The sequence below is a fragment of the Streptomyces sp. NPDC101151 genome (genome assembly GCF_044768335.1).
Lineage (GTDB): Bacteria > Actinomycetota > Actinomycetes > Streptomycetales > Streptomycetaceae > Streptomyces.
Genome location: NZ_JBIWPP010000012.1, coordinates 172,342 through 228,337 on the forward strand (window position 1 = coordinate 172,342; position 55,996 = coordinate 228,337).

The 55,996-nt window shown below is 71.5% G+C and carries 54 protein-coding genes, 1 tRNA gene and 1 pseudogene (2 of these 56 running past the window's edge); 28 read left to right on the forward strand and 28 right to left on the reverse strand.

Translation table 11 applies throughout. From position 1 onward, the window contains the following. The 3 genes from ACIRU3_RS23400 to ACIRU3_RS23410 form a co-directional block, all read right to left on the reverse strand. Positions 1–195, reverse strand: the beginning of a protein-coding gene (locus ACIRU3_RS23400) for an MAB_1171c family putative transporter (RefSeq protein ID WP_404059484.1). Its footprint begins 1,116 nt before the window's first position; only the first 195 of its 1,311 coding nucleotides appear in the window; its start codon is at positions 193–195; its stop codon lies off the left edge, out of view. Then, positions 195–794, reverse strand: a complete 600-nt coding sequence (locus tag ACIRU3_RS23405; RefSeq protein ID WP_404059303.1) for a hypothetical protein — start codon at positions 792–794, stop codon at positions 195–197. Before ACIRU3_RS23405 ends, ACIRU3_RS23400 begins: the two co-directional genes overlap by 1 nt. A gap of 102 nt (positions 795–896) precedes the next feature. Next, positions 897–1,526, reverse strand: a complete 630-nt coding sequence (locus ACIRU3_RS23410; protein WP_404059305.1) for a helix-turn-helix domain-containing protein — start codon at positions 1,524–1,526, stop codon at positions 897–899. A 249-nt stretch (positions 1,527–1,775) separates the two neighbouring features. On the opposite strand from ACIRU3_RS23410, the gene ACIRU3_RS23415 reads away from it, so the two are divergent. From ACIRU3_RS23415 to ACIRU3_RS23450, 8 genes are all read left to right on the forward strand, one after another. Then, on the forward strand, positions 1,776–2,822 hold the full coding sequence (locus ACIRU3_RS23415; protein ID WP_404059308.1) for a hypothetical protein: 1,047 nt from the start codon (positions 1,776–1,778) through the stop codon (positions 2,820–2,822). Positions 2,823–3,185: 363 nt separating this feature from the next. Continuing rightward, positions 3,186–4,412: a prenyltransferase/squalene oxidase repeat-containing protein gene (locus ACIRU3_RS23420; protein WP_404059311.1), complete on the forward strand. Its 1,227-nt coding sequence runs from the start codon at positions 3,186–3,188 to the stop codon at positions 4,410–4,412. After that, positions 4,409–5,071, forward strand: a complete 663-nt coding sequence (locus ACIRU3_RS23425) for an SCO2322 family protein (RefSeq protein ID WP_404059314.1) — start codon at positions 4,409–4,411, stop codon at positions 5,069–5,071. Before ACIRU3_RS23420 ends, ACIRU3_RS23425 begins: the two co-directional genes overlap by 4 nt. Then, positions 5,064–6,239 (forward strand): energy-coupling factor transporter transmembrane component T, encoded by a 1,176-nt coding sequence (locus ACIRU3_RS23430; protein WP_404059316.1) that lies wholly within the window; start codon positions 5,064–5,066, stop codon positions 6,237–6,239. The genes ACIRU3_RS23425 and ACIRU3_RS23430 overlap by 8 nt, the downstream gene beginning before the upstream one ends. Next, the gene (locus ACIRU3_RS23435; RefSeq protein WP_404059319.1) at positions 6,236–8,032 is read left to right on the forward strand and encodes an ABC transporter ATP-binding protein; all 1,797 of its coding nucleotides are present in this window, start codon (positions 6,236–6,238) and stop codon (positions 8,030–8,032) included. Before ACIRU3_RS23430 ends, ACIRU3_RS23435 begins: the two co-directional genes overlap by 4 nt. Then, positions 8,029–8,856 (forward strand): ECF transporter S component, encoded by an 828-nt coding sequence (locus ACIRU3_RS23440; RefSeq protein ID WP_404059322.1) that lies wholly within the window; start codon positions 8,029–8,031, stop codon positions 8,854–8,856. The genes ACIRU3_RS23435 and ACIRU3_RS23440 overlap by 4 nt, the downstream gene beginning before the upstream one ends. Positions 8,857–9,194: 338 nt before the next feature. Then, positions 9,195–9,608, forward strand: coding sequence for a transglycosylase SLT domain-containing protein (locus tag ACIRU3_RS23445; RefSeq protein ID WP_404059325.1), 414 nt, complete (start codon positions 9,195–9,197; stop codon positions 9,606–9,608). Positions 9,609–9,702: 94 nt separating this feature from the next. Then, on the forward strand, positions 9,703–10,401 hold the full coding sequence (locus tag ACIRU3_RS23450; RefSeq protein WP_404059328.1) for a YoaK family protein: 699 nt from the start codon (positions 9,703–9,705) through the stop codon (positions 10,399–10,401). A gap of 163 nt (positions 10,402–10,564) precedes the next feature. Here the strand turns inward: ACIRU3_RS23450 and ACIRU3_RS23455 are convergent, their stop codons facing one another. Continuing rightward, the gene (locus tag ACIRU3_RS23455) at positions 10,565–11,800 is read right to left on the reverse strand and encodes a cytochrome P450 (RefSeq protein WP_404059487.1); all 1,236 of its coding nucleotides are present in this window, start codon (positions 11,798–11,800) and stop codon (positions 10,565–10,567) included. A 283-nt stretch (positions 11,801–12,083) separates the two neighbouring features. On the opposite strand from ACIRU3_RS23455, the gene ACIRU3_RS23460 reads away from it, so the two are divergent. Further along, positions 12,084–13,253, forward strand: a complete 1,170-nt coding sequence (locus ACIRU3_RS23460) for a steroid 3-ketoacyl-CoA thiolase (protein WP_404059331.1) — start codon at positions 12,084–12,086, stop codon at positions 13,251–13,253. Here ACIRU3_RS23460 and ACIRU3_RS23465 read toward each other — a convergent pair. Further along, positions 13,237–13,494, reverse strand: a complete 258-nt coding sequence (locus ACIRU3_RS23465) for a DUF397 domain-containing protein (RefSeq protein WP_404059333.1) — start codon at positions 13,492–13,494, stop codon at positions 13,237–13,239. The two genes, ACIRU3_RS23460 and ACIRU3_RS23465, sit on opposite strands and share 17 nt — an antisense overlap. Beyond that, positions 13,475–14,302 (reverse strand): helix-turn-helix domain-containing protein, encoded by an 828-nt coding sequence (locus ACIRU3_RS23470; RefSeq protein ID WP_404059336.1) that lies wholly within the window; start codon positions 14,300–14,302, stop codon positions 13,475–13,477. Before ACIRU3_RS23470 ends, ACIRU3_RS23465 begins: the two co-directional genes overlap by 20 nt. A gap of 126 nt (positions 14,303–14,428) precedes the next feature. Here ACIRU3_RS23470 and ACIRU3_RS23475 point away from each other — a divergent pair, with 126 nt between their 5' ends. The 6 genes and pseudogenes from ACIRU3_RS23475 (at position 14,429) to ACIRU3_RS23500 (ending at position 23,167) form a co-directional block, all read left to right on the forward strand. Beyond that, positions 14,429–14,809 (forward strand): ATP-binding protein, encoded by a 381-nt coding sequence (locus ACIRU3_RS23475; protein WP_404059490.1) that lies wholly within the window; start codon positions 14,429–14,431, stop codon positions 14,807–14,809. Between the two features lie 31 nt (positions 14,810–14,840). Further along, positions 14,841–15,695, forward strand: a complete 855-nt coding sequence (locus ACIRU3_RS23480) for an alpha/beta fold hydrolase (protein WP_404059339.1) — start codon at positions 14,841–14,843, stop codon at positions 15,693–15,695. Next, entirely contained in the window at positions 15,692–19,903 is a 4,212-nt protein-coding gene (locus ACIRU3_RS23485) for a caspase family protein (protein ID WP_404059342.1), read from the forward strand. The genes ACIRU3_RS23480 and ACIRU3_RS23485 overlap by 4 nt, the downstream gene beginning before the upstream one ends. A gap of 414 nt (positions 19,904–20,317) precedes the next feature. Further along, a pseudogene (proP, locus tag ACIRU3_RS23490) lies at positions 20,318–21,693 on the forward strand (glycine betaine/L-proline transporter ProP). A gap of 378 nt (positions 21,694–22,071) precedes the next feature. Beyond that, positions 22,072–22,422, forward strand: coding sequence for a hypothetical protein (locus ACIRU3_RS23495; RefSeq protein WP_404059345.1), 351 nt, complete (start codon positions 22,072–22,074; stop codon positions 22,420–22,422). A gap of 73 nt (positions 22,423–22,495) precedes the next feature. Then, positions 22,496–23,167: an O-methyltransferase gene (locus tag ACIRU3_RS23500; protein ID WP_404059347.1), complete on the forward strand. Its 672-nt coding sequence runs from the start codon at positions 22,496–22,498 to the stop codon at positions 23,165–23,167. A gap of 18 nt (positions 23,168–23,185) precedes the next feature. Here ACIRU3_RS23500 and ACIRU3_RS23505 read toward each other — a convergent pair whose 3' ends face one another. Further along, positions 23,186–23,578, reverse strand: a complete 393-nt coding sequence (locus tag ACIRU3_RS23505) for a hypothetical protein (protein WP_404059350.1) — start codon at positions 23,576–23,578, stop codon at positions 23,186–23,188. A gap of 117 nt (positions 23,579–23,695) precedes the next feature. Between ACIRU3_RS23505 and ACIRU3_RS23510 the strand changes: the two genes are divergently transcribed. Then, the gene (locus ACIRU3_RS23510) at positions 23,696–24,133 is read left to right on the forward strand and encodes a DUF1992 domain-containing protein (protein ID WP_404059352.1); all 438 of its coding nucleotides are present in this window, start codon (positions 23,696–23,698) and stop codon (positions 24,131–24,133) included. Positions 24,134–24,163: 30 nt separating this feature from the next. On the opposite strand, the gene ACIRU3_RS23515 is transcribed toward ACIRU3_RS23510, so the two are convergent. Both ACIRU3_RS23515 and ACIRU3_RS23520 read right to left on the reverse strand, forming a co-directional pair. Continuing rightward, on the reverse strand, positions 24,164–24,703 hold the full coding sequence (locus tag ACIRU3_RS23515) for a hypothetical protein (RefSeq protein WP_404059354.1): 540 nt from the start codon (positions 24,701–24,703) through the stop codon (positions 24,164–24,166). A gap of 3 nt (positions 24,704–24,706) precedes the next feature. Next, a complete protein-coding gene (locus tag ACIRU3_RS23520) occupies positions 24,707–25,306 on the reverse strand; it encodes a hypothetical protein (protein ID WP_404059357.1) in 600 nt (199 codons plus the stop codon). 141 nt (positions 25,307–25,447) lie between these two features. Here ACIRU3_RS23520 and ACIRU3_RS23525 point away from each other — a divergent pair, with 141 nt between their 5' ends. Continuing rightward, positions 25,448–25,957: a GNAT family N-acetyltransferase gene (locus tag ACIRU3_RS23525; RefSeq protein ID WP_404059359.1), complete on the forward strand. Its 510-nt coding sequence runs from the start codon at positions 25,448–25,450 to the stop codon at positions 25,955–25,957. Here the strand turns inward: ACIRU3_RS23525 and ACIRU3_RS23530 are convergent. After that, entirely contained in the window at positions 25,950–27,989 is a 2,040-nt protein-coding gene (locus ACIRU3_RS23530) for a DHA2 family efflux MFS transporter permease subunit (protein ID WP_404059362.1), read from the reverse strand. The two genes, ACIRU3_RS23525 and ACIRU3_RS23530, sit on opposite strands and share 8 nt — an antisense overlap. Positions 27,990–28,151: 162 nt before the next feature. Between ACIRU3_RS23530 and ACIRU3_RS23535 the strand changes: the two genes are divergently transcribed. Further along, positions 28,152–29,090 carry a peptidoglycan-binding protein gene (locus ACIRU3_RS23535; RefSeq protein ID WP_404059365.1) on the forward strand — a complete coding sequence of 313 codons (939 nt, stop codon included), beginning with the start codon at positions 28,152–28,154 and terminating at the stop codon, positions 29,088–29,090. Positions 29,091–29,186: 96 nt separating this feature from the next. Here the strand turns inward: ACIRU3_RS23535 and ACIRU3_RS23540 are convergent, their stop codons facing one another. Together ACIRU3_RS23540 and ACIRU3_RS23545 are read right to left on the reverse strand one after the other, a co-directional pair. Continuing rightward, a complete protein-coding gene (locus ACIRU3_RS23540) occupies positions 29,187–29,843 on the reverse strand; it encodes an HAD-IA family hydrolase (protein WP_404059367.1) in 657 nt (218 codons plus the stop codon). Positions 29,844–30,002: 159 nt separating this feature from the next. Beyond that, positions 30,003–30,584, reverse strand: coding sequence for a TMEM165/GDT1 family protein (locus tag ACIRU3_RS23545; protein WP_404059370.1), 582 nt, complete (start codon positions 30,582–30,584; stop codon positions 30,003–30,005). A gap of 376 nt (positions 30,585–30,960) precedes the next feature. Here ACIRU3_RS23545 and ACIRU3_RS23550 point away from each other — a divergent pair, with 376 nt between their 5' ends. After that, the gene (locus tag ACIRU3_RS23550) at positions 30,961–31,605 is read left to right on the forward strand and encodes an HNH endonuclease family protein (protein ID WP_404059373.1); all 645 of its coding nucleotides are present in this window, start codon (positions 30,961–30,963) and stop codon (positions 31,603–31,605) included. A gap of 176 nt (positions 31,606–31,781) precedes the next feature. Here ACIRU3_RS23550 and ACIRU3_RS23555 read toward each other — a convergent pair whose 3' ends face one another. The 4 genes from ACIRU3_RS23555 to ACIRU3_RS23570 form a co-directional block, all read right to left on the reverse strand. After that, on the reverse strand, positions 31,782–32,393 hold the full coding sequence (locus ACIRU3_RS23555; RefSeq protein WP_404059376.1) for a DedA family protein: 612 nt from the start codon (positions 32,391–32,393) through the stop codon (positions 31,782–31,784). Positions 32,394–32,572: 179 nt separating this feature from the next. Next, complete coding sequence (locus ACIRU3_RS23560) at positions 32,573–33,028, reverse strand: DoxX family protein (protein ID WP_404059379.1); 456 nt, start codon at positions 33,026–33,028, stop codon at positions 32,573–32,575. 83 nt (positions 33,029–33,111) lie between these two features. Then, a complete protein-coding gene (locus ACIRU3_RS23565; RefSeq protein ID WP_404059382.1) occupies positions 33,112–35,004 on the reverse strand; it encodes an FAD/NAD(P)-binding protein in 1,893 nt (630 codons plus the stop codon). A gap of 293 nt (positions 35,005–35,297) precedes the next feature. Then, positions 35,298–35,528, reverse strand: coding sequence for a DUF2277 domain-containing protein (locus tag ACIRU3_RS23570; protein ID WP_404059384.1), 231 nt, complete (start codon positions 35,526–35,528; stop codon positions 35,298–35,300). A 93-nt stretch (positions 35,529–35,621) separates the two neighbouring features. On the opposite strand from ACIRU3_RS23570, the gene ACIRU3_RS23575 reads away from it, so the two are divergent. Continuing rightward, positions 35,622–36,521, forward strand: a complete 900-nt coding sequence (locus ACIRU3_RS23575; RefSeq protein WP_404059387.1) for a ketopantoate reductase family protein — start codon at positions 35,622–35,624, stop codon at positions 36,519–36,521. Positions 36,522–36,779: 258 nt separating this feature from the next. Continuing rightward, complete coding sequence (locus ACIRU3_RS23580; protein WP_404059389.1) at positions 36,780–37,124, forward strand: hypothetical protein; 345 nt, start codon at positions 36,780–36,782, stop codon at positions 37,122–37,124. Between the two features lie 48 nt (positions 37,125–37,172). Here the strand turns inward: ACIRU3_RS23580 and ACIRU3_RS23585 are convergent. Then, a tRNA-Val gene (locus ACIRU3_RS23585) sits at positions 37,173–37,244 on the reverse strand. Positions 37,245–37,466: 222 nt separating this feature from the next. Between ACIRU3_RS23585 and ACIRU3_RS23590 the strand changes: the two genes are divergently transcribed. The 4 genes from ACIRU3_RS23590 (at position 37,467) to ACIRU3_RS23605 (ending at position 40,559) form a co-directional block, all read left to right on the forward strand. After that, the gene (locus ACIRU3_RS23590; RefSeq protein WP_404059391.1) at positions 37,467–38,237 is read left to right on the forward strand and encodes a DUF4097 family beta strand repeat-containing protein; all 771 of its coding nucleotides are present in this window, start codon (positions 37,467–37,469) and stop codon (positions 38,235–38,237) included. A 74-nt stretch (positions 38,238–38,311) separates the two neighbouring features. Continuing rightward, a complete protein-coding gene (locus tag ACIRU3_RS23595) occupies positions 38,312–39,703 on the forward strand; it encodes a hypothetical protein (protein WP_404059394.1) in 1,392 nt (463 codons plus the stop codon). Positions 39,704–39,780: 77 nt separating this feature from the next. Then, positions 39,781–40,302 (forward strand): DUF4383 domain-containing protein, encoded by a 522-nt coding sequence (locus tag ACIRU3_RS23600; protein WP_404059397.1) that lies wholly within the window; start codon positions 39,781–39,783, stop codon positions 40,300–40,302. A 35-nt stretch (positions 40,303–40,337) separates the two neighbouring features. After that, a complete protein-coding gene (locus ACIRU3_RS23605) occupies positions 40,338–40,559 on the forward strand; it encodes a zinc ribbon domain-containing protein (protein WP_094218258.1) in 222 nt (73 codons plus the stop codon). 51 nt (positions 40,560–40,610) lie between these two features. On the opposite strand, the gene ACIRU3_RS23610 is transcribed toward ACIRU3_RS23605, so the two are convergent. From ACIRU3_RS23610 to ACIRU3_RS23620, 3 genes are read right to left on the reverse strand one after another with little or no spacing between them, the layout of a single operon-like run. Beyond that, entirely contained in the window at positions 40,611–41,444 is an 834-nt protein-coding gene (locus tag ACIRU3_RS23610; RefSeq protein WP_404059400.1) for an HAD family hydrolase, read from the reverse strand. Further along, positions 41,444–43,891 carry a phosphoribosyltransferase gene (locus ACIRU3_RS23615; RefSeq protein WP_404059403.1) on the reverse strand — a complete coding sequence of 816 codons (2,448 nt, stop codon included), beginning with the start codon at positions 43,889–43,891 and terminating at the stop codon, positions 41,444–41,446. The genes ACIRU3_RS23610 and ACIRU3_RS23615 overlap by 1 nt, the downstream gene beginning before the upstream one ends. Before the next feature lie 22 nt (positions 43,892–43,913). Next, positions 43,914–45,080 carry an HpcH/HpaI aldolase/citrate lyase family protein gene (locus ACIRU3_RS23620; RefSeq protein ID WP_404059405.1) on the reverse strand — a complete coding sequence of 389 codons (1,167 nt, stop codon included), beginning with the start codon at positions 45,078–45,080 and terminating at the stop codon, positions 43,914–43,916. Between the two features lie 175 nt (positions 45,081–45,255). On the opposite strand from ACIRU3_RS23620, the gene ACIRU3_RS23625 reads away from it, so the two are divergent. Continuing rightward, on the forward strand, positions 45,256–46,056 hold the full coding sequence (locus tag ACIRU3_RS23625; RefSeq protein WP_404059407.1) for a TerD family protein: 801 nt from the start codon (positions 45,256–45,258) through the stop codon (positions 46,054–46,056). 3 nt (positions 46,057–46,059) lie between these two features. On the opposite strand, the gene ACIRU3_RS23630 is transcribed toward ACIRU3_RS23625, so the two are convergent. The 6 genes from ACIRU3_RS23630 to ACIRU3_RS23655 form a co-directional block, all read right to left on the reverse strand. Further along, positions 46,060–46,794, reverse strand: coding sequence for a Tellurium resistance (locus ACIRU3_RS23630; protein WP_404059410.1), 735 nt, complete (start codon positions 46,792–46,794; stop codon positions 46,060–46,062). Positions 46,795–46,939: 145 nt separating this feature from the next. Beyond that, positions 46,940–48,085, reverse strand: a complete 1,146-nt coding sequence (locus ACIRU3_RS23635; RefSeq protein WP_404059413.1) for a DUF475 domain-containing protein — start codon at positions 48,083–48,085, stop codon at positions 46,940–46,942. A 243-nt stretch (positions 48,086–48,328) separates the two neighbouring features. Next, on the reverse strand, positions 48,329–48,907 hold the full coding sequence (locus ACIRU3_RS23640) for a TerD family protein (protein ID WP_404059416.1): 579 nt from the start codon (positions 48,905–48,907) through the stop codon (positions 48,329–48,331). A 99-nt stretch (positions 48,908–49,006) separates the two neighbouring features. Next, positions 49,007–49,582, reverse strand: coding sequence for a TerD family protein (locus tag ACIRU3_RS23645; protein WP_404059419.1), 576 nt, complete (start codon positions 49,580–49,582; stop codon positions 49,007–49,009). 140 nt (positions 49,583–49,722) lie between these two features. Then, positions 49,723–50,181, reverse strand: coding sequence for a peroxiredoxin (locus ACIRU3_RS23650; RefSeq protein WP_404059422.1), 459 nt, complete (start codon positions 50,179–50,181; stop codon positions 49,723–49,725). A gap of 156 nt (positions 50,182–50,337) precedes the next feature. Then, positions 50,338–50,778, reverse strand: coding sequence for a DUF3052 domain-containing protein (locus ACIRU3_RS23655; RefSeq protein WP_404059424.1), 441 nt, complete (start codon positions 50,776–50,778; stop codon positions 50,338–50,340). A 426-nt stretch (positions 50,779–51,204) separates the two neighbouring features. Here ACIRU3_RS23655 and aceE point away from each other — a divergent pair, with 426 nt between their 5' ends. Both aceE and ACIRU3_RS23665 read left to right on the forward strand, forming a co-directional pair. Further along, on the forward strand, positions 51,205–53,952 hold the full coding sequence (aceE, locus tag ACIRU3_RS23660) for a pyruvate dehydrogenase (acetyl-transferring), homodimeric type (RefSeq protein WP_404059427.1): 2,748 nt from the start codon (positions 51,205–51,207) through the stop codon (positions 53,950–53,952). 67 nt (positions 53,953–54,019) lie between these two features. After that, positions 54,020–54,763, forward strand: a complete 744-nt coding sequence (locus ACIRU3_RS23665; RefSeq protein ID WP_404059430.1) for a potassium channel family protein — start codon at positions 54,020–54,022, stop codon at positions 54,761–54,763. Positions 54,764–54,827: 64 nt separating this feature from the next. On the opposite strand, the gene ACIRU3_RS23670 is transcribed toward ACIRU3_RS23665, so the two are convergent. Both ACIRU3_RS23670 and ACIRU3_RS23675 read right to left on the reverse strand, forming a co-directional pair. Further along, positions 54,828–55,133 carry a small hydrophobic protein gene (locus tag ACIRU3_RS23670; protein WP_404059433.1) on the reverse strand — a complete coding sequence of 102 codons (306 nt, stop codon included), beginning with the start codon at positions 55,131–55,133 and terminating at the stop codon, positions 54,828–54,830. 227 nt (positions 55,134–55,360) lie between these two features. Next, on the reverse strand, positions 55,361–55,996 hold the end of the coding sequence (locus ACIRU3_RS23675; protein WP_404059435.1) for an MFS transporter. The gene runs 984 nt beyond the window's last position; only the last 636 of its 1,620 coding nucleotides appear in the window; its start codon lies off the right edge, out of view — the gene reads right to left on this strand; the stop codon is at positions 55,361–55,363.

Genomic DNA, 55,996 nt, shown 5'->3' on the forward strand with positions numbered 1-55,996 from the left:
GTTGATGCGGTGCAGGTTGCCCGGCGGCAGCGAGCCGAAGACGAGCGCCCCGATACCGAGCAGCAGCGCGGTGGCCCGAAGGATCGGATCCTGCCAGGCCCGCCGCAGCAGCGGCAGCTTGATCACGAAGGCCACCGCGAGCAGTACGGCCGGGACGGCGTAGGCGGTGAACGAACCCGCCAGGTCCCAGCGCATCACGGCCCGCCGATGTTGCCCAGCGAGGACGACAGCCGGCCGGCGAGGGTGTCCTGGGTCGTCCGCCCGGCCGCCGCACCGGGACCGACGACCTTGGAGAACTTCGCCGCCAGCCGCAGCCCGCACTCCTCGGCCTCCCACTCCGCCTCGGCCGCCGCCACCGCGGGCGACCGGGTGGCCACGGCGACCACCTGCTCCCAGGGGATGTCCTCCTCGGCCCGGGACAGCAGCCGGCGCGCCGCGGCGGGCATGCCGCCCGGATAGTGCACGTCCAGCGTCTGGTAGTGGATGTGGCCGATCTCGTGGCCCATGATGACGAACTTGTGCTCGTCCGGGGCCCGGTCCTCGACCACGACGATGTACTCCTCGTCCATGGCGAAGGTGACTCCGGAGACGTCCAGGCCGGGTGGGAAGGTGACGAACTTCAGGCGGACCGGGCGATCCAGCTGCGGGCTGAGTGTGGCGCAGACCGCGTGCAGGAACGCCTTCGGCTCGGTGGGCGGGGTCAGCGTCCTGGCGGTGTCACGGACGAGCCGGTCGAGGAACCGCTTCGGCGATCTCGTCGGCCTGCGGGACATCGGCGATCTGTCGCGGCTCATTCGTCGTCCTCGCGGTCATCGGGCGTGCGGTGACCATAGAGCCGGGAGGGCTGGAACGATACGTTCCTGTATAAGGAACGATTGTTTACAGCCAGCAACCGATCAGGCACGCCCGGCGCCCTTCAGGTCCGCGGCGCTGCCGGCGTCCGCGGACCTCCCGGCCCGCTCGGACGCGATGATCATCTCCGCCAGGTCGGCGAGGGTGGCCAGCTGATGGGCGTTCATCTGCGGTGCGCGGGCGGCCAGTCGGACCAGTCCGCTCTCCCGCAGCCGCAGCAGGGGGTCCGCCTCGGCCTCCAGACACTGCAGTTCCGGCTGCAGTGCCTCGTACAGCGCCTCCTGTTCGTCCGCGGTGAAGAAGCCCGCGGGCAGTCCGAAGAACCGGCGCAGCCGGTCGGTGTGTTCAAGGCTCGGCATACCGCTCTTGCGCCACTCGCTCAGCCACTGCCGGCTGGTTCCGGCGATCCTGGCCAGCTCGTCCAGCGAGTACCGCTTGCCGTCGGGCCTGCGCCGGGTCTCGCGGATGAAGTCCAGTCGCTGGCGCACCCGTTGGGCGAGGCAGGCCTCCGGTGCCCGGCCGCCCGAGAGCAGTTCGACGACGACACCGACGGGGATGCCGGTGCGGTAGGAGAGGCCGGCCACGTCCAGGACCTCCGGCAGCCGGCCGGCCCGGCCGGTCAGCTCGCCGAGGCGCTCCAGCACGTCGGCCAGCGGGGCGTTGGCGTCACTCACCGAGGTCCCCCCTGGGCACATCGTCCGTTCCGTGGCTGAGCTGACGCGAGGCTACCCGGTCGTCCAGGCGCCGACCAGACGTGACAACTCCGGCTGCCGAAATAGGCAGTAATCGTTGACAGTTGAGGGTGCGGTGGGTGAGGATCAGGGCACAGAGAGCAAGATCGACCCGCCCCGGGTGCTGCCTATGGGGGAGCAGCATCCGGGGCGTTCCTCTGTCCGCCTTCTCCCCACGAAGGTGAGCCTCCGATGCCGCAGTGCGTCCTTCTTCTCGGGGCCGGCCGCCGGGCCGCGTACGACGCGTACCCGCTGGCGCGGATCGCGGCGGCCCACCCGGTCGTGCTGGTCGACACCGCCCCGCCCGCCTGGGCGTGCCCCTACCTGGCCGGCCACATCACGGCCGACCCGGGCCAGGAGGCGGCCATCGTCGAGGCGGTCGCGCGCTACGCGTCACGGCACCAGGTCCGCGGCGTGCTGACCTGGGCCGGAGAGCATCTGACCGACGCCGCCCGGATCGCCGACCGATTAGCGCTGCCCGGCCTCTCCTACGAGACCGCCGCGGCCTGCACCGACCCGGCCGCGTTGCGGACGCTGCTCGCCCGGCACAAGATCGCCCCGGCCGGCCGGGAGGACACCGAGGGGCCGCTCGTCTCCGCCGAGACCGTCGTCCTGGACGACGAGGTCCGCATCGCCGCGCTCACCCGTACGACCCCGGGCCCGTCGCCCGCCCGGCAGCCGCTGCGGCACTCCGTGCACGCCCACGACGGCCTGCTGCACAACCCTTTCCTGCGGCACACGGTGGAGCGAACCGTGCGCGCGCTGGGTCTCGCCCACACCGTGGTCCACATCGGTCTGCGCCTCACCGCCCGCGGTCCCCGTGTCACGGACGTGGTGCCGCACCTGCCCGGCGATCTGATCCCGCTGCTGGTCGAGCTGGCCACCGGTGTCGACCTCGCGCGAGCCGCCGCCGCCCTGGCCACCGGCCGGCTCCCGGACGTGGCCCCGACCCGGCAGCGAGCGGCCGCGATCCAGTTCGCCTACCCGGCGGCGACGGGCCGTCTGACCCACCTGGACATGGACCCCGCCGCCGCGTACGAGCCGTCGGCCGAGCGCATGGTCCTCACCCGGCATCCGGGCGACCGGGTCACGGCGGCCTCGCACGCCGCCCAGGCCGACCGCCTCGCGCACTGGGTCGCGGAGGGCGAAACCCCGACAGACTGCGCACACACCCTGCGCCGCATGGCCCGCCACCTGAGCGCCGCCGTCGCTCCGGCGGCCCGGCCGCACGCTGCGTGAGGGGCCACCGCCCGGGACGGCCCCGGCCCGTGACCCCGGTCACGACCCCCGTGTGCCCACAGCCACTCCTCGGCCCGTGCACGGGTGCCGGTAAGGTGGCGGGGTCGTCATCACACCTGTACGGGGGGAAGCCGGTGCAATTCCGGCGCTGACCCTTCCCCAATTCTCGGCTTCGCCCGAACCGGGGAGATCCCGGTCCGTGAGCCCGTCACCCGACGGTGCGCCGGACTGCCCCGCACGGGACGTTGACCGGCTCGCGTGCGCGGCGGCCCGTCGCGTACGGCACCGTCGAGGTTTACGGAGCCGAGCCGCCCGGGGTTCCGGTGCGCTGCCGGTTCCCCGCAGGAGAGGCAGTCGCCGACCATGAACGTCCGCCGCAGTGCCGCGGCTCTCGCCGCCGTAGGCGTGCTGGCCGCAGCCGCGCCCGCCACGGCCGCCGACCCGTCCCCGTCCCCGAAGGTGACGATCCCGTCCGGGCTGTTCGGCAAGGCCGATCCGACGTACGACGGTGTCTGGCGCCAGTCGCTCGCCCTGCTCGCCCAGCGGACCCTCGGCTACCGTCCGGCCACCTCGGCCGTCGACTGGCTGGTCGGGCAGCAGTGCGACAAGGGCGGCTTCGCGGCGTTCCGGGCCGACACCGCCAAGGCGTGCGAGGGCAAGGGCGGCGCCCAGCCCGACACCAACAGCACGGCCGCCGCCGTCCAGGCGCTGCAGGCGCTCGGCGGGCACGACGGCGAGGTCCGCAAGGCGACGGCCTGGCTGAAGTCGATCCAGAACAAGGACGGCGGCTGGGGCTACTCGCCGGGCGCCCCGAGCGACACGAACTCCACCGGCGTCGTCATCGGCGCCTTCGCCGCCGCCGGCCAGGACCCCGCCCAGCTGCGTACCGGGGACAGGACCCCGTACGACCTGCTGGCCAAGTGGTCGCTGCCCTGCGAAGGAGCCGGAGCCGGAGCGCTCCCCTACCAGCCGGACAAGAAGGGCAAGTCGGCCGCCAACGCGGACGCGACGGCGGCCGCGGTGCTCGGTGCGCTCGGCAAGGGGTTCGTGACCGAGGCCGGGAAGGCCCCGGAACAGGGCTACGCCTGCGCCAACTCCGACAAGCCGCTCACCCCGGCCGAGGTGGCCAACAACGCCTCGGCATACCTTTCGGACGCCCTGCACGACGACGGGTACCTGAAGTCCGTCCTGCCCGGCGCCGAGGACCAGCCCGATTACGGCAACACCGCGGACGCGGTCGTGGCGCTCGCGGCGGACGGCTGGGGTGCACAGGCCAAGAAGCCGTACGCCTGGCTGGAGAAGAACGCGGTGAAGTGGGCGCAGCAGAGCGGCCCGGCCGCCTACGCCCAGCTGATCCTCGCCGCGCACGCGGTGGGCGCCGAGCCGCGCACCTTCGGCGGCACTGACCTGGCACGGGCGCTCAACGCCACGGGCCCGGCCCCGAAGGCGGCCACGCACACCGAGGAGTCCGGCAAGCAGAACGACCAGGACTCGGGCACCAACGTGTGGGTGATCGTCGGGGTCGGCCTCGTCGCCGGCATCGGCATCGGCTTCCTGTACAGCGGCCGCCGGAAGAAGCAGCAGCCGTGATCGTCGTCCGCCGTGCCGCGGCCCTCGTGGCCGCCGCGCTCCTCCTCGTCGCCGGTGCCGCCGGGGCGCACGCCGCCGGATACCGCTACTGGTCCTTCTGGGAGCGGGACGGCGGCCACTGGGCGTACGCCACGGAGGGCCCGTCGACGGCCCGTCCCGACGACGGTGCCGTCCAGGGTTTCCGCTTCGCGGTGAGCGCGGACTCCGCGGACGCGAGCCGGCCGCGCGGCACGGCGGACTTCGCGACGATCTGCGCGGGGACGCCCGCGAAGCCGGGCACGAAGCGGGTGGCCCTCGTCATCGACTTCGGCACGGCCGCGGACGCCCCGTCCGGCGAGACCCCGTCGGCCCGCCGTACGGCCTGCGCCCGCGTCTCTCCCGACGCGACGTCGGCCGAGGCCCTGGCCGCGACCGCCAAGCCCCTGCGCTACGACACCAACGCGCTGCTGTGCGCGATCGGCGGCTATCCGCGGAAGGGGTGCGGGGAGCAGGTCTCGGCGGACGGTACGGGGCGCGGGGGGAGCGCCGCGGCGGAGCGGAAGCAGGAGAAGAAGGGGTCCGAGTCCGGCCCTTCGCTGGGGCTGCCGGTCGGTGTGGGTGTGGTCGTGCTCCTGGGCGGAGCGGCGGTGTGGCAGGCCCGGCGGCGCAGGAATGCGTAGCGGCGGTGCGTCGTATCGCCGCCGTGCCGCGGGCCGTTCCGGTGTCCGGGGCGGTGGGGGCCGGCCGCGCAGTTCCCCGCGGCCCGCTGGGGCGCTCGCGGCCGCGCAGCTGCACCCCGGTGCCTGGTGGCTCTGGTCCCTGGGCCTGGGCACGGCGGCCACCCGCACCACCAACCCCCTCCTCCTCGCCCTGCTCATAGCCGCGGCGGGCTATGTCGTGGCCACGCACCGCTCCGCCGCTCCCTGGGCCCGGTCCTACACCGCCTTCGTCAAGCTCGCCGCCGCCGTGCTCCTCGTCCGTCTGGCCTTCACGGTCGTCCTCGGCTCTCCCATCCCCGGCACCCACGTGCTGGTCACGCTCCCCGAAGTGCCTCTCCCCCACTGGGCGCAGGGCATCCGTCTCGGCGGTCAGGTCACCGCGGAAGCCCTTCTCTTCGCCGGCTACAACGGCCTCAAGCTGGCCGCCCTCCTCATCTGTGTCGGCGCGGCCAACGCCCTGGCCAGCCCGGCCCGCCTGCTCAAGTCCCTGCCCGGTGCCCTGTACGAGACGGGTGTGGCCGTGGTCGTCGCGCTCACCTTCGCGCCGCACCTCATCGCCGACGTCCAGCGTCTGCGCGCCGCCCGACGGCTGCGCGGCCGCCCGGACCGGGGGGTGCGGGGCCTGCTCCAGGTCGGACTGCCGGTCCTGGAGGGCGCGCTGGAGCGTTCGGTCGCCCTCGCCGCGGCGATGGACGCCCGCGGCTACGGCCGTACCGCCGACGTTCCCGCCCGGGTGCGCCGTACGACGACCGCGCTCACCCTCGGCGGCCTGCTCGGCGTGTGCGCGGGAACGTACGGGCTGCTCACCGCCGAGGGCGGCACCTACGGGCTGCCGGTGCTGGCGGCCGGCGTCGCCGCCGCGCTCGCGGGCCTGCGCCTGGGCGGCCGCCGCACCCCGCGCACCCGGTACCGCCCGGAGCCGTGGGGTGTGCACGCGTGGCTGGTCGCCGGCTCGGGTGCCGCGGTGGCCGCGCTGCTCGCGCTCGCCTCGGTACGCGATCCGGACGCGCTGGACCCCGGAGTCGTCCCCCTGGTCGCCCCCGCCCTCCCCCTCTGGCCGGCCGCGGCCGTCCTGCTGGCCCTGCTGCCCGCGTTCGTCGTCCCCAAGGACTCCAAGGAGCCGTCGTGATCCGCTTCGAGGAGGTCAGCGTCACCTACGAGGGCGCGGCCGAACCGACCGTCCGGGACGTGGACTTCGAGGTGCCCGAGGGTGAACTCGTGCTGCTCGTCGGCCCGTCCGGGGTGGGCAAGTCGACCGTGCTCGGCGCGGTCAGCGGACTGGTCCCGCACTTCACCGGCGGCACCCTGCGCGGCCGTGTCACGGTGGCCGGCCGGGACACCCGTACGCACAAGCCGCGCGAACTCGCGGACGTGGTGGGCACGGTCGGGCAGGATCCGCTCGCCCACTTTGTGACGGACACCGTGGAGGACGAACTCGCCTACGGGATGGAGTCGTTGGGGCTCGCCCCGGAGGTGATGCGGCGGCGGGTGGAGGAGACCCTGGATCTGCTGGGCCTGGTCGACCTGCGCAACCGTCCGATCGCCACGCTCTCCGGCGGGCAGCGGCAGCGGGTCGCGATCGGCTCGGTCCTCACCCCGCATCCGCAGGTGCTGGTCCTCGACGAGCCGACCTCGGCGCTGGACCCGGCCGCCGCCGAGGAGGTCCTGGCCGTCCTGCAGCGGCTGGTCCACGATCTCGGTACGACGGTGCTGCTGGCCGAGCACCGCCTGGAACGTGTGATCCAGTACGCCGACCGGGTCGTCCTGATGCCCGCTCCGGGCGCCGCCCCGCTCCAAGGTGACCCGGCCGAGCTGATGGCCGTCTCCCCGGTGTACCCGCCGGTGGTGGACCTGGGCCGGCTGGCGGGCTGGACCCCGCTGCCGCTGACGGTCCGCGACGCCCGCCGCCGCGCCGCCGAACTGCAAGAACGCCTGGCCCTGGCCCGGCCGGGCCGCCCGGCCCGGAGCACCGCCGAGGGTCACCGCGGTGCGGCCGCACCCGCCACCGAGGGCCGCTCCCCCGGATCCGCGCCCGCCGCCGAAGCGCGCCCGGACAGCCCCGCCCCCGCCGCCGAAGCGCCCCGCGCGGGCACCCGTGTGCCCGCCCCCCGGCGCCGCCTGTTCCGCCGGGCCGCGGCCACGGTGACCGGCCTCGCCCCCGCCGCTGCCCCGCACATCGCGGAAGTCCGCTCCCTCGCCGTGCGCCGGAGCCGGATCACCGCCCTGCGGCACGTCGATCTGACGGTGGCCGCGGGCGAGACGGTCGCGCTGATGGGCCGCAACGGTGCCGGGAAGTCCACGCTGCTCGGGTCACTGGTCGGGCTGGTGGAGCCCAGCGCGGGAACGGTCCTCGTCGGCGGGGCCGTACCGCACCGCATGCCGCCCCGCGACCTCGTGCGCCGGGTCGGTCTCGTCCCGCAGGAGCCGCGTGACCTGTTGTACGCGGACACGGTGGGCGCCGAGTGCGCGGCCGCCGACCGGGACGCGGGTGCCGAGTCCGGCACCTGCCGGGCCCTGGTGCCCCAGCTGCTGCCGGACATCACGGACGACACCCACCCCCGCGATCTCTCCGAGGGCCAGCGTCTCGCGCTCGCCCTGGCGGTGGTCCTGACCGCCCGTCCGCCCCTGCTGCTGCTCGACGAACCGACGCGCGGTCTGGACTACGCGGCCAAGGCCCGCCTGGTCACGGTGTTGCGCGGGCTGGCCGCCGAGGGGCACGCGATCGTGCTGGCCACGCATGACGTGGAACTGGCGGCCGAGATCGCGCACCGGGTGGTGCTGCTCGCCGACGGCGAACTGATCGCCGACGGCCCGACGGCGGAGATCGTGGTCTCGTCCCCGTCCTTCGCCCCGCAGGTCACCAAGATCCTGGCCCCACAGCCGTGGTTGACCGTGACCGAGGTCCGGGAGGCCCTGGCATGACCGCGTCGCAGACCCGGGTCCGCGCCGTCCGGCTCGGCCCCCGCTCCGTCGCCGCCCTGGTCCTGGTCAGCGCGGTCGGCGTGGTCGCGTTCTGCTGGCCCTTCCTCGCCCCGCCCGCCTCGCAGCTCAGCGCGCACGCCGAGGACGCGCCCTGGCTGTTCGCCGGCCTGCTGGTCCTGCTGGTCGCGGTCGTGGCGGCGACGATCTCCGAGTCGGGTCTGGGCCCGAAGGCGGTCGCCATGGTGGGCGTACTGGCCGCGACCGGGGCGGCACTGCGTCCGATCGGCGCGGGCACGGCCGGGATCGAGCCGATGTTCTTCCTGATGGTGCTCAGCGGGCGGGTGCTCGGGCCCGGCTTCGGCTTCGTCCTCGGCTCGGTGACGATGTTCGCGTCCGCGCTGCTCACGGGCGGGGTCGGCCCGTGGATGCCGTTCCAGATGCTGGCGATGGGCTGGTTCACCATGGGCGCCGGGCTCCTGCCGGGCCAGGTCCGGCTCCGCGGCCGGGGCGAACTCCTGCTGCTGGCGGTCTACGGCTTCCTGGCGGCCTTCGCCTACGGCACGGTCATGAATCTGGCCGGCTGGCCCTTCATGGGCGCCCTGACCTCGAACATCGCCTTCGACCCGCAGGCGGCGGTCCCCGCCAACCTGGCCCGGTTCGTCGCCTACTGCCTGGCCACCTCCCTCGGCTGGGACCTGGGCCGGGCGATCTGCACCGTCGTACTGACCCTGGCCCTCGGCCCGGCACTGCTGCGTGCGCTCCGCCGGGCCACCCGGCGTGCCGCTTTCGAGACCGCGGTCACATTCGACGCTCCCCCTGCGTGAGGGCTCGCATCCACGTCGTCACGTGCCCGGTGAACCACCCCACATGACGCACGTCACCTACGATCCGGGATCGTTGCCCCTTATGTCCGATACATCCCTTCCCACACCCCTTCCGACCTGCACATTGAGACCCAGGACACACAAACGACCTTTCACGCCGATCCGGCCACAACTAGTAAAAGGGGTCATTGCGGACGGGTCCCGGGCCTGGTTCTGTGGACGACGTCGCCAGGCACCACGAACCCGGACGGGTCGCGGCGCCGACGTATACGGCCACCGCACGACGGGTGGCTCCGGCATACGGGGCGATCCCCTGTCCCCGACGCAAGAGGTTCTCCGTGTCCGTCTCCTTCATCCGCCGCATCGCTTCCCCGAAGAAGGCCCTCACCGTCGCCGCCGTGGCCGCCGCCACCGCCGGCATGGCACTGAGCGCGGCGCCCGCCCAGGCCGCGCCCGCTGCGGCCTCCTCCGCCCAGGCGATCGCGCACAAGATGATTCCGGACGCCGCGCAGTTCAACGCGTTCAGCAAGATCGTCGAGCACGAGAGCGGCTGGAACCCGAGCGCCACCAACGGCTCCTCCGGTGCCTACGGCCTCGTGCAGGCCCTGCCGGGCTCCAAGATGGCCTCGGCCGGTTCCGACTGGAAGACCAACCCGGCCACCCAGATCAAGTGGGGTCTGGACTACATGAACTCCCGCTACGGCAGCCCCGCCCAGGCCTGGAGCTTCTGGCAGGCCAACGGCTGGTACTGAGAACGGCCCACGTACGCACGCGAAGGCGGCGGTCCCCGATCCTGGGGGCCGCCGCCTTCGGCGTTCCCGCACGCTCCCGTGCTGAACTGGGGCGGTGAACGCGGATGCGAAGCCGGACGACGCGACGCCGGACGACCCCGAGGCACGCGGTCTGCGCCTGGTGCCGGTCCTGCTGGGGCTGACCGTGGTCAGCGGCCTGATCGACGCCGTGAGCTATCTCGGACTCGGGCACGTCTTCACGGCGAACATGACCGGCAACGTGGTGGTCCTGGGCTTCGCCGCCGCCGGGGCACCCGGCTTCTCCGTGCCGCACACGGCGACCTCCCTGTGCTGCTTCCTGCTGGGTGCGGTGGCCGGCGGCCGGCTCGCGGCGCGCTGCGGCGGCGGATCGAGACGGCGCTGGACCCGGCTGACCCTCGCGGGCGAGACGCTCCTGGTCGGCGCGTCGGCGGCGGTCGCCTTCGCGGCACCGGGCAGGACCGGTACGACGTACGCGCTCATCGCCCTGACCGCCTTCGCGATGGGCCTGCGCAACGCCACGGTCCGCAAGCTGGGCGTGGCCGATCTCACCACGACGGTGCTGACCATGACCCTGACCGGCCTCGCCGCCGACTCCCGGGCCGGCGGCGGCTCCGGCCGCCGCTCCCCGCGTCGCACGGCCTCCGTGATCGCCATGCTCGTCGGCGCCCTGGTCGGTGCGTGGCTGGTGATCCACCAGAACCTGGGCATCGCCTTGCTGATCGCCGCGCTGGCGGCGGGAATCCTGGCGGTGACGGCCTCCGGGCGGGAATGACCAGGGGCCTGGCCTGGCCGGGCGGCGCCGCGGCCCGGATCCCCGGCACATACGAATCACCCAGCGGCCGCGGGGGAGGCAGGAACCGGGCATAGGGACGGGATGTTCCTGCCTCCCTCGGGGTGGGCCGGCGGCGCCGGGAGCCGTCGGCCCCGTTCGGGGGTCAGGCCGTGGTGACCTGGAGTTCCTTGACGCCGTTGATCCAGGCCGAGCGCAGCCGGCGCGGGTCGCCGACCAGGCGCAGCTCCGGCATGGCGTCGGCGATCGCCTGGAAGATCAGGTCGATCTCCAGGACCGCCAAGGACTTGCCCAGACAGAAGTGGGGGCCACCGCCGCCGAAACCGAGGTGGGGGTTGGGATCGCGGGTGATGTCGAAGGCGTCGGGGGACGTGAAGACCTCGGGGTCGTGGTTGGCGGAGGCGTAGAAGAGGCCCACCCGGTCGCCCTTGCGGATCTGCACCCCGCCGAGTTCGGTGTCCTGGGTGGCCGTGCGCTGGAAGGCGTTGACCGGGGTCGCCCAGCGGACGATCTCCTCGGCCGTCGTCGCCGGGCGCGCACGCTTGAAGAGGTCCCACTGCTCGGGGTGGGTGAGGAAGGCGTGCATCCCGTGGGTGATCGCGTTGCGGGTCGTCTCGTTGCCGGCCACCGCCAGCATCAGCACGAAGAAGCCGAACTCGTCGGAGTTCAGGTTGCCCTCGTCCTCCGCCGCCACCAGCGTGGTCACGATGTCGTGGGCCGGGCACTGCTTGCGGTCGGCGGCCATGTTCATCGCGTAGGCGAGGATCTCGGTGGCCGACTCCGCACCGACCTCCTCGGTGATCGCGTACTCGGGGTCGTCGTAGGCGATCATCTTGTTGGACCAGTCGAAGATCTTGGACCGGTCCTCCTGCGGTACGCCGATCAGCTCGGCGATGGCCTGCAGGGGCAGTTCGCAGGCGACCTCGGTGACGAAGTCGAAGGGGCCGGAACGGGCGCGGGCACCCTCGACTATCGCCCGGGCGCGGTTCCGCAGGCGGTCCTCCAGAGCCCGGATGGAGCGTGGTGTGAAGCCGCGCTGCACGATCTGGCGCACCCGGGTGTGCTCGGGCGGGTCCATGTTCAGCAGGATGAACCGCTGGGCGTCTATCGCGTCGCGTTCGATGTGCTCGCCGAAGCGGATGATCGCGGTGTTGAGGGTCGAGGAGAACAGCTCCGGGTGCGTGGAGACGTACTTGACGTCCGTGTGCCGGGTCACGGCCCAGTAGCCGTCGTCGGCGAAGCCCGCGAGGCCGTGCGGCTGCGGGATCCAGCGGACCGGCTCGGTGCGGCGCAGCTCGGCGAACTCCGGGAGGGGCACCCGGTGGTGCAGCAGGTCGGGGTCGGTGAAGTCGAACCCGTCGGGCAGCGCGGGGCAGTGCATCGGCGGCTCCCGTCGTCCGTGCTGACGATCCATCTGACGGTTCATCAGGAATACAGGCTGCCGTGAAGGTAGTAACGGGTTCTACAAGTGGCAAGACATGCGGCGACCCCAATTGCGTGTGTAATTCGTGCAGATCGCGACTTCCGAGGCTGCACGACCCTTGCGACAGTGGACACGATGTCAGCAGACTGCAGACAGAACTAGTACGCGTTCTAGTTCTGCGTGGCGGGCGGGCCGGGACGCCCCTGCGCCGCGCGGGCGACCGAGGAGAGGACGCACCCCCATGGCCGCGGAACCCGTGATCGTCGAAGCCGTACGCACCCCGATCGGCAAGCGCGGCGGCGCGCTCGCCAATCTCCACCCCGCCTATCTGCTGGGCGAGACCTACCGTGAACTCCTCGGCCGCACCGGCATCCCCGCCGACGCGGTCGAACAGATCGTCGGCGGCACGGTGACCCACGCCGGCGAACAGTCCATGAACCCCGCGCGCACCGCCTGGCTGACCATGGGACTGCCGTACGAGACGGCGGCGACCACCGTGGACTGCCAGTGCGGGTCCTCGCAGCAGGCCTCGCACATGGTGGCCAACATGGTCGCCGCGGGTGTGATCGACGTCGGGATCAGCTGCGGGGTCGAGGCGATGTCACGGGTGCCGCTGGGCTCGGGGTCGAAGCACGGGCCCGGGAAGCCCTTCCCGGACGAGTGGAACGTCGACCTGCCCAACCAGTTCGAGGCGGCCGAGCGGATCGCCCGGCACCGCGGGCTGACCCGCGAGAACGTGGACTCGCTCGGCCTGCTCTCGCAGGAGCGGGCGGCCCACGCCTGGGCGGAGGAGCGCTTCAAGCGGGAGACGTTCGCGGTGCAGGTGCCCACTACCGAGGAGGAGCAGCACGCCGGGCAGGGCATGTGGCGCCTCGTCGACAAGGACGAAGGGCTGCGCGACACCTCGATGGAGGCGCTCGCGCGGCTGAAGCCGGTGATGCCGACGGCCGTCCACACGGCCGGGAACTCCTCACAGATCTCGGACGGCGCGGCCGCGATCATGTGGGCCTCCAAGCGGATGGCCCGCGCTCTGAAGCTGAAGCCCCGGGCGCGGATCGTCGCCCAGGCCCTGGTGGGCGCCGACCCGCACTTCCACCTGGACGGCCCCATCGACGCGACGAAGGCCGTGCTCGGCAAGGCGGGCATGTCCCTGAAGGACATCGACCTCGTCGAGATCAACGAGGCCTTCGCGTCAGTGGTGTTGAGCTGGGCCCAGGTCTTCGAGCAGGACCTGACGAAGGTCAACGTCAACGGTGGTGCGATTGCCCTGGGGCACCCGGTGGGGGCGACGGGCGCCCGCCTGATCACCACCGCACTTCATGAACTGGAGCGCGCCGACAAGGAGTTCGCGCTCATCACGATGTGCGCGGGCGGTGGGCTGGCCACCGGGACGATCATTCAGCGGCTGTAGAGGTCCAGCCCAGGAAGCGGGTGAAGGCGGCGGGGTCGATCGTGAGGATCGGTCCCGCCGGGTTCTTGGAGTCTCGGACGGCGATGGTGGCGCAGGGGGCGTCGGCGATCTCCACGCAATCGCCGCCCTGATCACTGCTGTACGACGACTTCAGCCAGGCCAGGCCACCGAGGGGTGCGCACTCGACGCATTCGCCGCCCTGATCGCTGCTGTAGCTGGACTTACGCCAGTTGCTCTCCATAGCGGTCCTCCATCACGCGCCGGATCAACTCCGCCGAGTCTTTGACGGACAGAGCGGCGGCTTGAAGATGATCGTAACGGAGCGAGCAGTCCTTGATGGTGTCCGGATTCGCGGTCGGATGCCCGCTGCCATACCCCTCCGTATAGACGATGGTCGGATCGCCGACGAAGCGTAAGAGGGTGAACGAGCCTGTGAGTCCTGCATGCGCCCCGGCCGAGAACGGCAGGATCTGGACGTTGATCCGAGGGTTGCCCTCGGAGGACAACAGATGAGCCAGTTGGCCGCGCATGATGTCCGCGCCGCCGATCTCCTGGTACAGGGCAGCCTCGCTGAGGATCATCCAGAAGACCGGAGGCTCCTCCTTCTCGAAGATGCGCTGACGCGCCAGTCGTACGGCGGTCCGGTCGTCGAGGTTGGTCTCGTCGATGGTGCCGAGCGTGGCGCGCACGTACGGTTCGGCCTGAAGGAGACCGTGGACCATGCCCATCTGAAAAGTACAGATCTCGGTGGCCCGCGACTCCAACTCCGCCACTTGCCGAAACCAAGCAGGAAGTTGACTCCGCATCACCAGCGTGACGAGCCGGGACAGCAACCCGCCCGTCCCCAGCGCCGCGTCCACCCGCTCGCTGAACTCCGGTGTCGGCAGCTTTCTGGCCGTCTCGATCTGACCGACCAGCGATCCGGTGTAACTGACCACGTCCCCGAGCTGCCGCTGCGTCAGACCGGCCGCTTCTCGATATCGGCGCAGCTCGTAACCGTAGTAGTCGAGCGGCGAGGCGCCCGGGTCGAGGACGTTGATGTGGGTCACGTACGGTCCCCTCTCACAACTCGGCCCACAGCGGGACCCGTTGTATCCGATCCGTAGCCCAGAGTAGTCGCGCGAGGTCAGCCTCGTACCGTGAACCTCAACATTCCCCGGACCCCTCAGTACCGCATGAACCTCACGGTCGGCGAGCACTCCGTGCACCACATCCGCCGGATCGTCCGCTCGCTGCTCGACGAGTGGGAGCTGACGCGGCTGACCGACAGTCTCGAACTCGCCGTCAGTGAGCTGGTCACCAACGTCGTGCGGCATGTACCGGACCGCCGCTGCTCTCTGGTGGTGGTGCGGCAGACGGCAGGGGTGCGGGTGGAGGTGACGGACCGCTGCCCGCACCTGCCCGCCGTCTCCGACGAGTTGGATCCCGATGCCGAGGGCGGACGCGGGCTAGCGCTGCTGGACGCCGTGGTCGACAAGTGGGGCGTGTCGCCCGCGGGGTGCGGTGGCAAGACCGTCTGGTTCGAGTGTGGTGGGGGGCAGGTCCCATTAAAGTGAAGGGGACTTGCGAGGCTCGGGGGACGAGACGATGGCGCGGATAGTCGGTGTGCACGGTGTGGGCAAGCAGCGCCTCGGGAGCAACACGCTGCTGAAGGACTGGGAGCCCGCTCTCGCCGACGGCCTGGAGCGTGCCGGGGGTCCGGCGCTCGTGCGGGGAGATCTCCATGTGGCCTTCTACGGCGACCTGTTCCGGCCGCCCGGCCACACCCTGGCCGTGGGCGACCCGCTGTACACGGCGGAGGACGTCGAGGACGGCATCGAGACCGAGCTGCTGATGGAGTGGTGGGCGGACTGCGCCAGGACCGATCCGGGGGTGCCGCCGCCGGGCGCGGACACGCTGGCGCGGTCGCCGCGTGCCGTGCAGACCGCGCTGCGGGTGCTGCAGCACTCACGCTTCTTCGCCGACGTCTCTCTGCGGGCCCTGGTCCTCGACCTGAAGCAGGTGCGCCGCTATCTGCTGGACGAGGGCCTGCGGAAGGCGGCGCGGGCCAGGGTCGAGGAGGCGATCGGCCCGGACACACGGGTCGTGGTCGCGCACTCGCTGGGGTCGGTGATCGCCTACGAGGCGCTGTGCGCGCGCAGGGACCACCGGGTGCGGGCGCTGGTGACCGTCGGATCGCCGCTGGGCATGCGGATGATCTACGAGCGGCTGCTGCCCGAGCCGGGCGGCTGGCCGGGCGACGCGTCCACACTGCGCTGGACGAACGTCGTCGACGAGGGCGACGTGGTGGCCGCGGTGCGGGACCTGTCGCTGTTCTTCGGCACCGGGGTGCGCGGGAAGGCCGTCCACAACGGCTCGCACGCACATGACGCGACGCTCTACCTCACCGCACGGGAGACGGGCGAGGCGGTGGCTCAGGGGCTGGCGGAGGAGCCGGCATGAGCGACCGCGGATCGCAGGAACCGCGGCGCTTCCTGATCGCCACGGCGGTCGGTCACTACCCGAAGGCACCGCCGGAGCTGGAGTGGGACCGCCCCGGTCTGACCGAGGCCCGCCGCCGGATGGTGGACCTGTTCACCGGCGAACTCGGCTACCAGCACGTCTCCGAACTCGGCCTGAACCCGACCAAGGCCCAACTCCTGCAGGAGCTGCGGGACTTCTGCCGCGCTCCGCAGCGCCGCCCGGACGACATCGTGGCGGTGTACCTCGCGGGCCACGGCGAGGTCCTGGACAGCGGCGAATACGTCCTGCTCACCTCCGACACGGACCCGGACGACCTGTACGACGCGCTGCTGCCGAGCACGCTGGCCCGCAAGATCCTGGCCGGGACGAAGGTACGGCGGCTGCTGCTGATGCTGGACACCTGCTTCTCGGGGCAGGGCGGCAACGAACTCGTCTCCGCCATGGCCAGGTTGAAGAACGACTGGCGGGAGGGGGACGCGGGCCTGGCGGTCGTGACGTCGGCCCAGCCGCGGGAGCTGGCGCGGACCGGGGCCTTCCCGGAGCTGTTCGGGGAGGCGGTGACCAGCCTGGCCACCGCCGGGTACAGCCCCGACCGGCTGGCCCTCGACGCGGTGGTCAACGCCACCCGCACCAATCCCGAACGCCCCGACTTCCAGCACATCGGGCTGGAGATCATCGGACTGACCGGGGAGATCCCGCCCTTTCTCCCCAACGCCAAGCACACCCCGCGGCTGTCCCACACCGACCTGGCTCTCCAACAGGCCGCCGAGTGGGACGAGCAGGACGACAGGCGGGGCGTGGAGTTCCGTACGCGGCTGCTGCGCCGGGCGATGGGGCACCGGGACGAGCACCAGGTGGGATGGTGGTTCTCCGGGCGTCACCGGGCGCTGGAGGACATCACGTCCTGGCTCGCCGAACTGCCCGACGCGCGGCCCGCGTCGGTCGTCACGGGCGGCCCCGGGTCCGGGAAGACGGCGGTCCTCGGGCTGCTGGCGGCGGTGAGCGACCCGGAGTACCGGCGGACGGTGCCGCTGGCGTCACTGGGCCTGACCGGCGCCCAGCTGCCGCCGAAGCGGGCGATCCGCACCGCGGTCTACGCCCAGAACCTCACGGACCAGCAGGTGGTACGGGCGCTGGCGGCGGCCCTGCGCCTGCCGTCGGTGGAGTCGGTGGCCGACCTTCTGAACCACCTCGACGCGGCCCCGCGGTCCAGCCGTCCGCGGGTGATCCTGATCGACGGCCTGGACGAGGCGGTGACGCCGGAGACGCTGTGCGGACAGGTGCTCCGCCCGCTGACGGAACTGGCGGGACCGCGGCTCCGGTTGCTGCTGGGCACCCGGCCGCATCTGCTCCCGTCGCTGGGCCTGCGGCGCGAGGACCACATCGACCTGGACACGCCGCGGTACGCCGACCCGCAGGCGGTCCTCGCCTACACGATCCGCAATCTGCTGGACGCGCACCCCGCCTCCCCCTACGTCCACTGCGACAACGACCGCCTCCGCGGCGTGGCGCACGCGGTCGCCACGGCGGCGGGCCATTCCTTCCTGGTCGCCCGCATCACGGCGGGCACACTGGCAGCGGCGCGGGCGCTGCCGGATCCGGGGGACGCCGCCTGGCGCCGGTCGCTGCCGCGGGCGGCGGCGGACGCGATGCACAGGGACCTGCACCAGCGCTTCGGCGCGGACCGGGCGAGGACGGTCCTGGACCTGCTGCGGCCCCTGGCGTACGCGGAGGGCCAGGGCCTGCCGTGGGAGGACATCTGGGCCCCGGTCGCGTCGGAACTGTCGGGCGTGGCCCGGTACACGAACCAGGACATCCACCGGCTGCGCCGGGACGCGGGCGCGTACATGGTGGAGGCCGTGGAGGACGGGCGGTCGGTGTACCGGCTGTACCACGAGGCGATGGCGGAGTATCTGCGGCAGGGGCAGGACACGGGGGCGGCGCACGCGGCGTTCGCACACGGTCTGCGGCGGGCGGTGCCGTACGGCCTCGACGGTTCGCGGGACTGGGGGCGGGCGCACCCCTACGCGTTGCGCCACCTGGCCACACATGCGGCGACGGCCGGTCTGCTGGACACCGTCCTGGCCGACCCGGACTACCTGGCCCACGCGGACTGCGACCGGCTCGCTCCGCACCTGCTGAAGGCGGAGAGCGAGACGGCACGGCTGCACGCGGCGATCTATCTGACGTCGATCGACGTGCATCGCGGGCTGGACGTGCGGGGGCGCCGGCAGATTCTGGCGGTCAACGCCGCGCGGTTCAATAAACCGGCCGGGATCGAGACATTCAACGGGCAACTGGAAAGCGGCGGTTGGGTGCCGGTCGGCGCCTCCGGCTCGCAGGTGTCGGGGAGCGTGCGACATGTCTTCGTGGGCCACGGCAGCTCCGTGGAAGCTGTGGACTGCGCCCAGCTGAACGGCCGGCCCGTCGCCGTCTCGGGCGGACGGGACAGCACCGTACGGATCTGGGACCTGACCACAGGCCTGCCTGTCGGAGACCCGTTCGTCCACGACAGCGCGGTGTTCGCCGTGGGATGCACGGAGTCGGAGGGCCGCCCGATCGTCGTCACAGGCACCATCGGCGGCACAGTGCGCATCTGGGACCTGGCCACCGGCCGACCCGTCGGAGCGCCGTTCACCGGCCACACGGGCAACGTGGAGCACCTGGCCTGCGCGGAGTCGGAGGGCCACCCGATCGCCGTCACGGGCTCCGTCGACGGCACAGTGCGCGTCTGGGACCTGACCACCGGCCGGCCCGACGGTTCTCCCCTGCCGATGGGGGGCAGTGTGAGCGCGTTGGCCTGCGGCGTACTGGACGGCCGCCCCGTCGCCGTCGTGGGTTCGAGGGGCGGCCTGCTGCGGGTGTGGGACCTGGTGTCCCGGAAGGAGCTGGGGCCGCTGGAGGACGAGCAGTACATCCGGCCCGTGTCCCTGGCATGCACGACCTGGGGGGACCGCACGGTCGCCGTCGGCGGTACGGCGCTGGGGCAACTGCACATCTGGGACCTGGAGACGCGCAGGCAGCTGGGCGAGTGGCGGGGGAAGGGCACGTGGAACCCGGCACTTGTGTGCACGGAACTGGCCGGTCGTCCGGTCGTGATCGCCGCCGCAGGGGATGCCGGAGTACGGATCTGGGATCTGACCACCCACCAGCAGATGGAGCCTTCGCTGCGTGGTCACACCTCCGAGGTCCGGTCGGTGACGGTGTGCACGGCATCGGCAGGAGAACCCGTCGCCGTCACCGGCTCGTCCGACGGCACCGTGCGCGTCTGGGACCTGTCCGCTCGTCAGCTGGTCGGCAGCCCCGTCGTCGCGCACACCAGGACGGTCGGTTCCATGGGCGTCACCACGATGAACGACCGGCCGACCCTGGTCACAGGGTCCGGTGACACGGCACAAGCCTGGGACATGGCCACATGTCGTCCCGTGAGCAAGCCCATGCAAGGTGGGTCGGTGTCCTGCTCCGGACCCGAAGGGCCTCCGGTCACCGTCACCAGTGACCTCTTCACCCTCATGGTGTGGGACCCCAGGACCGGCCTGACCACGAGTCGCCGCATCCCGTCCAGCGGCTTCCACAGCCACGCCTGCACGGTCGTGGACGGCCGCCCGGTCGCGGTCGGCGTCACACGCCGGAGCCACGTGTGGATGTTCGACTGCGCATCGGGGGAGTTCGAGGACCTGTTCACGCCCGACGGCCGCGACAACGTCGAATGGGAAGAGATCACTTGCACGGTCCTGGACGGCCGTGGGGTCGCTGTGCTCGGCTCCAGGAACGGGACCCTGTGGATCTGGGATCTCGCCGGCCGCCACCCCCTCGCGAACCTCCGCGTGCCCGGCTACCGGGCCCATCCTCTGGTGTGCACGACGCTGGACGAACGTCCTGTGGCGGTGATCGGCACCGCGAGCCATGCGGTACAGGTGGTGGACCTGAGCTCCGGCCGTCCGGTCGGACGCCCGATGACCGGGCACACCGGTAGGGTGTCCGCCCTCGCGTGCGCCGAACTGGACGGCCACCCCGTCCTCGTCAGCGGAGCCCTGGACAGGACGGTGCGGATCTGGGACCTGCGGACCGGCACCGCCACGGCGGTCATCCAGGTCCCGGACCAGTGCCGAGCCGTGGCCCTCCACGAATCCGGCCACCTGGCCTGCGCCTTCGGTAACGACGTGGCCGTGTTCGCCCGGCGCTGAGGCCTGTCCGGCCGATCATGCCGGAGTCGCTTCCCGGGCCGCCCGCTCCTCCCCCACGGCCACCGCGGCCGCCGTACGCGCCCGCGGCCCCTGGAAGAGCAGACCCCTGCAGGAAGACGCAGGCGACCCCCCGCTTCGCCCGACGTCCCCCTCCTTTTGTCCGGATGACGACAGTCCGAGGGGGGTGAGGTTGCGCCCCTGGGGGGCGAGAAGGATCACAGCGAGGGGCCGGAGCGTCCGCACGAAAGCGGACAGACGTACCTGCATACGCGCCATTTAGCTGCACTATGCATCGACCTGCGTACGGGACGTAATGAGCGGAACTCCCCCTATGGTCGCTTTTCGGCCCCCGAACGTCACCGCCGATGTCCGGGCCGCGTCCCTGTCCCCGTCGAAAGGTAGGCGAGCCCCGTTTTGGCGACCGTCACAGCCGTCACCCCGCTTCTGAAGACCCCACGAGCCGCACAGGCCCGTGCCGATGTCACCGTGACCGACCCCGCCCTCGTCCGCCGCGCCGTGAAGGCGGCCGCGCTGGGCAACGCGATGGAGTGGTTCGACTTCGGTGTGGCAGCTACATCGCGGTCACCCTGGGCAAGGTCTTCTTCCCCTCCGGCAACCCGACCGCACAGCTGCTCTCGACGTTCGGCGCCTTCGCCGCGGCCTTCCTGGTCCGCCCCCTCGGCGGCATGGTCTTCGGCCCGCTGGGCGACCGCGTGGGCCGCCAGAAGGTCCTCGCCCTCACCATGATCATGATGGCGGTGGGCACCTTCGCGATCGGTCTGATCCCGTCGTACGCAACGATCGGCGTGGGAGCGCCGCTGCTGCTCCTGGCCGCCCGCCTGGTGCAGGGCTTCTCCACCGGCGGCGAGTACGCGGGCGCCTCGACGTTCATCGCCGAGTACGCGCCGGACAAGAAGCGCGGGTTCTTCGGCAGCTGGCTGGAGTTCGGCACGCTGGCCGGCTACATCGGCGGCGCGGGTCTGGTCACCCTGATGACGGCCCTGCTCTCCTCGGACGACATGCTCTCCTGGGGCTGGCGGATCCCGTTCCTGATCGCGGGCCCCATGGGCATCATCGGGCTGTATCTGCGGATGCGTCTCGAGGAGACCCCGGCGTTCGCGGCCGAGGTCGAGAAGGCGGAGTCGAGCCGTCCGAAGGTGCCGCTGCGCGAGATGGTCGCCGGTCAGTGGAAGGCTCTGCTGCTGTGCATGGGCCTGGTGCTGGTCTTCAACGTCACCGACTACATGCTGCTGTCGTACATGCCGAGCTATCTCACCAGCGAGCTGAAGTACGACGAGACGCACGGTCTGCTGGTCGTGCTCGGTGTGATGGCGCTGATGATGATCGTGCAGCCCTTCGCCGGTGCGCTGACCGACCGGATCGGCCGCCGCCCGGTGATCGCCGCGGGCTGCGCGGGCTTCCTGCTCCTGTCCATCCCGGCACTGCTGCTGATCCGTCAGGGCAGCCTGGTGGCCGTGGCGCTCGGCATGAGTGCGCTGGGTCTGCTGCTGGTCTGCTTCACGGCGGCGATGCCGGCCGCGCTGCCCGCGCTCTTCCCGACCCGGGTCCGCTACGGCTCCCTGTCCATCGGCTTCAACGTGTCGGTGTCCCTGTTCGGCGGTACGACTCCGCTGGTGGTCACGGCGCTGATCGGGGCGACCGGGAACATGATGATGCCCGCGTACTACATGATGGCCGCGGCTGTCGTGGGCGGGTTCGCTGTGTGGCGGATGAGCGAGTCGGCGGGGCTGCCGTTGCCGGGGTCGGCGCCTGCGGTGGAGCCGCGGTAGCACGCTCGGTGGTTCGGCCGCGGTGGCGCCGCCGCGCTGGTGGCTGTCCCGCGGCCGCGGGTGCGTGGGGGCCGGTCGCGCAGTTCCCCGCGCCCCCAAGGGGTTGGGGTGCCGCCTGCCGCACAAGCGCCGTACCCGGCCTCAGGCCGTACCGCCGCCGCGAGTGCGTGGAAGCCGGTCGCGCAGCTCCCCGCGCCCCCAAAGGGTTGGGGTGCCGCCTGCCGCACAAGCGCCGTACCCGGCCTCAGGCCGTACCGCCGCCGCGAGTGCGTGGAAGCCGGTCGCGCAGCTCCCCGCGCCCCCAAAGGGTTGGGGTGCCGCCTGCCGCACAAGCGCCGTACCCGGCCTCAGGCCGTACCGCCGCGCGCACGTCGATCGGTGGAAACCAGCCCCAGGTGGTCTTCGCCGGCCGGCGCGCTGGGCAGGCTCGCGACGGGAACGCCCTACCTGACGGCCCTGACCCGGCGCTTCCCGGACCCGGCCCGGATCTCCGGCGACCACGAGCTGCACCGCACGGGCGCCGACACACCCGTCCGGCAGGTGATCCACGAGGACCGGCTGAGCGAGGTGGCCGGGATCCCCGCATGGCTGCTGACCGTGGGCGGCGGTCTGCCGGCGGCCGTCGCGGCCGTCGCGCTGCTCGTCGTACGACGCTCCCGACGGGCGGTGATTCCGCCGCCGCCCGTCCGGCCCCCGCCGCCGATCACCCCCTCCGCGCCGCTCGGCTGAGACCATTCAGGGAGAAGTGCCAAGGAGCCTCGGGAAGAGACTCGAGCACACACTCGGGAAAGGCAGCAGACGCATGAGCGGGTCGCAGCTCTGGGACGACGTCGACTTCTACTTCAGCAGCCATCTCTCGCCGGAGGACGATGTGCTCCAGGCGGCCCTGCGCGAGAGCGAGGCCGCCGGGCTGCCGCACATCAGCGTCACGGCCACCCAGGGCAAGCTCCTCCAGATGCTCGCCGAGATCCAGGGCGCCCGGAACATCCTGGAGATCGGCACCCTCGCCGGCTACAGCACGATCTGGCTGGCCCGCGCCCTGCCGGAGGACGGCAGGCTGATCTCGCTGGAGTACAGCGCCAGGCACGCCGAGGTGGCCACCCGCAACATCGCCCGGGCCGGCCTGGAGCGGATCGTCGAGGTGCGGGTGGGGCCGGCCCTGGAGTCGCTGCCCAAGCTCGCCGACGAGAACCCGGCCCCCTTCGACCTGGTCTTCATCGACGCCGACAAGGCCAACAACCGGCACTACGTGGAGTGGGCGCTCAGGCTGTCCCGCGGAGGCAGCCTGATCGTCGTGGACAACGTGGTGCGCGGCGGCCGGGTCGCCGACGCCGACAGCAGCGAACCGGACATCGTCGGCACCCGCTCCGCCATCGAACTGATCGCCGCCCATCCCAGGCTGACCGGCACGGCCGTCCAGACGGTGGGCAGCAAGGGGTACGACGGCTTCGCGCTGGCCCGGGTGCTGGGCTGAGCCCTCCCGGGCCGGGGCTCACTCCTCGTGGTAGAAGCCCACGTTGACGCTGCGCGGCGCGGTGCGGTCCTGGACGACGATCTCGCCGGAGCCCCCGCGCGGCAGCGCCACGGTCCCGCCGTAGGCCACGGTCTGCGCGTACTCGCCGACGATCAGCCGCACTTCGGCGGACGGCTCGGCCTGCGAGCCGCGCAGCCAGGACAGTTGCCAGCCGCCGTCGGGGCCGCACAGGAACTCCAGGTGGACCCGGGAGACGAACAGCCAGTCCTCGGGGGTCACCAGCCGGCACATGGATCCGTCCCGGCCCACCCGGAGGGCGGCACCCGGCTCACTGGGCGCCTCGGCCATCGTCATGCCGGCCGTGGCGCCCGCGTCGGCCCCGGAGACGACGGCCATGGTCAGTTCGAGCACGTGGGTTCCCCCTGAAGAAGCTGCGACGTCGGAAACGTCCTTGCACGGCGGCCGGTTCGAGGCACCGCCGCCGCATGATAAAACGCCCGGCCAGGCCGCGTCCGGCACAATGGGCTCATGACCGAGCGAAAGCCACCGGGTGTCCCGTTCGAATCCTGGATCGATCACCAGATACGCGATGCCCAGCAGCGCGGCGAGTTCGACCGGCTGCCGGGCTCGGGCGAGCCGCTGCCCGCCGAACTCGACTCGACGTACGACGAACTGTGGTGGATCAAACGGAAGATGGCCCGCGAGGGACTCGCCGTGCTGCCCCCGGCGCTGGCGCTGCGCAAGGAGGCCGAGGACGCGCTCGCGGCGGCCTACGCCGCGCCCTCGGAACGGATCGTCCGGAAGATCATCACCGACGTCAACGTGAAGATCCGGGACATGATGTTCAAGCCGCCGCCCGGCCCGCCGCTGGGCAAGAAGCCGTACGACGTCGAGGACGTCGTACGGGAGTGGCGGCAGCGCAGGGCGGCCGCACCGGGAGACGGGCCGGAGCCGGCGGGGCGGTAGCCGTCCGGCGCGCCCGCGGTGCGGCCGGGGTCAGACGTGCAGCAGGCGGTCGGCCAGCTCCCGGTAGTCCCGCAGGGCCAGGCGCAGCCGCTCGGTGTCGCTCTCCTCGTCGCCCTGCCAGGACATGCGCAGGGTCCGGCGGCGTCGTGTCACGGCCTCGCCGAACCGCGCGGCGATCTCCTCCAGCTCCCGGTCCGCCTCCTCGACCGCGAGCTGCGGCTCCTCCACGAACCCGGCGGCCGTCCGCCGCAGTCGCGCCTCCCATCGCTCCGCCTCCTCGTGCGGCAGCAGCGGGACACGCAGGCCGGTGCCCGCCGGTCCGGGCCCGGCGGCCGGCCAGGCGTCCGCCGCCCGGCCTTCCGTCGTCGCCGCCTCCCGCCCGGTCATCTCACCCGGGGAGGGCACCCCGAGCCCGTCCTCCGGCATCGAGTCACCCTCCGCAACGGCCTCACGGCCGGGTGCGACGGTCCCCAGGGGCTGTTCCCCCCGCGCGTCCGCCGTCGGTTCCCCGGCATCACCTGCGGCCGGGTGCCGCTCGGGGACCGGCCCGGTTTCGCTGTTCTGGGCCATGGCTCAACTCTCCTTCGGGTGAGTCCTGTCCGTCCTGCCGGTGTCGATCAGGTCGTCGAAGAGGGCACGGGCCTGCACGAGGGCCGTGCGCAGTTCCTCGGTGCCGGTGCCGGCGCCGGTGCCGCTGCCCGTGCCGCCCGCCCCGGCCCGGGTCATCCGGTGCACCCGCCGGTAGCCGTCGACGTGGTCGGCGTGGTGCACGGACAGCGCGGCGAGCTGCTCGTCGTGATGTCCGCCGTCCGGGTAGCCACGGGCGTCGGCGACCTCCGCGAGCAGTTGGTCCGCCTCGGCGACCGCGGCCCGGGGCTCGTCGACGAACCGCTCCTGGACCGCCGTCCAGCGGATCGTGTACCGCTCCCGCTCGGCGGGCTCCAGCGGACGTTCCCGCAGCTTGCCATGGCGTTCGAGCCGCTCGGTCAGCTCCCGTTCGGCCGCCGCGGTGTCCCCGTCGTGCCGGGCCACGGTCCGCTCGTACTCGGGCCCGAAGCGCCGCTTCAGGTCCGGTCCGCCGTGCCGGCCACGGATGCTCAGGATCAGGGCGGCCGCGCCGAGGACCACGACCGCCACGATCACGATCACAGCGATGATCATGCTTGTGGACATGACTGCCTTCCGGGTCGGACCGGCCCCGTCGGCCGGTTCTCCCTCCGGGTGACCCGGAAGACGGGCCACAAACGGCCGTCAGGACGGCGAGCACCGTATTCGCTTGCGGAGGGTCCCCGACCGCGTCCGAGAATGACCGGCATGACGTGGACGATCGCCCCGGAACCGTACGACTCCCCTGCCGCGTCCGCACTGTGGCGGGCGTACTACACGGAGGTCAGTGACCGGTGGTACCTGCTGCACGAAGGGCACCGCACCGACCCGGACGAGCTGGAGCGCGAGATCGCGGCGCGGACCGGCGCCGAACTCGCGCCGCCCGACGGCCGGTTGCTGATCGCTCGGTACGACGGCGAGCCGGCGGGCTCGGCGGGCGTACGGCTGCTGGCCCCGGACACGGCCGAACTCACCCGGGTGTTCGTCCACGAGGGGATGCGCGGCCGGGGCGGAGCCGCACTTCTGGTCGCCGCCGCCGAGCGGGCCGCCCGTGCCCTGGGTGCCGGGCAGCTGGTCCTCGACACCCGCGGCGACCTGGTGGAGGCCCGCGCCCTGTACGCCCGCCTCGGCTACCGGGAGACCGCACCCCACAACGACGACCAGTACGCGGAACACTGGTTCCGCAAGAACCTGTCGGCGCCCACGGCCGTCATCTGATCCTGGCCGGCGTCCCGTCGTACGGCCGCTCCCGCTCCAAGCCGCACAGTTCGCCGGTGAGTTCCTTCACCAGCTTGACCAGGTCGGTGGACCGGCCCGGTTGCCACCAGTCGCCGAGCAGCTCGGCCAGGGACTCCTCTCGGGCCTTGGCGAGCCGTTCGGCGACGTCGCGGCCGGACTCCGTGAGCGTCACGTCCAGGCCCCGGCGTTCGACGAGGTGCCGCTCCTCGACCTGGCGTTCGGCGGCGAGGATGGTCCGCATCGGCATGTCGGTGCGCTCGGCGAGCACACCCGGCTCCACCGAGCCGTACTTGCGGATGCGCAGCAGCAGCCAGCCGGCCGCGGGCAGCAGGTCCAGCCCCGCCCGCTCGATGATCTCCCGGTAGATCTCCCGGCGACCCTCGCGGGTACCGAGCACGGACAGCGCGCGGCACACCTCGTCGTAGGAGGAGCGCTGGACCGGGTTGGGCGGGATGGTCTCGGAGACGTCCGGCGCGGTGACCGAGCCGCGCAGCCGGTCCTCCTTCAGGAGCCAGGCCAGGGCGAAGCCGAGGGCGGCGATCGGGGCGGCGTAGAGGAACACGTCGGTGATGGACTCCGCGAACGCGTGCAGGGCCGCCGGGCGCAGCGAGGCCGGCAGGTCGGCGATGCCGCGCGGGTCGGACTTGAGAGCGTCGGCCGTGGCGCCCGCGGGCAGGCTCACGCCCCTGAAGGCGTCGGCGAGTCTGTCGCCCAGGCGGCTCGCGAAGACGGTGCCGAAGATGGCGACGCCGAAGGACGCGCCGATGGAGCGGAAGAAGGTCGCGCCGGAGGTGGCGACGCCCAGATCCTCGTACGAGACGGCGTTCTGCACGATGAGGATGAGGACCTGCATGACCAGGCCGAGGCCCAGGCCGAAGACGAAGAAGTAGGTGCTCATCATGACGGTCGAGCTGTGCTCGTCCAGCCGGTGCAGCAGGAGCAGGCCGATGGCGGTGACGGCCGTGCCCGTGACCGGGAAGACCTTCCAGCGGCCGGTGCGGCTGACGATCTGCCCGGAGACGGTCGAGGACAGCAGCAGGCCGATCACCATCGGCAGCATGTGCACACCGGACAGGGTCGGCGAGATGCCGTGCACGACCTGCAGGAAGGTCGGCAGGTAGGTCAGCGCGCCGAACATGGCGAAGCCGACGATGAAGCTGATGACGGCGGCGAGGGTGAAGGTGCGGATGCGGAACAGCTTGAGCGGGAGGACGGGTTCGGCGGCCCGGCGCTCGACGCCGACGAACACGACGGCGAGGACGAAGCCCAGCACCGCGAGCCCGATGATCTGCGGCGAATCCCAGCCCCACGTCGTACCTCCGAGCGAGGCGACCAGGACCAGGCAGGTGGCGACCGCGGCGATCAGGAAGGTGCCGAGGTAGTCGATGACGTGGTGGGCGGCCTTGCGCGGGATGCGCAGGGCGGTGGCGATCACGACGAGGGCGACGACGCCGACGGGCAGGTTGACGTAGAACACCCAGCGCCAGCTGAGGTGCTCGGTGAACAGCCCGCCGAGCAGCGGCCCGAGCACGCTGGTCGCACCGAACACGGCGCCGAACAGGCCCTGGTAACGGCCGCGTTCACGCGGCGGCACGATGTCGCCGACGATCGCCATCGACAGCACCATCAGCCCGCCGCCGCCCAGGCCCTGCAGCGCCCGGAAGCCGATCAGCTGGGGCATGTTCTGCGCCATGCCGCACAGCGCGGAGCCGATCAGGAAGATGACGATCGCGGTCTGGAACAGCCTCTTGCGCCCGTACTGGTCGCCGAGTTTGCCCCACAGCGGGGTCGCGGCGGTCGAGGCCAGCAGATAGGCGGTGACGACCCAGGACAGGTGGTCGAGGCCACCGAGGTCGCTGACGATGGTGGGCAGCGCGGTCGACACGATGGTCTGGTCGAGCGCGGCGAGCAGCAGTCCGAGCAGCAGGGCGCCGATCGAGACGAGCGCATTGCCGGAGACGTGCTCGGCGGCCTTCGCCTCCTTCGCCGTGCCGTGCGTGTCCAGGGTCATCGAGACCTCCCGGGGCTCGGATGCGCTCCTACCATCGTGGGCGGTGTCACCGTTTATGGCCTGTTGAGTTCCCTGCCTGGCCGGTTTGCCGCGTGTCCCGGTTCGGCGGATGTGGAGGAGGTCTGCATAAACTCGGGAGTTCCCGAGGGGAGGGGCGAACGCGTGACGGAACCGACGGGCCACACCTGCCCGGAATGCGGGGCGCCGAGGGGGGCGGACAACACCCCGTCCTGCGACTGTGCCCGGCGGGCGTCCGACGCCCTGCGCGAGGCGCGTACGGCGCAGGCGGCAGCGGCGGAGGACTTCGACCCACTGCGCATACGCCCGTACGTCGAGTTCCCCGGAACCTCGGACGAGCCCGCCACGGCAAAGACCCGCCCGGCACCGGCCGCCGAGGTCACCGTGCCACTGCGCCCGGTGCCCGGCCCGAACGGCCGCGACCTGCGGCTCTTCGAGCAGGAAACACCACACGAGCCCGAGGCCGACGAGGTACCGGTGGAGAAACGCCGGCGCCGCTCCCGCCGCACGGTCCTGCTGTCCGTCGCGGGTGCGGGGGTCGCGGTGGTGGCGGCGGCGGGTGTCGCGAGCGGGGTGTTCTCGTACCGGACACCGTCGCGGGACCAAGCTGCGGCCCGGGAAGTACGGGAGAGCGTCCCGGAGGTGACGACACCGGGCACCTCGTCGGCGCCCGCGCCGCCCGCCTCGTCCCGCCCGGCCTCGCCGCCCCGCACCGCCTCGGCCGACCCGAGCCCGTCCCCCAGCGCCTCCTCCGCCTCCCCGTCCCCCTCGCCCACGGCGTCCAGCAGCGCGTCCCGCTCGGCCACCCCCACCCCGTCGACGACGGCCGACGCCGGCCCGAACGCGGCACCCACCGCGGCGCCGGTGCTGCGGCGCGGCGACAAGGGCGCGGAGGTCACCGAACTCCAGCTGCGGCTCAGGCAGCTGAACCTCTACGGCGACCAGGTGAACGGCGTCTTCACCCGCTCCGTGGAGGACGCCGTGAGCACCTACCAGTGGGCCCGCGGTATCAGCGGCGACGAACCGGGCGTGTACGGCCCGGCCACCCGGGCGAGCCTGGAGTCGGAGACGACGGAGCCGTGAGCGGCATTTTCAGCGGTCAGGGGCGGCCGGTCGGCGTACCGGCTGCGACAGCGGCCGGTAGGCCGGAGCGGAGGCAGCCCGGCACACGAACCCCGCTCACCCGACGTGCAGCCGGATCGTCCCGTCCCCCACGGCCTCGACCCGCACCTGCGTGAGGTCCGGTACGACGGCATCGGGCCCGTGCGAGGCGGCCCGCGGCCCGACGCCCACTACCGTCATACCCGCGGCGCGACCCGCCGCGATACCGGCACCGGAGTCCTCGAAGACGACACAGTCCGCCGGATCGACACCCAGCTCGGCGGCGCCCTTCAAGAACCCCTCGGGGTCGGGCTTGCTCGCACCGACCGACTCGGCCGTGATCCGCACCTCGGGCAGCGGCAGCCCGGCGGCGGCCATGCGGGCGGTGGACAGCGGGACATCGGCGGAGGTCACCAGGGCGTGCGGCAGGCCGCGCAGGGAGGCGAGGAAGGCGCCAGCGCCGGGCACCTCGACCACACCCTCCGTGTCGGCGGTCTCCTCCGCGAGCATGCGGGCGTTGTCGGCGAGGTTCCGCTCCACAGGCCGCTCGGGCAGCAGCACCGCCATCGAGGCGTGGCCCTGCCGGCCGTGGACGACCTTCATCACCTCGTCGCCGTCCAGCCCGTGCCGCTCGGCCCAGCGCCGCCAGATGCGCTCGACCACGGCATCCGAGTTGACGAGGGTGCCGTCCATGTCGAGCAGGAGGGCGCGGGCAGTACGGACAGTGGCCGGCATCGGCAGCTCCAAAAGCGATGAACCTCGAGGTCAGGAGAGACAAGGCGGCCCCGCCCGCCGGTCAGGGAGAACGGGCGGGAGCCACTTTGTTCCTCCACGGTACAAAACCTGACCCCGGTTCCGCCACCACCTTCGGCGAGGGTTCACCCGCCGTTCAGCTCAGCCCGCCACGGCCTCGTACAGGCTCCACACACCGAGCCCCAGCATCAGCAGGGCCGCGATCTGCGTGATCAGCCGCAGCGGCACCCGCTTCATCAGGGCCTTTCCACCGACGATGCCGAGTCCGGCCACCGCCCACAGACCCAGGACCGCGCCGAGGCCGACGGAGATCGGGTCGTCGTACCGGGCGGCGAGGTTGGCGGTCATGATCTGGGTCAGGTCACCGAACTCGGCGACCAGGATGAGCATGAAGCCCGTACCCGCGACCTTCCAGAAGGACTGGTCGGCCGGCTTGCGGACCTCCTCCTCGTCCTCGTCCTTCTTCATCAGCAGCATCGCGGCGCCGCCCAGGAAGAGCACACCGGTGACCGCGTGCACGATCTGCTGCGGCAGCAGGGTCAGCACGCTGCCGGCCGCGACGGCGATCACGACATGCAGCAGGAAGGCGGCGGCCACGCCCGCGAAGACGTACGAGGCGCGGTAGCGGGTACCGAGGACGAGGCCGGCGAGCGCGGTCTTGTCCGGCAGTTCGGCGAGGAAGATGACGCCGAAGACGAGCGCCGTCACAGTGATGCTGATCAAGGTTCCTCAATCGGTCGGGGCCGCCCCGCCGAGAGTGCTGAACCTCACATGAGACACCTCGGCACGGCAGCACACTTCGCACCCGTGCCATGACGCACGGGCGTGCACTGCTTGCCGAAGGTCTCGCTGGGCGGTCCTCGCGGAATCCGCCTCCGGGCGCCGGCTCAGGCTGGCTGAGCAGTATGTCGACGGTCCGGCGAAGAGCTACTCCCCTTCTGCGCCTCCCATCGTACGGGACGCAAAAGTTCCGCTCCGAACCTTGTCGTGTCATGAACACGCCACTAACTTCTTACCGGGCGGTCACCTCCCGGCCACACGGCGCCGCGAGCATTCCCTCGCTCGCGCTCCAACACCCCCACCCCTCAAGGGAGTTCGCATGCCGAAGTTCTACGCGCGTCGACGTCTGAGCATACTCGCGACGCTCACCGGACTGATAGCCTCCGTCGCCCTGTTCAACTCGCCGAGCGCTTCCGCCGCCCTCCCCACACCGGTCAGCGCCGCCACCGCCCGCAGCTATCTCGCCCAGCTCACCGTGGCCACCGAGAACCGCACCGGCTACGACCGCGACCTCTTCCCGACCTGGATCACCATCTCGGGCAGCTGCAACACCCGCGAGTGGATCCTCAAGCGGGACGGCTCGAACGTCGTCACCAACTCCGCGTGCACCGCCACCAGCGGCAGCTGGTACTCCCCGTACGACGGTGCCACCTGGACCGCCGCCTCCGACCTCGACATCGACCACCTCGTGCCGCTCGCGGAGGCCTGGGACTCCGGGGCCAGCAGGTGGACCACCGCCCAGCGCCAGGCCTTCGCCAACGACGTCACCCGCCCCCAGCTCCTCGCGGTCACCGACAACGTCAACCAGGCCAAGGGCGACCAGGACCCGGCCACTTGGATCCCGTCCCGCTCCGCCTACGTCTGCACCTACGTCCGCGCCTGGGTCCAGGTGAAGTACTACTACGGCCTCTCGGTCGACTCCGCGGAGAAGACCGCGCTGACGAACGACCTGGCGAGCTGCTGACCGCCGGAGCCCTTCCGCCCTCCTCGGCCCCCGCGCACCCGCGGACGGCCGGGGAGGGCGGCTCCGTTTCCGGGGACGCCGAGGGTCTTCCGGATCAGGCCGGCGGGAACACGACGACAGGGCCCGGACGGGCCGCCGCCGCATGACGGGGCCCGGGCCGGTCCCACAGGCAGGGCCTAGGCCGGCCGCCGCCGCATCAGGAACCCGGCCACGGCCCCCGCTCCGAACAGGGCCGCCAGCGACACGCCCGTGGCCAGCCAGGTGGCCCCGAGCCAGCGGGCGCCGTAGTAGCCGAGGGCGACGCTGTAGGCGGCCCAGGACAGGCCGGCCAGGGCGGACCAGGGGACGAAGTCGCGGGCGCGGCGGTGCGCGGCGCCCGCGCAGAAGGAGACGACCGAGCGGCCGGCGGGGGCGAAGCGCGCCAGAACGACCAGGGCGCCACCGCCCCGGGACAGTGCGTCGCCGAGACGTTCCTGCGCAGCAGTCAGGCGGCGGGAGCGGGCTATCGCACGGTCCAGGCGCTCACCGCCCCGCCAGGCCAGCCGGTAGGCCACCAGATCGCCGAGGACCGAGGCGGTCGCGGCCGAGAGGATCAGAGCGACGATGTCCGGCACCTCGCCCGGGACCTGTCCCGTCGCCGCGCCCGAACCCGCCGCCGCCGCGGTGGCCGCCGTGATGACGAGCACTCCGCTCGGCAGCACCGGCAGGAACACGTCGAGCAGCACCGACAGCGCGACCATGACGTAGATCCATGGACCGGTGGCCAGTGACACCACGCTCTCCCACACAAGGACTCCCCCGTTACTCCCCCGATGACAGCCATACAGCGTACGCCGGGGGTGTGACAGGGGGATCGCGGGGGGGCTCATGTGATCGGCACAGCATGTTCACGCCTGCGGGTGCCGTGCGCGACGGCGCCCCTCCCCGCGCAGCGAGGGAAGGGCGCCGTCACCGGGCCGGGCGGGCGTCAGGCCGCGATCGGGGCCTGCTCCCCTGCGGGCTTGCGCGTCACCACCGCGCTCCGGGTGAAGAGCCGGTCCAGGCCGAGGGCGCCGGAGCCGGTGAAGACCAGCAGGAAGAACGCCCAGCAGTACAGGACCGACAGCTCGCCGCCGTTCTGGATGGGCCACAGGGCGGCCTGCTGGTGGACGTCGAAGTACGCGTACGCCATCGAGCCGGAGGCGATCAGCGCGGCACCGCGGGTGCCGAGGCCGAGCAGGACGAGGCCGCCGGCGACCAGCTGGATCACCGCCGCGTACCAGCCGGGCCAGGTGCCCGACGGGATCGTGCCGCCCTCGGTGCCGGCGGCGCCGCCGAGGACGCCGAAGAGCGAGGCCGCGCCGTGTACGGCGAACAGCAGGCCGACGACGATGCGGAACAGGCCTATGACGTACGGCTGAGCGGAATTGAGGCGTGCGGACATGGGGGGACATCTCCTCTTCGGTGGTGGCCGGGGACAGGCCGTGGGGGCGGCGGTACCGAACGAGGGACCCAGGTTAGGGGAACCTAATCTATGCTTGCAAGTTCAACATCAGGCCATGGTTCCGCTTCCGCTTGCGGTTCCGTTCCGGCCCCGGCCGCACGTAGGACGGCTCGCGCCACCGCATCGGCGTCCGAAAGTGTGACCGAATCCACCCCTGGACGGGCGCCCGCCGCAGTCACCCAGTGCACCCCCTCCGTCGGCACCCCGAAAGCGAACCGCCGTGCATGCACCCGACGTTGACGGTCTATCAGGCGATAGGGGCGCCGGGTCACATCCAGCCCTCCGGTTTCGTAGCCGTCCACGGTGTGCGGGCGGCAGCCGCCGCTGTGCAGCAGCCCCGCGAGCAACTCGTCGGCCGTCCGCCGCAGATCGGGTTCCGGAAGGCGCGCCTCTATGAGGGTCGTCACACGCGCCGCCGAGCCCGGCACGTCCGGCGAGTGCGCCACCCACGCCCCCTCCTCGGGCCGCACCTCCAGACGCGGGCCCAGCACCTGGGCCACACCCGCCTCCAGCAGGGCCGCCAGTTCCTCGATCCGGCGGCGGGGCGGCCCGATGGAGAGGAAGGCGTTGAGCGGGGTGTACCAGCGGTCCAGGTCCCCACGGCGGGAGTCGCCGGTCAGGCCGCCGTGGTCCACGACCAGGCGTATCTCGTTGCGCAGGTCCCGCAGCACGTCCAGGGCGGCCTTCAGCGGACCGTGCACGTTGCCGAGGGCGGCCTGCGTCGCGTCCTCACGCAGATACGCCTGCAGCCACGCCCGCCACTGCCCGGCATCGGCGAACTCCCGCTCCCCGTACGGCCGGGAGACCCGCTCCCAGCACCAGCGGTCCGCGGCGCCGACCCCGAACTCGTCCAGCAGCAGCCCCTCGCGGGGATCGCCGTGCGGCACGGCGAGGAACCGGTCGGCGAAGTCGGGGCGGCCGGTCAGCGCGCGGTAGTAGACCGTCTCCACCTCCTTCGCGACCAACGGCCATATCTCCGCCCGGAAGTCGGGCGCCTCGGCGGAGTCGGCACGCTTGCGGAAGCCCGCTGTCACCTCCGGGGTGAGCACCAGCGGGAGGTGACGGCCGTACGGGCCCTTGGCGTTGTCGCCACGGGCCTGGTACGGCACCCCGCGCCGCGAACCGGCGTACAGGCGCGGCTCCCGGCCCGAGGGCCGGTAGTGCAGGACACCGTCGGCGTCACGGACGTAGCGGCCGCCGCGGCCGGTGGTCAGCAGGGCCATGTGATCGAAGAAGTTGAGGCCCAGGCCGCGCAGCAGCACCGGTTCGCCGGGCATGAGGGGGGACAGGTCGACGTCGGCCGGATTGGCGGGCGGAACGTGGCGCAGGCCGTGCCGGGCGGCGTAACCGGCCGTCCGCCGCTGCTCCTCGTCCACGGCCGACGGCAGGTGCCCCTGGGCCAGCACCACCGCCGCCAGACCGGGCAGCACGCCGCCGTCGTCGAGGGTCAGCACCTGCCCGCCGTCGGGGCCGTCGTCCAGCCGCACGGCACGGGCCCGGTGGGTCTCGACGCGCACCGCCCGCGGGGCCGCCCGGACGGTCCGCGCGAACACCCACTCCAGGTAGCGGCCGTAGTGGGCGCGGGTGGGGTAGTCGTCCGGGCCCAGCTCGCCGTCCGCCCACTCGTACAGGCTGGGGCCCGGGCGGATCGGGCCCGAGCAGTCCACGCTGGCGTCGGTGAACAGCGTCACCTGGCTCGCCACGGTGTTCATCAGCAGCTCGGCCGACTGCTCGGTCCGCCAGACCCGGCCCGGGCCGGGCGGCGCCGGGTCGATCACGTGGACCGTCAGCCGGGCACCTGGCGCGAGGAGTTCCGGCGCGGAAGCGCACAGGCGCTCCAGGACGCTGGTTCCGCGGGGTCCGGCCCCGACCAGGGCGACGGAGACCGTGGGGGATTCCTGGGTCGGTGCAGACAAAGGTGTCACTCCCGGGCGTGTGGGGGCGCATGGCAGCAGACCGCCCGCAGGAAGCGGACGGTCCGCCTCATCATGCCTGTCCGGCCCTCGGCGGTCGGGGACACCCCTGGACCCGCGCGGGCCAACGTGTTCCCCTTCGCCCCGAGTTGTCCGTCAGCAGAGGGTGCCGCCGTCCATGTCCCCACCTTCCGGTCTCCCCCGGCGGGAGACTCAAGCGCCCGGTCGCGGCGCGGACGGCGCAACGCGCCCGCGCGGCGTCCGGCCGCCGGTCGGGGGCACCTCGCAGCGGATCGCTACCCCGTCTGCCGCACGGCCTGCCCCCGCACCTCCAGGCTGCCGAGCAGCTCCGCCGTGGCCTCGGCCACGGCTTCCACGGCCCGTTCGAACACCTCGCGGTTGTGGGCGGCGGGCGCCCGGAACCCCGAGACCTTCCGCACGTACTGCAGCGCGGCGGCGTGGATGTCGTCCTCGGTCGCCTCGCCGGGCAGCACGGGCGGACGCAGCGTCTTGATACTCCGGCACATGCCCCCAGTCTCACGCACTCCGCGCGGCCCTGCGAAGATCACGCCGAAGGCGGCCACCGATCCCCGGGGCCGACCGACGAGAGGAACATCCTCATGACGACGAAGCACACCGTGGCCGTGCTGGGCCCCGGCGGCACCGGCGGCCTCCTCGCCGCCCTTCTGTCCCGCTCCGGCCACCGCGTCATCTGCCTGGCCCGCCAGGACACGGCCGACACCCTGCGCGGCGCCGGAATCCAGGTCCGCAGCGACCGGTTCGGCGACTTCACCGCGCCCGTGGAGGCGGACACCGCGCTGCGCGAGCCGGTGGACGCCTGTCTGATCACCGTCAAGCACACCACCCTGGACGCCGCTCTCACCCGCGTCCCGCCCGCCGTCCTCGGCGACGCCCTGGTCGTACCGCTCCTGAACGGCGTCGAACACCCTGCGGCCCTGCGGGCCCGCTACCGCCCCGACCGGGTGGCCCCCGGCGTGATCCGCGTGGAGTCCACCCGCCTGGCCCCCGGCGTGATCGAACACGGCAGCCCATTCGCGGAGATCGACCTGGCGGGGGACGGTGTCCCCCGCTCGCGCCTGGACGCCCTCGCCGCCGTGCTCGGAGCCGCGGGTCCGGCCGCCCGCGTGGTCGAGGACGAGACGGCTGCCCTGTGGGCGAAGATGGCGTTCCTCGCCCCGTTCGCCCTGCTCACCACCCGCTACGCCCTCCCCCTGGGCGAGGCGCGCACCCGTCACCGAGAGGAGCTGGAAACCCTGGTCGCCGAGACCACCGCGGTCAGCCGCGCCTGCGGCATCCCCGCGGACCCGGCCCAGGCCCTGTCCCGGTACGACGCCTTCCCGCCCTCCGCCAAGTCCTCCATGCAACGCGACGCCGAGGCGGGCCGCCCGCTCGAACTCGACGCCATCGGCGGAGCGTTGCTGCGTGCGGCGGACCGGCACGGCGTACCGGTGCCGGTGACCGCCCGCCTGGTGGACGAACTGCGGGCCGCCGGCCACTGAGTCCCCTGCGTCGGCTCAGTGGGTCAGCAGCCACTGGGCCGACACCAGGTGCACCGCGGCGAGCCCGCCCGCGGTGCTCAGCATGCCCGTGTCGCGGCGGGCGGCGGGCGGCGCCGACAGCGGCGTCGCCCGGCCGCGCCGGACCCGCGACGATCAGCACAAGGCCGGCCTGCCCACCGGCTGAGGGGGTCCCACCCGTTCGCGTGAACCTCACAAGCGAACTCGCCACCCAAATTCGAACAGGCGTAGCATTGCCGCGTGGCTACGACCTATGAATTCCCCAGTGACCTCCGCGCCGGTCAGGAGGAGCTGCATCAGGTCCGGGCCGAGCTGTCGGCCCTGTTCAAGCGGCTGCCGTGGTCGGTCGAGCCGATGGACGGCTTCAGCGACGACAACGGCTGGCGCAAGGTGGAGCGGCCCGCGTCCCCCGGCTGGACGCCGGACGAACAGGCCGAGGTGGAGAAGCTACGGCAACGAGAGCACGAACTGGCGGTCTTCGTCAGCGGCCACCGCTTCTGGGGCGAGGTCGCGGCGGCGGAGCGTGTCGAGGCCCGCATGAGGCTGAAGCACGCCCATGAAGAGGCGGCCGAGGACAGGGAGTGAACGAAAAGCCCCCCGACCGGACCGGTCGGGGGGCTCTCGTTTCCGCTGTGGGCGCGGACGGTTTCGAACCGCCGACATCCTGCTTGTAAGGCAGGCGCTCTACCCCTGAGCTACGCACCCGATGCCCGGGCACAAGGCCAGGACGAGTTGACAGCCTACCTTGCCGCAGGCAGTGCACCGCAAACCCGTATCGCGTGATCACGGGCCCGTACGGGGGTTATCCCCACCCTGTGTCCGGGAGCGCACCGGATCGTGTTCACGGTCGTGGATCTCTTACGGTCCTCACAGACCGACACACTCCGGCCGCGCCACCCGGCAGGCCGGTTCAGGGGGAGATTCAGCATGACTCGTTCCGCTTCCGTTCGTGCGGCCGCAGGCGTCGTGGTGGCCGGGGTGCTCGTCGCCGGGGTCAGTGGGTGCGGTGCATCCGCCGGCGACGACGACCACCCCGACCACCGGGCCTTCGCACTGCACGGCCGTACCCTCACCGTCGACTCGGACAACTCGTCGCTGGAGGTAGTCGCCGCCCCGGGGAACAAGGCCGGCACCGTGCAGGTGACCCGGTGGTTCCAGGGATCCGTGATGGTCGGCAGTGATCCGAAGGTCAGCTGGTCCTTCAAGGACGACCGGCTGGTGCTGCGGGTGCGCTGCTCGGGGTTCATCGCCGACTGTTCGGCCCGGCACCGGATCGAAGTGCCGCGCGGAATCGCCGTCAAGGTCGAGAACGGGGACGGGAGCGTACGGGCGCACGGGTTCGCCGATCCGCTCACCATCCGCACCAGCGACGGGTCCGTACGGGTCACCGATTCGAGCGGGGCCCTGAATCTGCGGTCCGACGACGGGTCGGTGCGCGCCGACGTCTCCTCGCGCCGGGTGCGGGCCGGCAGCAGTGACGGCTCGGTGCGTCTCGAACTCGACGCCGTGCCCGACCTGGTGGACGCCGGCAGCGACGACGGGTCGGTGACCGTCGCGCTGCCCCGGGCTGCCTACCGGGTGAAGGCGGGATCCGACGACGGGTCCGTGTCCGTGTCCGTGCCCCGCGACGACACGAGCCCGCACGCCGTGTCCGCCCACTCCTCGGACGGGAAAGTGACCGTGCGCACGGCGAACTGACCGGCCCGTGTGTTCGTCTTCAACGGGTGGGAGAATGACACCACCCAGGGCGAACCACAGCACGGGAGAGGGATGTGACGGCGACACCGGGCACGCCATCGACGCGGTCGTACCCGCCGTCGGCCGTTCGGGCCCGGGGCGGGTCCTCTGTTCTGCGCGACACCCTCACCCTGATGAGCCTGCCGGTGCTGGCCGCGCTCGTGCTGCCCGCCGCGTTCGCCGGCGGCGGCACCAGGCGCTGGTTCGGCGGGCGCTCGGAGGGTCAGCGCGCCGAGGCGCAGGCGGCGAAGGACGCGGCGGCGGCCGCGTTCTACGAACTCGACACCGCGCAGCGGGACCTCCGGATCTCCGTCGAGACCATCACGGCCGTGGACGACTCCCCCGCCGCCCGCCGCGCGGTGGCCGACTTCGCGGCGCTGGGCGGGCGGATCGACGAGGCCAGCCGGCGGTACATCCAGGCCGTGGACGCCCATGACCTGGACCGTGACGACCTGGAGGCGGCGACGGCCGCCCGGGCACGCGGCGAGTTGACCGCTGCCAGGGACGAACTGGTCCGGGTCAAGCAGGAGCTGGACCGCTTCGGCAGTTCGCTCGGTCCGTTGCTCGGCAAGGCCGAGACCCAGCTGACCCGGCTCGCGCCGGCGGTGGAGCGGGCCCGGCAGGCGCTGCTGGGCGCGAGCAATGCGCTGGACGCCGTCCGCGAGAAGGGCCTCGCGGCCGATGACCTCGCTGCCCGGCTGGCCGCGCTCTCGCCGGAGCTGACCAGGCTGAACCAGGGAGCCGGCCGGCACGGGGTGGCCCCGACGCTGGAGCGGGCCGAGCGGGTCCAGCGGGAGGCCGCGGCGATCCGGGCCGAGGCCGAGCGGCTGCCCGAGAAGGCGGCCGAGATCGACCACCGGCTGGTGAGCCTGCGGACCCGTGCGCAGGCGCTGACCACGCGGGCGGGGCAGGTGGACCCGGTGCTGAGCGAGCTGCGGCGGCGGTTCGCGGCCGCGTGCTGGCAGGACCTGCAGCAGGTGCCGGCACAGGCCACGGAGAACGTGCGGCAGGCCGAGCTGAAGCTGCGCGAGGCCCAGGCCGCCCGGGAGGCCCAGCGCTGGCCGGACGCCACCTCCCTGCTGTCGACCGTGCGGGCGCTGCTGAACAGCACGGACGAGGCCGTGTCGGCCGCCGGTGACCGGCTGACCAGGCTGAACGCCGTACAGAAGGATCCGCAGCAGGAGGTCGAGCGGACCCGCTTCGCGATCCGGGACGCGCAGCGGCTGGCGATGACCGGCCGTACCACCCCGGATCCGCGGCATGCGCGGCCGCTGGACGAGGCGGTGGCCCGGCTGGAGCGGGCGATCGGCACGCTGGAGGGCCGGCACCCCGACTACTGGCATTTCCTGACCGAGACGGAGGCCGTGCGGCAGACGGTGGCCCGGGTGGTGGCGCACATCCGGGAGGAGCGCGGAGGCGGTCACTGAGCCGTTTGCCGTCGACGCGTGGCGGGCGGATATTGGGTCATACGTATGGCCTCCGCTGGCACACGAAGGAGGCGGACATGGCCACACAGTCAGTGCACCGGGAGCCGCGGCGACGGATCCGGCTCGACGATCACCTTCCGGTCGACCATCGTCTGAACACGGTCTACCGGATCGGCGCGGGCCTGATGGGCGCCTTCCTGGTCGTCTTCGGCATCTTCGGCATCGTCAACCACATCGGCTTCTTCGACACCGGCGGGAACACCGTCGTCGGCCTGAACACCAACGGCACGCTCAGTATCCTGTCGATCTGCGTCGGGGTGCTGCTCCTGGTCGGCATGGTGATCGGCGGGAACTTCGCCTCGACGCTGAACATGACCCTCGGGATCCTGTTCCTGCTCAGCGGGTTCCTGAACCTGTCCCTGCTCGAGACGGACTACAACTTCCTGGCATTCAAGATCCAGAATGTGCTGTTCAGCTTCGTGGTCGGGATCCTGCTGATGGTGTTCGGGATGTACGGAAGGGTCGGTTCGACCCTCCCGCACGACAATCCGTACTGGCGGGCCAGGCACCCCGATGCGGCGGATCCGGAGAAGCGGTGAGCCCGTCCGGCGGAGGTGCCGGTTAATCTGTGCGCATGCCTCGCTACGAGTACCGCTGCCGTACCTGCGGCGACACCTTCGAACTGAGCCGTCCGATGGCGGAGTCGGCCGCGCCCGCCGCCTGCCCCGCGGGCCACGACGACACGGTCAAGCTGCTGTCGACGGTGGCCGTGGGCGGCACGTCCGCCGCGCCGGCCCCGGCGCCCCGGGCGGGCGGGGGCGGGGGCGGCTGCTGCGGCGGGGGCTGCTGCGGCTGACCCCGGGCGGTCGGGGCCCCGGGCGGTCGGGGCAGGACTGCGGCCCGTCGGTCAGGGCTGCGGCCCGTCGGGTCGGACCTGCGGCCGGGAGGCCCGCAGGAATTCGCGGACGATCCGCTCGCCGGCCAGCACCCCGCGCTCGGGGAGCGCACTGATCTGAGGTGCGATCCAGTCGGCGTCGGCCAGTTCGCCGTGGCCGGGGCGCCAGCCCCGGTCGGCGGCCAGCAGCAGGTCGGCGTCGAGCAGGGAGTCGCCGGCGGCCAGCGTGAGGTGGGCGCCGGTGCGCCGGGCGACCTCGCGCACGGCCGCGCTCTTGGTGAGCGGCTTGGGGACGGCGTAGATCTTCCGGCCCTGGAGCGAGACCGTCCACCCCAGGTTCTCCGCCCATGCCGCCAGCTCCTTCACCCAGTCCTCGGGCAGCAGCTCGCGTTCGACGACCAGGTAGGCGAACAGGTCCTCGGCGACCCGGTGCTTGCGCACCCAGACAGGGTCGGCGGTGGCCATCAGGTGCTCGCCGATCTCCGCCAGCGGCGCGCACTCGTCGGCGAGCCGGGCCTGCACCTCCGCGTGCCAGTCCTGGTCCGTGACGCCGTCGACCAGCAGATGGCCGCCGTTGGCGCAGATCGCGTACGTCGGCTGGGGGCCGGGCAGGTTGATGCGCTGGTACTGCTTGCGGGTCCGGGTCGTGGTCGGCACGAAGACGGCCGTGTCGCCGAGGTCGGTCAGCAGCTGGGCGGCCGTCTCGGTCAGGTAGGACAGGGGCCTGCTCTCGTGCACCTCGACGCACAGCAGCCGGGGCGCCCGGGCGTCCGGCATGGTCAGTGCCAGGGCCGCGGCGGAGTAGATCAGCGTACGGTCGAGGTCGCTCGCCACCAGTACCGGCATCAGACGTTCACCGCCTTGCCGTCGACGCCCGTGGCGCCGCGCGTGTACTTGGGGTGGATCAGCCCGACGCAGGTGTACGGCAGGTCGCCGACCTCCTCCACCGGTACTCCTCTCTGTTCGGCGAGCAGCTTCACATGGTCGAGGTCGGTTCCCGCGCCGGCCTTGGCGAGGATCTTCCAGGGCACCCGGCGCAGCAGTACCCGGGTGGTCTCGCCGACGCCGGGCTTGACCAGGTTGACGTCGTGGATGCCGTACTCCTCGCTGATCCGCTCGACGGCCTGCCAGCCCTCCCAGGTCGGGGTGCGGTCCGCGGCCATCAGCTCCTTGGCGGCCGCGTCTACGGTGTCGGCGACCTCCGGGAAGCGGGCGGAGACGGCGTCGAGGAAGGCCACGGAGACGTCGGCGCCGGCGAGTTCGCGGTAGAACTTCGCGCCGTGGAAGTCGTTCGGACCGACCAGGTCCGCGCGCAGGACCGTGCGCGATATCAGTCCGGAGACGGTCGAGTTGAGACAGGCGGACGGGATGAGGAAGTCCTCGCGGGTGCCGTAGGTGCGCACGCAGGAGCCGGGATCGGCGAGTACGGCGATCTCCGGGTCGAAGCCGGTGACGCCCTCCTTCTCCTCGAACTCCTCGATGGCCTGGGCGAGTTCGCGGGTGATGGCGCCCTTGCCGGTCCAGCCGTCCACGAAGACGATGTCCCTGGGGTCGTGGTGGGCGGCGAGCCAGCGCAGCGCGTTGGCGTCGATGCCGCGGCCTCGGACGATCGAGACGGCGTAGTGCGGGAGTTCGAGGCCGTGCCGGAACCGGGCCCAGCGGCGCATGAGCACGCCGACGGGGGTGCCGGCGCGGGCCAGGGAGACCAGCACCGGGCGGGGCGAGCGCTCGGCGATGACGGTCTCCGTGACGACGCCGACCGCCCGGGCGAGCCGCGTGGCCGATTCGTCCAGGGCGGTGTGGAACAGCTCCTGGTACTGCTCGCTCGGCTGGTACTCCACCGGCAGCGACTCCGCGTAGTGGGCCCCGCCGCTCTGGATGGCCTCCTCGCGTTCCTCGGTCGGCGCCTCCAGGGTCACGTCCGAGAGGTCCTGCAGCAGCCAGCCGACCTCCTCGGGGGCGTACGAGGAGAAGGCGGGGCCGCGGAGGGGCTCGGGCAGCATGGCCGTCCTTTCGGGAGTGGTGAGGGGCTCGGGGGCGTAGGACGGGACGACCGCGAGCAGGACGCGCGGGGTGTGGGCGGCAAGGCGGGCCGGCAGGCCGTCGGGGGCGTGCAGTGCGGGGGTGTCGGCGACCGAGTCGACCACGGCGACCACGGCGTCGAAGCCGGCCCCGGCGACGTTGTACGCGTACCGCTCGCCGGGGCCGTCGGCCGGGTCGTCGTGGGCGGGGAAGACCAGCCGGGTGCGTATCGCGTAGCCGGGGTCGTCGACCGCGAGGACGGGCGAGCGGGTGGTGGTGGAGAAGCACACCTCGGCGGGGATCATCTGCTCCAGCTCGCGGGCGATCCGCAGCGGGGCGTACATCAGCTCCTCGAAGCCGAGCACGAGCACGCGCCGGGCGTCGGTGGGCAGCGCCTCGGCGACCCGGGCGGCCATGCCGGGCAGCGCGGTCTCCAGGCGGGCACGGTGGGCGGGCGTGAAGCCGTGCCGGCCGCCGTCGGGCAGGCCGTGGGGCCAGCGCAGGTCGACGCGGGTGATCCGGCCGTAGGACGGCTTCGGCGCCTCCTGGGCGGGCTCGTGCCGGGCGACCAGCTCCTGCCCCTTCTCCAGCACGCCCTCCGGCAGCCGTACGGTCCCGGAGGCGGCCGCGATCAGGTCCACCCGGGCACCGATCTCGGTGGCGAACCGCTCCAGGCGGGCGGTGTCCTCGGCGGAGCGCATGTCGACCAGGGCGACCACCACATACCGTCGGCGCGGATAGCGTTCGTGCAGGTCACGGATGGTGTTGAGGACCGTGTTGCCGGTGGAGAACTCGTCGTCGACCAGGACCAGCGGGCCGTCGCCGGCCAGCAGGGCGGGGTCCTCGGGGAGCAGCAGGTGGGAGGTGGCGTGGGAGTGGGACTCCTCGAAGCCGCCCGCCGGGGCGACACCGGCCACCGGGCGGCGGGTGGAGTGCAGGTACGGGGCGAGGCCCAGGCCGTCGGCGACCGAGTGGCCGAGGCCGGTGGCGGTCTCCGCGTAGCCGAGGACGACCGCCGAGGCGGCCTCCGTCTCGCCGAGCAGCTCGCGGACCCGGCGGCCCAGGCGGAAGCCGTGGCCATAGACCACGGACGGGGTCTGCGGCACGTGCTTGCCGAGCACGTGCGAGACGAGCAGGTGGGCCCGCTTGGGGTTGCGGCGCAGCGCGAGCCCGAGCAGCGCCGGCAGCCCGTCGTCGCCCTCGAGTCCGACCCCGAGTCGCTCGGCGACCCAGCTGCCGGACCAGACCCCGCCGTTCACTGCGTTCTTCATGCGTTCCTTGGGTTGGGAAGGATCAGCCGGGTATTCCGGCGGTGAGCAGCTCCACGAAGCCGACGTCCTCGCGTGCCACGCCGAAGACCTCGGCGCGCAGCAGGGTCCGCTCGGCCCAGGCACGGTGCGGCTTCACTTCATTCATCTTGTTCGTGTAGGCCGACCGGAGTACACCCCCGCCGCCGCGTTCCGGCCGGAGGATGTCCTGGGCGTCGCTGAACTCCTCGTGGCTGACCACGGACAGCGCGTGCACGGGCAGGACGTGGGAGGGGTGGATGCAGGTCTTGCCGAGCAGGCCGTTGGCCTGGTCCAGGGAGATCTCCCGCAGCAGCCCGTCCATCGCGTGCTCGATGAGCTTCTCGCGCAGTTCGACGGCCTGCACCTCCAGGAAGGGGCTCTGCCGCAGCTGTGGCTTGAACATGCGCTCGGGGACCCGGAAGTACTCCCAGACCGGCCCGGTCACGGTGAATCCGGTGCCGTCGGCCCGGCCGAGCATGTTGACCACGTCGGAGATCACGGAGGCGACGATCTGGACGTCGTAGGCGGTCATGTCGGGGGCCCGGCGCAGGCCGTAGGAGGAGCAGAAGTCGGTCACGCCGAGGCGGAGGGCGAGCACCCGGTCGCGGAACTTGTCGACCGCGCGGGCGATGCCCTCCAGGGTGTCCACGCGGGACTCGCGGTACAGCAGCTCGGGCGACTCCAGGACGGGCATGGCGAACAGCCGGTGGCCGCTCTCGGCCTCGGCCGAGGCCAGGGCCTCCAGGAACGGGAGGCCCCGCTCCTCGGTGAACTTGGGGATGACGAAGCCGGACAGCAGCCGCACGGAGTCGCCGAGGCGGCGCGCGAGGTCGGGGATCTGCTCGGGGACGCGCACCCGGATGAAGAGCAGGGGCGGCTCCACGTCCGCACGGGAGGCGAGGTCGGCGAACTGCCGGACGAGGTTGTCCTCGCCGGCGACGACGTCCTCGTCGTTGATCGAGTCCTCCAGGCACAGCACCATCGAGACCACGCCGTTCCCGGTCTGTTTGACGATGTCGTCGGCGAGCCGCGGCCGGGTTGCCGGGCTGTACAGGGTGGCGCCCAGGGCCGCGGAGAGCAGCCGGGCCGGAGAATCGGCGGTGAATGCGCACGGCTCCCGGTGGAAGAGGCGCTGCCGCAGCTCGGGGGCAATGTGCCCAAAATGACGCATAAGACTCCTCGGTGCGCGAGCCGAGCCTGTGGATTCGGTAAAGGGTGGCCGGTAATAGTACGTAGGGATCCATGTCGGGGGTTCCCATCGGGCATGAATTTCCGGTAACTCGCCCGTGTCGGCAGCAACACCCCCCGCATTGTCGTGGCCAGGACCGAGAAGGCAGGATGACCGCATGACGCACGCGATGCTGAAGGGGTCGAATGTCCCGCTGGAGCCCACCATGGTGCGCGCCGTGCTGCGCTGGACGCCTGGGCAGGGAGTTCCGGACGTGGACGCCTCGGCGCTGCTGCTGGGTCCCGACGGCCGTGTGCGCTCCGACGAGGACTTCGTCTTCTACAACCAGCCACGGCATCCCTCGGGCAAGGTCTGGCGGCTGGGCAAGAAGCGGATCACCGAGGGCCTGACGGACACGATCCAGTCGGATCTCTCCGGTGTCGAGCCCGCCGTCGGCCGCATCGTGCTGGTGGCGTCCGCGGACGGTGTGTCCTTCGACCGTGTCCCGGCCCTGTGCATCCTGCTGTACGACGCCGCCGCCGCCGACGGCGAGCCGCTGGCCCACTTCGAGATCAAGCCGGAGACCGGCGCGGAGACGGCCTTGATCTGCGGCGAGCTGTACCGGCGCGGGGAGGGCTGGAAGTTCCGCGCGCTGGGCGAGGGCTACTCGAACGGTCTCAAGGGCCTCGCCACGGACTTCGGCATCTCGGTGGACGAGTCCGAGGCGGAGGAGGAGCCGCGCCGGGTCCTGCCCGAGACCACGTCCCAGCCGCTGCCGCCCGAGCAGCCGACGGCGGTCCCGTCCCAGCCGGCGTACGGCTACCCGCAGCCGACGTCACCCCAGCAGCCGGCGTACGGCTATCCCCAGCCGACGAGCCAGCCCGCCTACGGCTATCCCCAGCCCCAGCCGGCCCTGACGGCCCCGCTGGACCCGAACTTCCGCCTGCCGCCGCAGGGTCCGCAGTTCATCGGCCGGTAGGGGCTACTTCTCCACCTTCGACTTGTAACCCCGCCCCCAGGTCAGCCCCCACCCGTACAGCCGGTCCAGCTCCCCCTGGAATCCGTACACGAACTTCACCTCGCGCCTGACGGTCAGCTCCCCCTTCACGTTCTCGATCATCACCACCGCGCAGGACCGGGCCTGGGGGTGCCGCTCGTCCAGGCCTATCTCGATGCGGGGGCCGTTGCTGGGGTAGAGGGTGACGATCGCGTGTGTGCGGTCGAATGCCGGGGTCTGGTCGTAGATGTACACGAAGACCAGCAGCCGCTTGATGGCGTCCCGGTGGTCCAGGTTGACGTACATCGTCTCGCCGGACGCCGAACCGAACCGGTCGTCGCCGCTGAGCTTGATGTACGGCGGTGCGTTGACATCGCCGAGATAGCCGCCGAGGGGCTGGACGACTCCCTTGGTGCCGTCGGCCAGCTCGTACAGACAGCCCAGGTCGAGGTCGACGTTGACCATGCTCTGCCCGTGCCCGAGCACCTCCGGCGGCTTGAGCGCCTTGAAGGGGTGCCGGAAGAGGCTGGTGCGCTGGCTGCCGTCGAAGTCGGACGTCCGCATCCGCCACGCCAGGTTGATGCGCAGATGGCCGGTGGCCGCGTCCTGCTTGGTGAGGGACACCTGCTGGTGCCGCCTGGTCAGCTCGATCGCGTTGCTCGCGGCGCTGCCCGAGTCGAACTCGGCACGACCGCCCCGCAGCCCGTCGAAGAACCCCATTCCCGCCCCCAGGTACTCGTCCTACGCCGTCGGGGCGGCCGACCACGTCGGCCGCCCCGAACAGAGCGTTCCTCGTCGGACGGGGTGCCACACCCCGTCACGTCCCTGATCCTGCCCGTAGGGGGCTTGCAGGGGATGCCGGCTGTCAGACGCCGGAGGGGATCTCGGCCTTCTCGTCCGAGCCCGCTTCCCCCTCCGCGGCCGCCAGGGCGCGGTTGCGGCGGACGGAGGACCAGAAGGACCAGGCGATCAGGATGACACCGACGAGACCGGTGATGACCTCGTTGATCTGGTACTGGATGGTGACCATGAGGATCACGGCCAGGGCGCCGATCGCATAGTGGGCGCCGTGCTCCAGGTAGACGTAGTCGTCGAGGGTGCCCTGGCGGACCAGGTACACGGTGAGCGAACGGACGTACATCGCGCCGATGCCGAGACCCAGCGCCATCAGGACGATGTCGTTGGTGATGGCGAAGGCGCCGATCACACCGTCGAAGGAGAAGGAGGCGTCCAGCACCTCGAGGTAGAGGAACATGAAGAACGCGGCCTGGCCGGCCAGCACGACCGGCGGGCGCTTCTTGCCGGTGCGGGCGGCCTCTTCCTCCTCCTCGTGCTCGCGCTCCTCCTCTTCCTCCAGCTTGTCCTCGAAGTAGCCGGAGAGACCACCGACGATCATGTACGTGATCAGGCCGGCGATGCCGGCGATCAGGACCGTCTGCGCCTTGTCGACATGCGCGCCGCCGTGCTGGTGGGCGTGGGTGGCGAAGGTGAAGGAGGTGATGAGCAGGACGATCAGGGAGATGCAGACCGACAGCATGTCGACCTTGCCGAGCTTGGCCAGGGGTCGCTCGATCCAGCGCAGCCACTGGATGTCCCGGTCCTCGAAGATGAAGTCGAGGAAGATCATCAGCAGGAACATGCCACCGAAGGCGGCGATCGCCGGGTGGGCGTCGGTGACCAGTTCCTGGTAATGGTCCTTGTTGTTGAGCGCGAGGTCGACGGCCTCGATCGGGCCCATCTTCGCGCTGATCGCGACGATGACGACGGGGAAGACCAGCCGCATGCCGAAGACCGCGATGAGGACGCCGACCGTGAGGAAGATCTTCTGCCAGAAGGCGTTCATCTTCTTCAGGATTCCGGCGTTGACCACCGCGTTGTCGAACGACAGCGAGATCTCGAGGACGGAGAGGATCGCCACGATGCCGAAGGCCTCCCACCCCCCGTAGAAGACCGCAGCGACCAGGCCGATCGCGGTGACCGCGAAAGACCAGCCGAAGGTTTTGAGAAGCACTGGCTACCCCATCATGTTGTGGGGGTACCTCCCAGACGAAGTCTGGGGGAGGGTCTCCCCCGCGCCGTACTCGGCTTTGCTAAACGTTGACCCCGAGTGTAGAGGGGCGCTCCGGCCGGGGCGGCGGCCAGGGCGACCTGCGCGAAAAAGCCACAGGTCGCAAGGGTCGGTGCCCCGTGACCCGCTCAGTACGGCGCAGTGCACGAGCACGGAGAGCGCTGGGGTGAGTCGCCGCATCGGGCGTCAGGAAACGTTGACTCCGAAGTCCAGGGCGATGCCCCGCAGCCCCGACGCGTACCCCTGGCCGACCGCCCGGAACTTCCATTCGCCCTGGTACCGGTACAGCTCACCGAAGATCATGGCGGTCTCGGTGGAGGCGTCCTCGCTCAGGTCGTAACGGGCCAGTTCCTGGCCGTCGGCCTGGTTGACCACGCGGATGAAGGCGTTGGAGATCTGACCGAACGTCTGGCCGCGCTCGTCGGCCATATGGATGGAAACAGGGAAGATGATCTTCTCGCACTGGAGCGGGACCTTGGGCAGGTCCACCAGGATCGACTCGTCGTCGCCCTCGCCCTCACCGGTGAGGTTGTCACCGGTGTGCTCGACCGAGCCGTCGGGGCTCTTGAGCTGGTTGTAGAACACGAACCACTCATCACCCATCACCCGGTTCCCGGCGCCGCACAGCAGGGCACTGGCGTCCAGGTCGAAGGGGGCGCCGGTGGTGGAGCGCGCGTCCCAGCCGAGCCCGATCATGACGTTGGTGAGGTTCGGTGCGGCCTTGGAGAGGGAGACATTGCCTCCCTTGGCGAGCGTGACGCCCATGATGCTGGTCCTCCCCTAATGGTGCTTCCCTGGTTGTCCTGCGCGTCCGGCGCCGCCCGTAAACGGTGCGGCGCCGGACGTCGGCGGAGCCGCCGGGCGTCAGACGTTGACGCCGAAGTCCTGCGCGATGCCGCGCAGCCCGGAGGCGTACCCCTGGCCGATGGCGCGGAACTTCCACTCCGGGCCGTTCCGGTACAGCTCGCCGAAGACCATGGCGGTCTCGGTGGAGGCGTCCTCGCTCAGGTCGTAACGGGCGATCTCCTGCTCGCCCGCCTGGTTGATGACGCGGATGAACGCGTTGCGGACCTGGCCGAAGGACTGCTGACGGTTCTCGGCGTCGTAGATCGACACCGGGAACACGATCTTGTCGACGTCGGCCGGGACGCCGGCCAGGTTCACCTTGATCTGTTCGTCGTCGCCCTCGCCCTCACCGGTGATGTTGTCACCGGTGTGCTCGACCGAGCCGTCGGGGCTCTTGAGGTTGTTGAAGAAGACGAAGTGCTGGTCGCTCGCGACCTTGCCTGCGTTGTTCAGCAGCAGCGCGCTGGCGTCGAGGTCGAAGTCGGTGCCGGTCGTGGTGCGCACGTCCCACCCCAGGCCGACGATGACGGCGGTCAGGCCCGGGGCCTCCTTCGTCAGCGATACGTTGCCGCCCTTGCTGAGGCTGACTCCCACGGGTCCTCCATGTGGTGTCCAGGGGCGGGGAGCCCCATCGTGCTTCGGATATGGGATCAACGTGCCGATCCTAGTGACGGGTTCCCGCCCCCCGCAGACCCTGGACCCGACGAATCACAGGTGTCGGCCCACAGGCCGGCTCACAGGGTGTCGAGCGCCTTCACGTAGTCGTTCAGGTCGCGCGCGTCCGGCAGGCCGTTGACCACAGTCCACCGCACGACGCCCTCCTTGTCGATGATGAAGGTGCCCCGGACGGCGCAGCCCTTGTCCTCGTCGAAGACGCCGTACGCGCGCGAGACGTTGCCGTGCGGCCAGAAGTCGGAGAGCAGCGGGTATTCCAGACCCTCCTGCTCGGCGAAGACGCGCAGGGTGTGGATGGAGTCGTTGGAGACGGCGAGCAGCTGGGTGCCGCGGTCCGAGAACTGCGGCAGGTTGTCGCGCAGCTCGCACAGCTCGCCGGTGCAGACGCCCGTGAAGGCGAAGGGGTAGAAGAGCAGCACCACGTTCTTCTCGCCGCGGAAGTCGGAGAGCTTCACGGTGCGGCCGTGGTTGTCCTTGAGCTCGAAGTCGGGTGCCTTGTCGCCGACCTGGATCGCCATCGTCGTGCTTCCCTTCGGTGGGCTGTTCGGGTGAGAGCACAGCAAACGCTCGGAACCACCCTACGCAGCGATCACCACGGGCTTACCGCGGGCTTTCGGACGGGCCGGGCGCTCCCGGCCCGTCCGACGCCCCGAGACGAGGCGGTTTACCTCTTGTTACCTCTTGCCGGACTTCGCGGCCTTCGGCGTCGCCAGACGCGAGCCGCTCCAGTCCTTGCCGACGCTGACGCTCTTGGACGCCGTCAGGCCGGCGGTCGTCGCGGCTTCCGAGATGTCACTCGGCTCCACGTACCCCGTCCGGCCGGTCTTCGGCGTGAGAAGCAGAATGGCGCCGCCCTCTTCGATGTACGTGGTGGCATCCACCAGCGCATCCGTGAGGTCGCCGTCGTCGTCTCGGAACCACAGCACAACGGCGTCGGCCACGTCGTCGTACTCCTCATCCATGAGGTCGGCCTCGATGACTTCCTCAATGGCCTCGCGGAGCTCCTGATCGACGTCGTCGTCGTAGCCGATCTCCTGGACCACCTGCCCGGGCTGGAACCCCAGCCTGGCGGCAGGGTTCGTCCGCTCCTCCGCGTGGTCCGCGGTCGCGCTCACGGGTTGCCTCCTGATCATGTCTTGTTGATTATCTCAGCCACGCGCGTGCGCGAAGCATTGGCCGTAGTCCACACGGGCGGGACGGATCGCGCAAGTACCCGGCCGTCCAGACCGCCGAAACGGTGACGATACCGGCCGTGTCGCCGCAACTCCTGGCACCGTACCCCGATTCGCCATCACCCACATCACACCGATGTGCCCGCTTTGTACGATTCGGAATCATCCGTCGATACGGACCTAGAACAAGTTTGCCAAGCCCGTCACGCCCCGGGCGTATCGTTGCGTTTTGACCGTTCCGGTGTCCCGGTCACCGCACGGCGCCCCGGTTACCCCACGGTAGAGATGACGTACGCCTTCCCGAGGTACACGATGGGCATCGGTGTAGGCACGAGTAAAGAAGTGGCCCTCTGACAGGTAAGGAACAGCGTGGCTTCCGGATCCGATCGCAATCCGATCATCATTGGCGGCCTTCCGAGTCAGGTTCCTGACTTCGATCCCGAAGAGACCCAGGAGTGGCTCGACTCCCTCGACGCCGCCGTGGACGAGCGCGGCCGGGAGCGGGCCCGCTATCTCATGCTGCGCCTGATCGAGCGGGCCCGCGAGAAGCGCGTGGCCGTGCCCGAGATGCGCAGCACGGACTACGTCAACACCATCCCCACCCGGGCCGAGCCGTTCTTCCCGGGCAACGAGGAGATCGAGCGCCGGATCCTCAACGCGACCCGCTGGAACGCGGCCGTGATGGTCTCGCGCGCTCAGCGCCCGGGCATCGGCGTCGGCGGTCACATCGCCACCTTCGCCTCCTCCGCCTCCCTGTACGACGTGGGCTTCAACCACTTCTTCCGCGGCAAGGACGAGGGCGACGGCGGCGACCAGGTCTTCTTCCAGGGCCACGCCTCCCCCGGCATCTACGCGCGCGCCTACCTGCTCGACCGGCTCACCCAGGAGCAGCTCGACGGCTTCCGTCAGGAGAAGTCGAAGCACCCGAACGGGCTCTCCAGCTACCCGCACCCGCGCTCCATGCCGGACTTCTGGGAGTTCCCGACGGTCTCCATGGGTCTCGGCCCGCTCGGCGCGATCTACCAGGCGCGGATGAACCGCTACATGGCGGCACGCGGCATCGCCGACACCTCCAGGTCGCACGTGTGGGCGTTCCTCGGCGACGGCGAGATGGACGAGCCGGAGTCGCTCGGCCAGCTGACCATCGCCGCGCGCGAGGGCCTGGACAACCTGACCTTCGTCGTCAACTGCAACCTGCAGCGGCTCGACGGCCCGGTGCGCGGCAACGGCAAGATCATCCAGGAGCTGGAGTCGGTCTTCCGCGGCGCCGGCTGGAACGTGATCAAGCTGGTCTGGGACCGCACCTGGGACCCGCTGCTCGCGCAGGACCGCGACGGCGTGCTGGTCAACAAGATGAACACGACCCCGGACGGTCAGTTCCAGACGTACGCCACCGAGTCCGGCGACTACATCCGCCGGCACTTCTTCGGCGACGACCACCGGCTGCGCGCGATGGTCGAGAACATGACCGACGACCAGATCCTGCACCTGGGCCGCGGTGGCCACGACCACCGCAAGATCTACGCGGCGTTCAAGGCGGCCAAGGAGCACAAGGGCCAGCCGACGGTCATCCTGGCGAAGACGATCAAGGGCTGGACGCTGGGCCCGAACTTCGAGGGCCGCAACGCCACGCACCAGATGAAGAAGCTGACGGTCGACGACCTCAAGCACTTCCGGGACCGTCTGCACCTGCCGATCTCCGACAAGGAGCTGGAGTCCGGCCTGCCGCCGTACTACCACCCTGGCCGGAACTCGGAGGAGCTCCAGTACATGCACGACCGGCGCAAGGGGCTCGGCGGGTACGTGCCGACGCGCGTCGTGCGCTCCGAGCCGCTCGCACTGCCGGACGACAAGACGTACGCGAGCGTGAAGAAGGGCTCGGGCCAGCAGTCCATCGCCACGACGATGGCTTTTGTCCGGCTCCTCAAGGACCTCATGCGGGACAAGGAGATCGGCAAGCGGTTCGTGCTGATCGCGCCGGACGAGTACCGCACGTTCGGCATGGACTCCTTCTTCCCGAGCGCGAAGATCTACAACCCGCTCGGCCAGCAGTACGAGGCGGTCGACCGCGATCTGCTGCTCGCCTACAAGGAGTCGCCGACCGGCCAGATGCTGCACGACGGCATCTCGGAGGCGGGCTGCACGGCCTCGCTGATCGCGGCCGGCTCGGCGTACGCCACGCACGGCCAGCCGCTGATCCCGGTGTACGTCTTCTACTCGATGTTCGGTTTCCAGCGCACCGGCGACCAGTTCTGGCAGATGGCCGACCAGCTGTCGCGCGGCTTCGTACTGGGCGCGACCGCGGGTCGTACGACCCTGACCGGCGAGGGTCTGCAGCACGCGGACGGCCACTCGCAGCTGCTCGCCTCGACCAACCCGGGCTGTGTCGCCTACGACCCGGCGTACTCGTACGAGATCGCGCACATCGTGCAGGACGGCCTGCGCAGGATGTACGGCGGCGACGCCGAACACCCGCACGGCGAGGACGTCTTCTACTACCTCACCGTCTACAACGAGCCCATCCAGCACCCGGCCGAGCCGGCGAACGTGGACGCCGAGGGCATCCTCAAGGGCATCCACAGGATCAGCGAGGGTGCCGGCGGTGCCGTCCCGGCGCAGATCATGGCGTCCGGTGTCGCGGTGCCGTGGGCGCTAGAGGCGCAGCGGCTCCTCGCCGACGACTGGGACGTCAAGGCCGACGTCTGGTCGGCGACCTCCTGGAACGAGCTGCGGCGCGAGGCCGTCGCCGTGGAGGAGCACAACCTGCTGCACCCGGAGGAGGAGCAGCGGGTGCCGTACGTGACGCGGAAGCTGAGCGCTGCCGAGGGGCCGTTCGTGGCCGTGTCCGACTGGATGCGGTCCGTTCCGGACCAGATCGCGCGGTGGGTGCCCGGCACGTACCAGTCGCTGGGCGCCGACGGCTTCGGCTTCGCCGACACCCGGGGCGCGGCCCGCCGCTTCTTCCACATCGACGCCCAGTCGATCGTGGTGGCGGTGCTGACCGAGCTGGCCCGGGACGGCAAGGTCGACCGGTCCGTGCTGAAGCAGGCCATCGACCGGTACCAGCTGCTGGATGTCTCGGCGGCGGATCCGGGGGCCGCGGGCGGCGACGCGTAGGACTGCACGTCCGAGGGCGGTGGAGCTTGAGTCTCCACCGCCCTTACGTTTTCTTTACGATGCGGACATGAAGCAAGAATCGGCACAGGCACGGTGGGAGCAGCGGACCCAACGGCCCCTGCTGGCGCTGGCCGTGGCCTTCGCCGTCGCGTATGCCGTGCCGATCGTGGACAGTTCCGCGGGGTACTCCCTGACGGCCGTGTGCACGGTCGTGGAATGGGTCGTGTGGGGCGCGTTCGCCGTGGACTATCTCGTACGGCTGGCTCTGGCGCCCCGGCGCAAGGACTTCGTACGGACGCACTGGCCCGACCTGTGCGCGGTGGTGCTGCCGGCGCTGCAGCCGCTCAGGCTGCTGCGTCTGGTCTCGACGCTGCTGCTGGTGGGGCGGCGGGCACGGATGGCTCCGCAGATCCGGCTGACGACGTATGTCGTGGGGTCGGTGGTCGGACTGCTGATGTTCGGATCGCTCGCGGTGCTGTCCGTGGAGCGGGAGTCGCCGAACGGGAACATCCGGACGCTGGGTGATGCGGTCTGGTGGTCCTTCACGACGATGACGACCGTCGGGTACGGGGATCACGCGCCCACGACCGGGCTGGGGCGGATGATCGCGGTCGGGCTGATGCTGTCGGGCATCGCCCTGCTCGGTGTCGTCACCGCGAACATCGCCGCCTGGTTCATCTCCCGCTTCGAGAAGGACGATGTGGAGGAACGGCGCCAGACCGAGGCGATCACCGCACTGGCGGAGGAGGTCCGGCTGCTGCGGGCCGAGGTGGCCCGGCTGACCCGGGACCGCGAGGAGCAGCGGAGCTGAGGGGCCTCGGCAGCACGACTGCCCGCAGCCGGCTCGACGGGGCTGCGGGCAGAGGTCGTGGGTATCAGAGGATCCCGGGGCCCCAGGTCGCCGCGCCTGCCAGGGCGACGACGGTCAGCAGGGTGTCGATGGCACCGAGGATCAGGGCCACCAGGGCGGGCACGGAGTGGTCCGAGGACCACTTGCGGCCCATGGACAGCCATCCGCAGACCATCGCCACCGGCCCGAGGACGATGCCCAGCGCGAAGAAGCCGGCCACCGCGCAGATGGTGCCGATGATGCCGAGCGTCGCACGGTCCGGCCCGGTCCGTTGCCATGTCCGGCCGCGTGACCGGGGGTACCCGCGCGTTCCGTGTCCGAAGCCAGCCATCATCAACTCCCTGAATTCCTTGGACCGTTCGGCTTCGATGTGCGGGTACCCCGGTTTCGTGCAGGCAGACCTGCGCGCGCCGCCCCCCTCCGGCAGCGCGCGCCGCGGCCCGGCCGTCCCCCCATGTCCTGCGGAGGACTTGACCCACTGTGACCCGCGACGCGCACCGAGGGCGAGGAATCTTTAGCGGAGTCACCCTGATAGGCGAACTCCGGGCGGAGGAGGCCTCAGATGTGGCCCACTCCCGCGCCCGCCTCCGCGTTCTGGCCCCGCCTGGTGAACAGCGCGACGAACACGGCGACCGCCGCCACACCGGCCGCGACCAGCGAGGCCAGGCTCATGCCGGAGATGAAGGTGTCGTGGGCGACGGAGGCGATCTTCGCGGCGATCGGCTCCGGGGTGCCCTTGGCGACCGGGGCCACACCGACCTGGACGGCCTCGGATGCCTTGTCCAGCTGCTCCGGGGTCAGTTGCGGCAGACCCGCACCGGTCCAGTTGCCCGGCAGGTCGCTGTCGACCTTCGAGGCCATCACGGCACCCAGCACCGCCGTGCCGAGGCTGCCGCCGATCTGCATGGCCGCCTGCTGGAGGCCGCCCGCCACACCCGACAGCTCCATCGGCGCGTTGCCGACGATGACCTCGGTGGCGCCGACCATGACCGGCGCGAGGCCGAGACCGAGGAGGGCGAACCAGACGGACATCACACCGCTGCCGGTGTCGGCCTCGAGGGTGGACATGCCGTACATGGCGATCGCGGTCGCCGCCATGCCGCCGGCCAGCGGGATGCGCGGGCCCAGCTTGGTGATCGCGACACCGGCGAGCGGGGAGCCGATGATCATCATTCCGGTGAGCGGCAGCAGATG

Bases quoted from the DNA above. Each gene is read 5' to 3' on its own strand.
- ACIRU3_RS23610 (WP_404059400.1), bottom strand. From the start codon at position 41,444: ATGCCGGTACTGGTGGCGAGCGACCTCGACCGTACGCTGATCTACTCC.
- ACIRU3_RS23540 (WP_404059367.1), bottom strand. From the start codon at position 29,843: ATGCCGGCCACTGTCCGTACTGCCCGCGCCCTCCTGCTCGACATGGAC.
- ACIRU3_RS23560 (WP_404059379.1), bottom strand. From the start codon at position 33,028: ATGTCCGCACGCCTCAATTCCGCTCAGCCGTACGTCATAGGCCTGTTC.
- ACIRU3_RS23415 (WP_404059308.1), top strand. From the start codon at position 1,776: ATGCCGCAGTGCGTCCTTCTTCTCGGGGCCGGCCGCCGGGCCGCGTAC.
- ACIRU3_RS23650 (WP_404059422.1), bottom strand. From the start codon at position 50,181: ATGGCGATCCAGGTCGGCGACAAGGCACCCGACTTCGAGCTCAAGGAC.
- ACIRU3_RS23515 (WP_404059354.1), bottom strand. From the start codon at position 24,703: ATGGCCCAGAACAGCGAAACCGGGCCGGTCCCCGAGCGGCACCCGGCC.
- ACIRU3_RS23440 (WP_404059322.1), top strand. From the start codon at position 8,029: ATGACCGCGTCGCAGACCCGGGTCCGCGCCGTCCGGCTCGGCCCCCGC.
- ACIRU3_RS23420 (WP_404059311.1), top strand. From the start codon at position 3,186: ATGAACGTCCGCCGCAGTGCCGCGGCTCTCGCCGCCGTAGGCGTGCTG.
- ACIRU3_RS23485 (WP_404059342.1), top strand. From the start codon at position 15,692: ATGAGCGACCGCGGATCGCAGGAACCGCGGCGCTTCCTGATCGCCACG.
- ACIRU3_RS23550 (WP_404059373.1), top strand. From the start codon at position 30,961: ATGCCGAAGTTCTACGCGCGTCGACGTCTGAGCATACTCGCGACGCTC.
- ACIRU3_RS23530 (WP_404059362.1), bottom strand. From the start codon at position 27,989: ATGACCCTGGACACGCACGGCACGGCGAAGGAGGCGAAGGCCGCCGAG.
- ACIRU3_RS23630 (WP_404059410.1), bottom strand. From the start codon at position 46,794: ATGGGGTTCTTCGACGGGCTGCGGGGCGGTCGTGCCGAGTTCGACTCG.
- ACIRU3_RS23500 (WP_404059347.1), top strand. From the start codon at position 22,496: ATGAGCGGGTCGCAGCTCTGGGACGACGTCGACTTCTACTTCAGCAGC.
- ACIRU3_RS23510 (WP_404059352.1), top strand. From the start codon at position 23,696: ATGACCGAGCGAAAGCCACCGGGTGTCCCGTTCGAATCCTGGATCGAT.
- ACIRU3_RS23430 (WP_404059316.1), top strand. From the start codon at position 5,064: ATGCGTAGCGGCGGTGCGTCGTATCGCCGCCGTGCCGCGGGCCGTTCC.
- ACIRU3_RS23405 (WP_404059303.1), bottom strand. From the start codon at position 794: ATGAGCCGCGACAGATCGCCGATGTCCCGCAGGCCGACGAGATCGCCG.
- ACIRU3_RS23460 (WP_404059331.1), top strand. From the start codon at position 12,084: ATGGCCGCGGAACCCGTGATCGTCGAAGCCGTACGCACCCCGATCGGC.
- ACIRU3_RS23670 (WP_404059433.1), bottom strand. From the start codon at position 55,133: ATGGCTGGCTTCGGACACGGAACGCGCGGGTACCCCCGGTCACGCGGC.
- ACIRU3_RS23455 (WP_404059487.1), bottom strand. From the start codon at position 11,800: ATGCACTGCCCCGCGCTGCCCGACGGGTTCGACTTCACCGACCCCGAC.
- ACIRU3_RS23600 (WP_404059397.1), top strand. From the start codon at position 39,781: ATGGCCACACAGTCAGTGCACCGGGAGCCGCGGCGACGGATCCGGCTC.
- ACIRU3_RS23475 (WP_404059490.1), top strand. From the start codon at position 14,429: ATGAACCTCACGGTCGGCGAGCACTCCGTGCACCACATCCGCCGGATC.
- ACIRU3_RS23525 (WP_404059359.1), top strand. From the start codon at position 25,448: ATGACGTGGACGATCGCCCCGGAACCGTACGACTCCCCTGCCGCGTCC.
- ACIRU3_RS23520 (WP_404059357.1), bottom strand. From the start codon at position 25,306: ATGTCCACAAGCATGATCATCGCTGTGATCGTGATCGTGGCGGTCGTG.
- ACIRU3_RS23465 (WP_404059333.1), bottom strand. From the start codon at position 13,494: ATGGAGAGCAACTGGCGTAAGTCCAGCTACAGCAGCGATCAGGGCGGC.
- ACIRU3_RS23640 (WP_404059416.1), bottom strand. From the start codon at position 48,907: ATGGGCGTCACGCTCGCCAAGGGAGGCAATGTCTCCCTCTCCAAGGCC.
- ACIRU3_RS23665 (WP_404059430.1), top strand. From the start codon at position 54,020: ATGAAGCAAGAATCGGCACAGGCACGGTGGGAGCAGCGGACCCAACGG.
- ACIRU3_RS23625 (WP_404059407.1), top strand. From the start codon at position 45,256: ATGACGCACGCGATGCTGAAGGGGTCGAATGTCCCGCTGGAGCCCACC.
- ACIRU3_RS23620 (WP_404059405.1), bottom strand. From the start codon at position 45,080: ATGCGTCATTTTGGGCACATTGCCCCCGAGCTGCGGCAGCGCCTCTTC.
- ACIRU3_RS23570 (WP_404059384.1), bottom strand. From the start codon at position 35,528: ATGTGCCGGAGTATCAAGACGCTGCGTCCGCCCGTGCTGCCCGGCGAG.
- ACIRU3_RS23480 (WP_404059339.1), top strand. From the start codon at position 14,841: ATGGCGCGGATAGTCGGTGTGCACGGTGTGGGCAAGCAGCGCCTCGGG.
- ACIRU3_RS23575 (WP_404059387.1), top strand. From the start codon at position 35,622: ATGACGACGAAGCACACCGTGGCCGTGCTGGGCCCCGGCGGCACCGGC.
- ACIRU3_RS23615 (WP_404059403.1), bottom strand. From the start codon at position 43,891: ATGAAGAACGCAGTGAACGGCGGGGTCTGGTCCGGCAGCTGGGTCGCC.
- ACIRU3_RS23590 (WP_404059391.1), top strand. From the start codon at position 37,467: ATGACTCGTTCCGCTTCCGTTCGTGCGGCCGCAGGCGTCGTGGTGGCC.
- ACIRU3_RS23605 (WP_094218258.1), top strand. From the start codon at position 40,338: ATGCCTCGCTACGAGTACCGCTGCCGTACCTGCGGCGACACCTTCGAA.